The organism is Ruminococcus sp. J1101004sp1_RTP21198st1_B9_RTP21198_201120 (assembly GCF_040924245.1).
GTDB classification, from domain to species: Bacteria; Bacillota; Clostridia; order Lachnospirales; family Lachnospiraceae; genus Blautia_A; species Blautia_A faecis.
This window is the reverse complement of the sequence record NZ_JBCOMI010000010.1, coordinates 1-57671: the sequence shown is the minus strand read 5'-3', so window position 1 is coordinate 57671 and position 57671 is coordinate 1. Positions and strand designations below refer to the sequence as shown.

The window sequence follows — 57671 nt, the reverse complement described above, 5'->3', positions numbered from 1 at the left end:
TATTCTTCCAGAACCGTGTCAATTGGTATACTGTAGTCATTTACTGCTTCAAGCATCTGAATCAGTTTCCTATGATCGGTACTTCCCTTTATCTCTAGCAATTTTTCAAAAGCAGCACTGTCGTAGGATGGATCATCCTGGAGTTTTATCACATCTTCATATCTGTAAAATTCAAAAGAATTAATTTTATAAAGCTGTCCATTGGAATCCAGTCCATGATTCTTCAATCCAGTCTTATTCAGCTGCTCTACCTGGGTATACAAGCCATAGTCCTCAAATTCAGCGTCAGCAGAACCATCTGTGGTATCTTTTACATACAGATGGACGAACTGTGTTCTCAGACTGATCAGCTGGGGAATGCCCTTCAGCAGGTCATAGGCGAGCTTGTTCCGAAACCGCATTCCTTCTGTCATATGCTTGTTCAGATTAATGGTTCTCTGCCCGCGCCAGGTTCCTTTATTTTTCTTCAGCTCAATCTTATAGTTTTTCTGGGCATTCCGGCTTGAAGTCTGCCCACGGATCTGTACCGTGGCATTGGGAATATTCTCCCCATATCCTACCATTCCCTCTGTCGGACCATTCTCATTCCCTATCTGTAAAAGTGCAGCCGCCTGATATCTGTCTACTCCCATCTCTTCATAATCATAGACAGAATAACTATTGATTTCTTCCCATGTATGATCTGTATTTTCTGAAGAATTCCCCTTTGAAACAATGAGGTACATGGTAACCACGCTGGTATCGTCATCGTTTTCATAAAGACTGTCCTTATCTCTTAAATGAACCTGGTCAATATCCCGGGATTCTGCTTTTTTTATCTCCTGTGACGTTTCGGATGCTGTCGGTTCTTCTGTATCTGTGCTCTCATTTTTTTCTTCCGGCACTACATCTCCATTTCCTATACAGCCTGCGAATAAAGACATGGTCATACTTCCGGCAAGAATACATGCAAGTTTTCTATATTTTTTCACTGTTCTGACTCCTTTCCAGTTTTTTGCTGAGGAAAAAACCAAGTCTGGAAAACTTTCCTCTTTTTTCCCTGGCCACCACAGGCTGTACACTCAAAATATAATAGGGCAGCCTCTTTGTGTAATAGTCCAGACGAAAGGCTGCAATCAGAAAAAACACTGCGCTGCCTGTGAGAAACCCGAAACCATAATATACTCTTGGGAAAAACAGGGATATTACTGTAAACAGCACAGTTCCTCCTGCAAAACATCCGGAGGCCGCCAGCGCTCCTTTGTAATCTGTAAAATATAAAAGCAGCAGAAGTATGGTATTTGCCACTGCATAAATGCCATATCCCACGCAGAGGGTTCTGAAATACCCTTCCATAAGATCGTTAAACCCAAGCGGCACATACTCCAGGAGCAGTCCGCCAAGAGAAATAGCAAGTGCTGTAGCAAGGAGCTGCTTCAAGGCCGTGTATTTCAATTCCACATTCAATACCTTTAACATTTCCTCACCTGCCTGGGTAATATCTCCTACAGCACCTTTATCATTAAATAAACTGTAGTAATTTTTATATTTCGGATAAAAATTCACCTCCACAGAAACCACAAAGTTTACTGTTGTTACCAAAATCGTAAGAAATGCCACAAGAGCTGGCACATCATGGTAGGGTGCACCAACAAACAGTCCCTGCACCTGTACCTGAAGCGGTCCGACCCACATGATCACCAAATGGGCAAACAGTCCAATATTGATAAAAAAACCGGTAAATGCCAGAGGCAGAAACTGATCCACCCATCTTAGGAAAAGGAAGGCACCCTTTTCCCCTTGGGGAAAATACTGATACAAAAGGATCACATCCCACAAAAGCATCACTCCATATCCCACAGCCACTGCAATCAGAAGAGCTTCCACATGGGGAATTCCCAGCATCAGCAATACCCAGCCGGATATAAATGTGATCACAATAGCAGCTGTAAATGACAGCATGATTCCTCTGTAATCTTTGATTGCAGTGAGATAACTCATTGCATTCCAGGTAACGGTCAGCTCTCCAAAAAGCCACAGACACAGCAATCCGTCCAGAAGTCCTGCTCCGGAAAAGATAAGGAAAATTCCATACAGGATCCCGCCGGCCACCAGCATGATCCCTGTAGAGCCCCAGAAAGAAGGCAATACCATATCGTATTTTTCTTCGTACAGCATATCCGCAATAAACCTGGTAACTACCATAGACAAAAAACTGGTAACTGTCAGGGAAAACAAAAGGGTATACGTGATCATACACACCAGAAGTTCCCGGCTGTGTCTGCTGCCTCCTGTTTTATCACAAAGATACATAACACCAAGAAGCAATACAATTCCAAGAAGCATTGGACCGGTACATACGACTCCCGCATATCCGTAAGCTCTGAAGGAAGCAAACAGTCCCCGGCTGTTAAACAGTTTTTTTAGTTCAAATCCGATTCCGGCCATTCTTTTGTATCACCTCCTCATAAAGCTCCCTGTACAGACGGATCATGCGTTCCTGTCTGTAATAAGCCTTTACCCGCGCCTGTCCATTTTTCCCCATACGAAGCCGCCTGCTTCTGGATTCACACATCTTCTCCATGGCAAGAGCCAGTCCGTCACGGTACATAGGTGCCACATAATAGCCTGCCTTTCCATACACATCCTCTTCCTTTCCCTCCAGAAGTTCCCGACAGCAGCCTACATCTGTGGTAACACAGGGACGTCTTGCAGCAAAGGATTCCAGCACAGACAGGGGCTGTCCTTCTGAAATGCTGGTAAGGATGGTAAAATCCAGTTTCTCCATATATTTTACAATGTCCACACGCCCTGTAAATATAATGTTTTCCAGCTTCAGCTGTTTCACCAGCTCGTAACATTCCTGTGCATATTCTTCATCATCGACTCCTCCCATAATGTGAAGGCGTACATTTTTTACATGTGCAGACAGTTCAAAAAAAGCGTAGATCATGGTCTTGATATCTTTGATAGGAGCAAGCCTTACTACTGCTCCAATATCTACCCAGCCATCCTCTTCTTTCAAAGGGATTCCGGACAACCTGTCATAGTCGATCCCATTTTCAATAACCCGGCACTTCCCAGGTGCACAGCCCATCTGAATCTGAGTGCGCATTGCATTTGTAAAAAGACAGGTCACACGAAATGCCCTCTGATAGATCATATCTGACAGCATATAAAAGAAAGCGATCCACTGTTTCTTAAAGGATGGAACCACCCACTTGGCACGGATAATCTCCTCCTCTCTTTCCCTTGTATAAATTCCATGTTCTGTAAGAAGAACATCCTTTTTGTACACATAGCCGCCCAGACAGGCCAGAAGTCCGCCGTACCCGGTACATATGGCATGATACACATCCGCCTCTGGCACTTCACTTCCCATAAGATACAGAACAGGAAGAAGCATGGAACGCATGGTGTGAAAGGCATCTGCAAAAGCAATATACGGATACTGTTCTTTACAGATTTTTATAAGGAGATCAAGGAAAGTCTCACTTTTCAAAAAAGCCATAGGGTTTAAATGTTTATCATGATACAGGGAAAACAACGTCTCCCAGTCCGGTCTCCTCATCTGCATCAGCTCGCTCAGACTTTCTAGTTCTTTTTCGGAAAAAATATGGGACATTTTCCCCTTTTCTTTCACCTGGAGCGCATCATCCAGAAAAACCTCATGAACCTCCACAACATTCTCTGGAAGTTCATAGACAAATTTTCCTCTTTTTTCTGCATTTGCACCAATAACCCAGAGCACAAATTCATGCTCCTGCATCTGATTGATATACTGGTGCATCCATGTGGAAACACCGCCGAACACATAAGGATAACACCCTTCCAAAACCAGACAGATTCTCACTGTTTTCTCCTTTTATCTGCATTTTCAATACATATGTTTATGTTACCAATAGTAAAAGACCTTTTGACACTGCTGTCATTATATTTATTCGAACTCAATGTACACATCTTCCTGTTCTGCGCTCAGCAAATACAGATTCCCAGCAGCCTGAGTCAAGTCTCCACCAGTCACACGCACCGGAGTTCCTTTATTCATTCTCACCATCAGATACGCCTGATCGTAAAAATTTCCCAGATGAAGATGCACTTTCTTGTCTGTAATGTATTTCTCCACGGTCAGGGCACCATATCTTTCAATGGCACCGGATAGCTGGGAGCCTGTAAGATTTCGAAGTGCCGGTGCTGCTTCATTCAGCCAGGTCATGTATTCATCCAGACGTTTTTTCAGCTTTTCCCAGCCAAGGGCAGCGCCTCTGTCCTCATCCAGAAGGTCATCCGGATGCATAAAATGTGTATTTACAAAATGCATATTCAACTCAGACAAAGCAGCCATCTGCATATAATCGTCAATGATCGCACCGGAAATAATACGCGGCTGTTCTACGATTCCATCTTCAGCCACTTCAAACTCCTGCACATAAGCATAGTCGCCGGAAAAATAATTGCTGGCAATAGTACGGATCTTGGGATACAGGGAACCCAGCAGTTTCCTTCCCGCTTCTGACAAAACATTAGAAGGAGGAACATAAACAGACATGGTAGTCTCCGGAAACATTTCCTTTCCAAAATCCATCAGCTCTTTCATTGCTTTTTCCATGGCAGAAAAGCTTGTCCAGGTCTTATAGGGAAGTGCATCTCCATAATCCGTGTCTGACAAGCTGAGCGGCTGATGATTATAACCGTGATAACCCAGTTCCCCGCCCTGATGAAGGATCATATTTCCAAAATACTGGAACCGCTGTACATCATCCTGGCGTTCCGTCTCTCCGTCTGTTTCATCCTCATAATTTTCTATTATAACTCCTGTATATTGCACATTGTGAGCCGTAGCAAGGGCGATCATATCCGGCCACCAGATATTGGTATAGAAATCTGCAATACTGGTGCCATAATCCCTTTTTACATAAGTTCCATCTCCATTTGGAACAGGGGAGGGAAAATCATCCAGATAAAAGACGGATCCGTTGATCACCGGATATACCCCCACATCTGTAAGAAGACTGTAGGATGCAGCAAAAAAGCCTCTGAAAGCTTTTTCATAAAACCCAAAATTATCTACTACAAACTTTCCGTTTCCATAATCAGCTTCCCAAATCAAAGGAACGCCTGACGTATCATCTGCCCAGGCGTATACCCTTGCACGCTGACTCAGCTCCACTGCCCAGGCCGATTCGTAGCCGTCTGTGACTTTGTATGCTTTTCCGCCTCCGACGAGAAACTCACTGTCGAAATAAATGCTGTTTACCATGGCATCTGTGTAACCTGAGGATACAATTCCAAGCTTCTGCTCAATAAGGGATACATAAGTATCCTTTTGAAGAGTAAGGGCGAACATGGCACTTCCGCCTTCTTTTACCCAGTCGCTGATCTTCAGCACATTTTCTTTCAGCGGACTTAAATCGCTTAAAAGAACGACCACAGTCTCATAATCAGACAGATCATCCGGTATACTTTCATGATTTACATCAACCAGATCAGTACCCACCTTCATGTCCTTAAAGATCTGCTCGAACTGGATCCACGCCATGGTGCTGTTCGCCTGACTGCTGTCTGTAAGAACAAGGCAGGTTGGCTTTAGTGTCTTTATCGCAGTTTCTTCCGTAACCACTTTATCTGCATCCAGATAAGTCAGTTTCTTTGCCTTTTCCCGGTAGGACAGACCGGATCGTTCTGCAAACAGAATGGCTCCTATAAGCAGAAAACAGCCCAGGATCACCAGAATTCCCTTAAATTGAAAAGCTTTCACTTTTTTGATCCATCCAGCCAAAATCCCAGTGCCTCCTTTCCTCTGGAAGAAAGATAGATATGCTCTTCCTTCAATGCCTGTAAGCTCTGTTTCAGTTCTTTCCCCATTTTCCGTTCTGCCAGATACCGAATTTTCCAGATCCAGTATTCTTCACCTCTGTGCCAGTTCTGATCCATGATTTTCAATATTTTTTCTGCCAGAAAAAAATCCCTTTGCACCATAAGATTTTCCATCAGGCAGACACAGGTATGGAGATTCACCTTTTGTTCCAGCTGTTTTAACAAAAGCTGGGTATACTGGTTTCTGTAAATCTGTTCCATCTGCTTCTCCATAAAGCCCTGACTCAGATATTCTTTCAGGAAATCACAGTACTCCTCCAGAATAACAGGATCATCTGGATCATTCGTATATTTTTTCTCAATTTTTTGTAATCTGTAATCATATTCTTTGAACAGTTCCACCATGGCTGTAATCGCATAATGGACTACCTCCACATCCTCATTCATTCGTGCCTGCTTTAATAATTCCACATATTCCCCCGGGTTATCATTCAGAACGTTCATGATCAGTTCCCGGCGCCTGGAAGAATCATTCAGAAGAAGGGCCTCCTCCAGAGGAACCACATCCCTGTCATTTTCCTCCATGGCCGGAAACATGTTCTTATAAATTTCCTCGTTAACCCTGAGCTTTTCAACTCCCACTGTTTTCACCTGATCCGTACCGGAAAAAAGCTGAAAATGTATGAGCAGGACACACACCGGTCCCCAGACTGGTACAAATACGGCAAGAGACAGCATGTACATCTTTGCTTTCAGAAATCCTGTGCGTATTCCTGACCAGATCAGTATGCAGATGATCAGATGAATCGCCAGTGCCGTGATTCCAATTGCTGTTTTTGTCATGATTCCACTCCTGCTGTCTCTTTTCCTACCGGAACATCAAGCACCTTTCCCTCAAATCCATTTCTTTTCAGACGTTCAAGGATGACTGGCAATGCCTTGTCATCTGCCTGGGTCAGGATCAGATACAACTCCCCTTCTGGAGAAATACCACGGATATCGTTTTCTCTGATACAGCGGTCCAGTGCCTCATCCGCATCCTCAATGGTCATATTCCCATACTTCAGTTTCAGAAGGATATAGGATGCCATCTTCTGCTCACGCATAGAATGCTGAAGTTCCAGACTTTTTTCAAAGTATTCCGGCTTCAGGATCCTCGTATTCTCTACATATTTCTTGTATTCCGTGGCTTCCTGATATTCAAGAGCACGTAAAAGTGATGTTTCTACCAGACCACATAAAATCTGAAACAGATTCATATAGTATAAAGTCAGCTGTCCGTTTTTTACCTCCTGAATACAGATCAACATCACCAGACTGCCTTCTTTCCGGATACCAGCCATATACATGGGATAACCTTTTATAAAATCCCGATTTGCCCATACCTGCCCTTTTTCCAGGGTTTCCAGGGCAAGCGTATACTCACTTAATCTGACAGAAGCAGAGTACATTCCCTGAGACTTGGGAGATGCAGCTTCCAGCCTGCCATAGCCGTTTTTCTGACTGAGGGAATAAAACGCAAAGGTTTCATTCTCCAGAACCTCTTCCATAATGTGCATCGTTTCAATAAACAATTCCTCTGGCTGTACAATATCCAGCTTCCTGGTAATGTCAAAAATCTTTCCAAAGCTGTCTTTACTGCCCAGAATTTGTTTTTTGTATCTTTTTTTGTCCTGAAGGGTCGCCTGGTACAGATCACGCATAAAGAGAAATTTTTCCCGGATCAGCTGATTCTCCTCTGATATAAATTCCAGATTTTCCCTGTTTTTCATTCGCACATAACCACACACGGCACCTGCAGCAAAATAAAAGATAAATGGGATCCAGTTAGCTGGTTCGTAAAAAAGGGTATACCACTTTGTTCCCTGGCTTTCATATGCCAGAAGCAAGGATACTGTCTGGGCTGCTGCTCCGGCAATTCCATATCCCAGACCGTAAAGACTTCCAAACAAGACAATAAACACAAGACGCAGATCAATCATCTTAAACTGAGCCTGATTTCCCAGAAGACGCTGCAAAAATTCGAACGCCAGAAAGCAGACCACAAACTCACATACCCGCAGCCATCTTTGGTTCTGATTGAAAAGTCTGGTAAGCCAGCTTACTTTTCCCCCATTGTTTTTTGTGTATTCATTATATTCTTTATACATTTCCGAAATATGATCTAATACTGAAATCTTTGGAAACCAGTTATAGTTTGTTCGGATCTGTCTGTCGTCTTCTTTTATTTTTTCTACAACGGCACTGCTTTTATAGATAATGGAGACCGGGGATAAAACCTTTTTCAGTTCTTCGGTCACATCCTGAAAACAGATGTCAAATACATCTGGAACATTCAATACCTCTTCCTCATCATTCCAGTTATCAAAAAGCTTGTACATCAGTTCTGCCAGATCCATAGAATATAAAAAACAGGCTTTCTGCTCCGGAGCTTCCTGGAAAAACAGCTTCTGGCTCTCTTTCGAAGCTTGGAAAATTCTGTAAAAGAAATCTTTTTTATAGGTTCCGGAATATAAATAGGGTACTCGCAGTATTTTCACCGTCAGACCGTACAGTCCCGCATAGCGTCTGCACACATCCTCTGCATTTTGTACCAGCAGAGTCTTACCTGTTGGTACATCATACATTCCCTCTGGTCCTGTCACGTAAAGGAAGTGGCTTTGAACCCCTTTCCTGCAGTATTGCAGGATCTTGCGCAGATTCTCTGCTTCCCCTTCCAGTTCTCCATGTAAGGTCAGATAATTAGAAAAGTATACCACAGCTTCAAATTCGTATGTCCGAAAAATATCTCCAAATTCCAGTTCCGTCCTGGGAAATGGTCTGGAAATGAGTTCCCTTCTCCGGACTGTCTTTAGCATTTTATTTCCAAGTACCATCACCTGACATTCTGGAAATGCTTCTTCTACAAATTCTTCTGTCACATAACCGGTATTCCCGGCCAGCAAAACCTTCATATCCTTCTCTCCTGTTATCCTTTAAAATCTCTTCTGTCTGTTTAGGATACCTTATTTCGGTCAAATATCCTATTGACATTTTTACGAAATTTTTTCTAAATTTTACATAATTTTTCTTTCAGATTGCAGACGCACTTCTTCAAGCTTACCTGGGTGCTGATGTCCATTGTGGTTTTGTGTCTGATTGCCATGGGGCTATATGGAGTTCTCTCTTTTATTGAAAAACACTATCTGAAAAAGCTTTGATGTGAAATGCACCCAGAAAATCCGGCCTATTTTTACAGAAAAAGGAAGGGGGACGCGGCAGCTTTCACACGTCTCCCTTCATTATTTACGATAATTCTTCTGCCAGTTTCGTCAGCCATTTCACTGCATTCTCCACATTCTCTGAATTAGCGAGAACTCCGATCTTAACAGGCTCATAGGTCACCTCAAGTTCCTCTGCCAGTTCATCAGAATCAATGGTAATGCTGTATTTGTCATCCTGCTCCCCAAATACCTGGTAAACATCCTCTGGCAAAAGCTCTGTCAGATCCATAAAATACTCATCTTTGAACTCAAAACCGTCCATATAATCTTCGGAACCAATAAGCACATCCACTGCCCTGGCAGATACTTTGGTGGTAAAGGCCATCTGGCTGTAGGATTCCAATGCAACTCCGTCTTCACCGGTGCGCAGGCTTTCGTCTACTGTGACGATTTCATATGGATCATCCTGGATTCCCAGCGCTTTCTCTACCTTTTCTTCGGCTTCCTCCTGCTTCGTTCCGTAGGAGTCAATTACCATAACCGTAAGTGCTGTATGGATCCTGGAATTTTCGTAAAGATCTTTTACAAAAAAGGCTATGGCGATCACCGCCACAATGGCTGCCATCTGAGGCTTATAATAGGCCCAGATATACTGAAGCTTTCCCTTCCAGCCCATACTGGCAAGCTTCATTTTCTCAAGTTCACGCTTCTCTTTCTTCGTCAGATCGGTCTCGTGTTTGTAACGGATGTCGTTCTCATCAATTTTCTGCGGTTCTTCCTGATTTTCGTCTTTTAATTCGATTCTCATACATTCTCCTGTGTTCCATAAGAAAATCCAAGGTCTGATTCCTGCCTCTCTGATCGATCCAGGACTTGCTGTCTTATGTAGTCCTTACCTCTGATTTTCTCTCTGTGATAGTTTTATATTGTAACACGTTTTATATATTTTGAACAGTTTTTCCGAAAGAAAGTCACAGTTCTTTCACACTCTTTATCCCTGTTCACAATCTGCCCCATAACAGCAGGACATTGCCAGGAAACTGCAGCTTTCCGATTACTGTTCCAATATCCTCTTTGAAGGTATTTCATTTTCTCTAACTTCTTCACGCCCTCAGCCAGCTCCCGTCCAGCCTTGCAAGCAGTCTGGCATTGTGATAGGCCATCCGGAGAGTCAGACAGGTTCGTCCCAGATATTTGGTCCCATCCGGAGTTTTCATACAGGCCAGTGCCAGATCCGGAATTCCCGGATTCTGAAGGCAGATTGGGATTAAAAGCTGAATGGAATGGTTATAATACTGAGGAATGGCAGCCTTGTAGTCTGACTCCAGTATCCGTCTGGTCTGCTGTAAGGCTCCATCAAAAAGCTGTACCCGCATGCCGCTCTCCCTCACTGCGGAAGGAAGCCGCTGCACATTTTCCTCATCATCAAAAATATGCTCATACTGAGGCACCACCGGCAGCTTGGTATCAAACACCAGATCGGAAGGATTTTCCACATAGGAAGCCCTGGGCGGCAGATCCGTGATTTTTATTTTTAAAAGCGAGTAGTCTGTATAAAATCCTTCCAGATACCATTTCTGTCTGTCCGGTACTACATTTGGAACAAAATAAGCATAAATTGGCTGATAATACTGATTAAAGAGTCCTGTATGAAAAAGGGCATATTCTTTCTCTTCCCGTACTTTTCCTTCCTCATACAGTCTGCGGAATGTATTTTCCAGATAACCTTTCAGGATCCCGTTATCCCCGGACTGCCCAAAACTCCACTTCTCAGGGGATATCCTGGCCAGGTTCTGGATCTGCCGGTTATAATTACCGCAGTAGGTAAAATCGAATAGGTTCATGTTAACCTCCTGTCCTTTTTTCTTCTCTTCCTTACATTTTATTGTGGAAAAAGACTGACAGAACTGCCAGTTTTAAGATTCATCTTCGGCCCCGCTGACCTTGCTTAAAGGGTAGCACACAGATAAAAAAAGCACAAGGAAAAGCGTTCGCCTCTTTGCGACAGGATCTGCCAGTAATATTCCGCAAGCTGTTCTTTTGTAAGTGTAATAAACCATAACCTGCCTCAAACTTTCCATTGCACCCCAGATAAATTTTCCCTATAATATAATATAACATTTGGCAATCCAGGAGGTGTTTTTTTGAAAAAAGACGGCTACTACTCTTCCGGTCAGTTTGCCCGGATGGCTGGAGTAACACTGCGGACCATCCGCTATTACGACCAGCACGATATTCTGAAACCTTCTCTTGTATCCGAGTCCGGCGCAAGATTTTATACTGACACGGACTTTGCAAGGCTGCAGCAGATCCTGCTGCTAAAATATCTTGGATTTTCCCTGGAGGATATCCGGGAGATGACTATCGAAGACCCGGACAGCCATTTTATGCTCAATGCCCTGAATGTACAGCTGAAGCTTGTACAGGACCGGATTGAACAGATGCAGCTTGTGGAAAAAACACTGAAAGATACTGCCCAGGCCATTTCTGAGGAACATACCGTGGACTGGAGCCGTATGCTGGACCTGATCCATCTGACTGTCATGGAAAAAAGTCTGAAAAATCAGTACCAGAATGCTTCCAACATTTCTTCCAGGATCAACCTGCACAGTCTTTATTCTGTAAACCAGGAAGGCTGGTTTCCCTGGATCTGCCAGCAGTGCCAGATTCATGAGGGAATGAATATTCTGGAGCTTGGATGCGGTGACGGAGCTCTCTGGACCCAGAACTTATCAAAACTGCCAGGGAACATACACATTACCCTTTCTGATATTTCCGAGGGTATGCTCCGTGACGCCAGGCGTGCCATTGGCGGAGAAGATCCCCGTTTTTCTTTCAAAGCTTTTGACTGTCACAACATTCCTCCAAGGATTGGCACCTTTGATCTGGTCATTGCCAATCATGTACTTTTTTACTGTGACGACATTGGAAAGGTGTGCAAAAATGTAACAAAAATCCTGAAGCCAGGCGGACGTTTTCTTTGCAGTACCTACGGTTCCAGACATATGCGGGAGGTCAGCCTTCTAGTCCAGTCCTTCGATGAAAGGATTGCCCTCTCCGCAGATAAACTGTACGAACGCTTTGGCAGGGAAAATGGAACGGATATCCTTTCCCCTTATTTTCAGCAGATTACCTGGAAATCCTATGAGGACGAACTGATTGTCACCGATGCGGAACCTTTAATTTCCTATATTCTCTCCTGCCACGGCAATCAGAACCAGTATCTGCCAGACCGTTACAAGGATTTTCGCGCCCTTGTTAAGAAAAAGACAGAAAATGGGTTCCATATCACCAAGGATGCAGGGGTATTTCTTTGTGAAAAAGTAACAAACTTGAAATAATTGTAAAAAAGGTCTTGAAGGTAACGTAAGGTCACCTTTTATAATGTAGCTACAGACTCAGGTCAGGGCAAACAAATGCTGCCCAAAATCCGGCAGCATTCATGAACGACTACGAAATCATGCACCTGACAGCATAAATCAGATATTGTTCACAATAGGAACAATATAGCAAATCCAACAAAGGAGAACGAAATTATGAAGGGAATTATTTTAGCCGGTGGATCCGGTACCAGACTTTACCCATTGACTATGGTCACATCCAAGCAGCTGCTTCCAATTTATGATAAACCAATGATCTACTATCCAATGTCCGTTCTTATGAACGCAGGGATCCGTGATATCCTGATCATTTCCACTCCACAGGATACCCCACGTTTCAAGGAGCTTCTTGGTGACGGTCATCAGTTCGGCGTATCTCTTACTTACGCTGTACAGCCAAGCCCGGATGGACTTGCACAAGCATTTATCATCGGCGAAGAGTTCATTGGAAATGACACGGTTGCCATGGTTCTTGGAGACAACATTTTCGCAGGACACGGTCTTAAGAAGCGTCTAAAAGCCGCTGTTGAGAATGCAAGCTCAGGAAAAGGTGCTACTGTATTCGGCTACTATGTAGACGATCCGGAACGATTCGGTATCGTTGAATTCGATCAGGAAGGCAAAGCCATTTCCATCGAAGAAAAACCAGAGCATCCGAAGAGCAACTATTGTGTAACAGGTCTTTACTTCTATGACAACAAAGTTGTTGAGTATGCAAAGAACCTGAAACCAAGCGCCCGCGGTGAGCTGGAGATCACAGACCTGAACCGTATTTACCTGGAAAAAGGTCAGTTAAATGTAGAGCTTCTTGGTCAGGGCTTCACATGGCTTGACACAGGTACACATGAGAGTCTTGTAGACGCAACTAATTTTGTAAAAACAGTAGAAACCCATCAGCACCGTAAGATTGCATGCCTTGAGGAAATTGCTTACTTAAACGGCTGGATTTCCAGAGAAGAAGTTATGGAAGTTTACAACGTGCTGAAGAAGAATCAGTATGGTCAGTATCTGAAGGACGTACTGGATGGCAAATATATGGACGTACTTCACTAATTATAAAAATCAAAGGAGAATTATATCATGAATATTATCGTTACCGGCGGTGCCGGATTTATCGGAAGCAACTTCATTTTCCACATGTTAAAAAAATACCCGGACTACCGCATCATCTGTCTGGACTGCCTTACCTATGCAGGTAATCTTTCTACTCTGGCACCGGTTATGGACAACCCAAACTTCCGTTTTGTAAAAGAGAGCATCACAGACCGTGAAGCAGTTTACAAGCTTTTTGAGGAAGAACATCCGGATATGGTTGTAAACTTCGCGGCTGAGAGCCACGTTGACCGTTCCATCGAGAACCCTGAGGTTTTCCTGAACACAAACATCATCGGTACTGCTGTTCTTATGGATGCCTGCCGTAAATACGGAATCAAACGTTACCATCAGGTTTCCACTGATGAGGTTTACGGTGATCTGCCACTTGACAGACCGGACCTGTTCTTCACAGAGGAGACTCCGATTCACACAAGCAGCCCATACAGTTCTTCCAAGGCATCTGCTGACCTTCTGGTACTTGCTTACCACAGAACCTATGGACTTCCTGTATCCATCAGCCGCTGCTCTAACAACTACGGCCCATATCATTTCCCGGAAAAACTGATTCCGCTTATGATCGCCAACGCATTAAATGACAAGCCACTTCCTGTTTATGGAAAAGGTGAGAATGTTCGTGACTGGCTGTATGTTGAGGATCACTGCCGCGCTATCGACCTGATCATCCACAAAGGACGTGTTGGTGAGGTTTACAATGTAGGCGGACACAACGAAATGAAAAACATCGACATCGTTAAGATCATCTGCAAAGAACTTGGAAAACCAGAGAGCCTGATCACATACGTAACAGACCGCAAGGGTCATGACATGCGTTATGCTATTGATCCAACCAAGATCCACAACGAACTGGGCTGGCTGCCAGAAACCAAATTTGCAGACGGTATCAAGAAGACCATCCAGTGGTATCTTGACAACAAGGAATGGTGGGAGACCATTATTTCCGGAGAGTATCAGAATTACTACGAAAAAATGTACGGCAACCGCTAAGGAGGGCTGTTTTTATGAAACTGTTTGTAACAGGTGTGGCCGGTCAGCTTGGTCATGATGTAATGAACGAACTTAACAAACGCGGATACGAAGGGGTAGGCTCTGACCTTGCCCCGGAGTATAGCGGAATTCAGGATAGTACTGCTGTCACCACAATGCCTTATATTTCTGTAGACATTACAGATGCTTCCGCTGTGGAAAAAGCCATTACAGAAGCAGGCGTGGACGGCGTGGTACACTGTGCAGCCTGGACAGCTGTAGATGCAGCTGAAGATGAGGACAAACAGGAAATCGTCCGCAAAGTAAATGTTCTTGGTACTGAAAATATTGCAAAAGTCTGCAAAAAGCTGGGCATCAAAATGATGTATCTTTCCACAGACTATGTATTCGACGGTCAGGGCACCACTCCATGGGAGCCAGACTGTAAAGCCTACAAGCCTCTGAATGTTTACGGTCAGACGAAACTTGACGGAGAGCTTGCAGTTTATAACAATGTTGACAAATTTTTTATTATCCGTATTGCATGGGTATTTGGTAAAAATGGCAAGAACTTTATCAAGACCATGTTAAACGTTGCCAAAACGCATGATACTTTAAAGGTTGTCAACGACCAGATCGGTACTCCAACCTACACCTATGACCTTGCCCGCCTGATGATCGACATGATTCTCACTGACAAATACGGTTACTATCACGCAACCAATGAGGGTGGTTATATCAGCTGGTATGATTTCACTAAGGAAATCTTCCGTCAGGCTGTTGAGCTTGGACATACCGAGTATGCTGAGGATAAAGTAACAGTTCTTCCTGTTACCACCGCTGAATACGGAGTTTCCAAGGCAGCACGCCCATTTAACAGCCGTCTGAACAAAAAGAAGCTGGTAGAAAATGGATTCACCCCTCTTCCAACCTGGCAGGATGCTCTGGCAAGATATTTAAAGGAAATCGAATTCTAATTCACAAAGCAAAGCGCAGTCAATTTCAAAATCAATTGACTGCGTTTTCTTTATAAGTCAAAATCCTGAAGCATTATTGACTCCAGGATTTCATAGTTTTTATTTACTTTCTTCTGCCTTTCTCTCTAGAGCGTGTTTGAAAATGGATTTCATCTATCTGTTCTTCTGATAAGGGCTGGCGCTGTTTTTCCGCTTGTTCTTACTTTTCCGTCTTTTCTGCGGCTTTCTCTTGTTCTCGCCATAATAATCTTCCAGGTATTCCTCAATCACATCTTCCTCGTCCACGCCATACTCATCCAGAATCTCATCAATTTCCTTGTCATCTGCATCAGACAGATCATCATCTAAATCATCATCTTCATACTCTTCCTGATACTTTCTGTACTGCTCCCTGGAAGGATTCTTTTTATCATCACGCTCTTTTTTCCCTCTGCGCTTTGTCTCGTTTTCAACCTCCTCCCAGTCAGCTTCTTCCCGTTTCTGTCGTCTTTCTGGTACTTTACCCAGATCCTCATCTTCATCGTAATCATCGTCATATTTCGGCTTATTAATGGCAAACTGGATCAACATTCCCACAAGGGCGAACCCAATGGAAAAAATGATTCCAAAAGGAATTTCCTCCATTTTTGCCAGCTTGGCAGCAGAAAAGCCACTTAAGATACCACCCAGTATACTGGTTCCCACGATGATCACTTCTCTTTCATAGCGAAGCGCCAGCATTCCAAGACCTACTCCCGCCAGAAGACAGATGAAAAAGCTGAAAGAAGTGGTCGGATGGATAATATATACAGTAATCGTCAGCCCAATTCCTGCTCCCATAATAAAAATACCGGCCTTAAACACTGCAAAGGAAAGAATGGCAAGTACCAGTCCTACACCGATCATTCCCACTGCATAATATACTTTTTCTCCGAATCCGATCTGATGAATGGCAAATAATCCGATTCCTGCTCCAATGAGAAATCCAAAGATCATCATCCAAAATCTTAAAAGACGGTATCCGAGTACACAGTTCATAATTCCAAACACAAGCACTACTCCAAATAAAACCATGGACAAAGTACCTGCGATCTGCATATCCCGAACTCTGTATGCAATATTCATAATATTTTTTAAAATATCAACCATATCTGTTTATACCTCTTCCTTTTAAAACATATAATAGATCGTTTTCATATTTTCCAGAATTCCATAATGATACTCCACCTGACTCATTCCATATATAGTCATATAATATCTTGCAGCCTCCTGAATGGCATCTCCGTTGATCCAGTCTGCTCTGGCCTGTTCAAAAACTTCCTGCGATGAGAATTTAAACCTTACTACTGCAGCCCCATTATTCAGCCTCATCTGACAGTATGCCAGGATCTCCTGATAGTCATAACTGTCAAAGCATCCCTGGTTCAGCACATAAAAATTCATATCTGTTGCAGAACACGCCGGAACCGTAAATTCAGCAGAGGGTGTATATGTCATCTCATACTCCTCCGGGAACGGACACAGATAATCATACAGGATTGTCTTATGTTCTGCAAGCTGGACTGCATCGCCCTCCAGAAATTCCGGCTGGTCACCGTTGGTCGCATCAAAATAGTAATCATTTCCATTCAAAGTGATAATGTTCCAGGCATGTCCCTCTGTACTTCCGGCAGTACTGCCTTCCACGTAAATACAGGGCACTCCAAGATATTCCAGCAGATACTGGGCAGCCCCTGCATATCCGGCACACACTGCCTGCCTCCTCCAAAAGATTCCTGCCATGCTCTGGTCGTCCTCAGATTCCTGATATTCGGCAGTATCGATCAGATAAGTATAAACTGCTTTCGCCTTTTCATAATCATCCGCCCCCTCTGAGACCAATGCACTTACCTCCTGACAGGCATTGTCAGCAGCTGCCTGTATCTCCTGGATTTCCTCATCCGTATAACTGTAACCAGGAGAAAACATACAATAATTGGCATTTGAGAAGGTTGTTTTATATACCTGCTTCCGGTTATGCACCCAGAACAGCTCCGGATGATCCATAAGCACCGCATGGTAAACCTTATTTACAGTGTCATCCTCATAGATCGTAAGGTAAAATTCTTTCTCTTTTGCCCGGATTCCTTCTATTATTTCCCGATAGCCCCGCTGTTCTTCTTCATTCAGCTGACTAAAATAGTATTCCTGGCGCAGTCCCTGTGTGTCGGTATCTGCCACCTCCTGCTTCCGCAGTTCCTGGACTTCTTTCGGCTCTCCGGAAAAAATCTCCGGAGCGTTATCCAGAATTCCCTCTCCCACCTTCACAAACAAATCGTCCGGCTCATACTGCTGCTGATAAACATAGACTCCCAGGGAAATTGCCACTGCAAACAGAAGAATAAAAATAAATTTCCATGGTTTTCTTTTTCTCATTCAGCCTCCTTACCCAAGCTGCCGGATCCGTTCCAGAATATCTCTGGTGTTTTCCCGGAATAAAAGTTCCTTATTGTAGCGGTAATATCTTTCACAGGAATATTCCTGAAGAAAAGCCACTGCAGGACTGCTGGTATTCAGTTCTGTAATAAATACCACAAGTTCCTGTCCGCCCGCAAAAGCACTCTCCATAAAATCAAAAGCATATTCAAGCTGCTTCGCCGCCTTGTCAAAACCATTGTCATATTCTTCTTTTTCCGCATTAAACCAGCCTCTGAGAAGGGAAAAAGCAGACTCGCCATCCTGTACATTTTCTTTCTTCAGATCCATCACATATTTTTCCAGGGTATCCAGAACCTGCTGGTCATGATGGAGGTCCTCCCTGGACAAAAGCCCTGCTTTCTTCTTTGCCAATGAGTCTGACTGGAAGCGGTTCTTTACATCCTCCAGATAAACCAACGGCTGCTCCTTCTGCGCTCCCATAAGAGGCTCTTTCGCCTCTTTTAAAATATCAAAAATGCTGGCAAGCTTCTCTTCTTCTTCCTGCACATTTCCAAAGACTTTGTTCAGTCTGGAAAGAAGAAGTCCGGTGACACTCAGCTTTTCATCAAAGGAAGCATGTGCCGCCTTTTTTACCAGAATATCATCAATATGGCCGCTTAAAACCTCATCGATCTGATAATCCGTACGGTACTTGTAGAAAAGTTCCAGATAGCTGGCGAAATCTCTTGCAATCTGCGGATGCTGGATATACTGGACTACCACGTCCTTATCCACGGTTTTCTCCAGTTTTTCATATACCCGTATCAGTCTGGACAGATCCTCCCATCCTCTTGGAGTAGCAAAATTTTTGCCATCTACTGTGCTCTCCATCTTATAAAAATTAGCCGGTCTTGTATTCAGATAGGAAATCACTGCAGGGTGAACGCCTTTTGCGTAAGCATACTCTCTCCATGCGTCAAAATCCGGCTCCACCTGGATTTTCTTCACACGGTCCATGGTCACCACATCAAATTCACGGACCGATTTATTGTACTCCGGAGGATTCCCGGCAGCTACGATCAGCCAGCCTTCCGGAATCTTGTGGCTTCCAAAGGTTTTACACTGAAGAAACTGCAGCATGGCAGGTGCCAGTGTCTCGGAAACACAGTTGATCTCATCAATAAACAAAATCCCCTCTCGAAGGCCGGATTCCTGGATTTTCTCATAGATGGATGCCACGATCTCGCTCATGGTATATTCTGTAACTGCCATCTCTTTTCCGTCAAAATTCTTTCTGGAAATAAAAGGAAGTCCAATTGCACTCTGTCTGGTATGGTGGGTAATGGTGTAAGAAACCAGTCCCACCTTACATTCCCGGGAAATCTGCTCCATGATCTGTGTCTTGCCGATTCCAGGGGCGCCAATAAGAAAAACAGGGCGCTGGGCCATAACCGGGATTTCATACTCCCCGTATTCATTTTTCAAAAGGTAAGCTTCTATTGTATTGCGTATTTCTTCCTTCGCTCGCTTGATGTTCATAATATTATATTCTCCTCGTCTTTACAGATTGGCTGTATTATTCTAGTGCATGTTTGAAAAAGGCTTTCTGCAAGATGTGCGTCACAATTTGTGGGAGATTTTGTCCGGATGAGGGCGCCGTAGCGGGCTACGGCAACCGAATTCGGGCAAAATATACCGCAAAGTGGGGCGTGCAGATTGCGGGAATGATTTTTCAAACAGGCTCTAATCTACATATCCTGCTTTACATGAGATCTGACACAGAAAGACTTTTTAAACAGACTCCAGGTCCTCTTCATCAAGGATCAGCCTGATCGCCCATGGCGGCACATCAATGTCCTGGTAATCCTCCTTCATAAATACAAAAGCAGTCTCATAAGGAGGCATTTTTGCCGGATAAATTCCAAAACCATCTGTAAAATAAATCAGTCCCCGAAGTTTTGTAAACTTCTTCGCTCTCATAAGCTGTTCCACATAGGCAAAAGCAGGGCGAAAATCTGTGCCGCCCCCTCCTTTCACTGTGAAATGGGACATATATTCCTTCAACTGCATGGCATTTTCAATCACCACATCAGACTGGATTTTCTCATCACACTGAAGAATGTGTACGTGAATCCGCCTGAAAAAGCTCTCAGATTCACTGAGCACACTGTAGGTTTCCTCCAGAAACTTCCGGACAAGCTCTCCTTTACAGGACATGGAAGTGTCAATAACGATCACAAAATCTTCCACTTTCCGCTCTTCTTTCGTTTCTAAGGGCTCGATCAGCGGCATATTGCCATACAGATTCATTCCATAATTGTAAAATATATAATCGAAAGTGTCCATATCAACTTTCATTTCTTCTTTCAAAACAGAAAATTTCCGCAGAAATTCTTTATAATCATAGCGATTTTGATTCTGGGCACGCAGCTGGTCTACCAGAGTTTCTCCGCCTTCTCCCGCTTCTTTTGAAAAAGTTTCCATCTCTGTCTGCATGCGGTTGCGGATGTCGTCCCAGTTCTTTTTCCGCTGGGACATCTGAGGACTGTTTGGATGGTTTTCATACCACTTACCATGGTCATCCTGAGTAAACTCACGGCGCAGCTCCTGCATTTTATTTTCCGGCAAATGAAGAGTCTGAAGCCTTCGGTAAATTCTCTGAGCCGTCATTACCTTTCCCTCTTCCAGTATCAGCTTCAACGCCTGCCTCTTCACCATAGATGCCGGCTGATGCACACATTTCAGATAAAGCCCGTCAATGATATTTTCCACTGTAATGTCACATGCAAGATTCCAGTACTGGACATCCACAGCAGGATTTCCTTCTTCATCCTTCTCTGGAAAACAGTGGAGAAAAATGCAGTGTAAAAGGCTGTGAAGATAGATTCGATTCACCTTTTCCTGGCTTCTCCTGAACTGTTCCATCAGTTCTTCCGGCTGATAGTACAGGACAGTTCCATCCGTTCCAACAGGATGAACGCCCATATCTCCCTGAAAGAAAAGTGCTGACAATGCGCAGTCCATAAAGCGCATATTCAGGTACAACTGGTTTCTGGCACTGGACAAAATATCCTGGCAGATGCTTTCTGCCGCCAACGCACGATCCCAGGCGTCATGTACCGGATTTACCTTGTACAAAGTATTTTGCCCATATGTCGGACTTATCTGGTATGTAGCTTTTCCCCCCTGCGCTTTATATAACGAATCTTCCTCATGTAATGAATTCAATTTTTTCTCTTCTGAACCACTCATAGTTCAAAACTTCTCCTTTTCGATGGAAAATGCAGTCTCTGGTACTCCATAAGCATACTTAAAATCTCCGGAGATTTCACTTTGTCTGCCAGATTTACCAGACCTGTAAACAGTTCTTTCTGCCCAGGTTCCAGGGGATACGTGTGAAGAAGCCATTCCAGCTCTTCTCCTCTTTTCTGACGGATAAAATCAGAAGCAATCTGTTCTATATGCTCCTTCAGGTACTGCTCGTACTGTATTTTCGCCTGTTCTGTCAGCCCTGTCGGCCAGTTCAGTCTGCCATATACCATTTCTCTCAGGAAATCTGATGATTCCTGGGCTCTCGCCATCTCAAAACGCTTGTCATACTCCAGAAAATGAAATACTTTTCCCTGAAAGCAGTTTCTGTAATACAGACCGCTTCCATGCACCTCAGTCATCAATATCCTGGCAGGAGTATTTTCCACACCTTCCTCATAATATTCCGGAAACCAAAGCATGGCTTCCACTTTTCCATATAAATGTACCCGCAGCTCCTCCCCAACTTCTGAAAGGATCTCTTTCAGCCCGGATTGTTCATCATTCATCAAAACTTCCATTCTTCGGATCCTGTGGCACCCTGTAAAAGCTCCACTTCCAAGATCAGTAAAATCACTGGAAAACCATAGCTCTTCCAGATTCCAACAGTTATAAAAACCGTAACGGCCTATTTTCTGAACTCCCAAGGGAATCCGTATGACCTGACAGCTTTTCCCGGAAAAAAGATATTCAGCCAGTTCTGTGACCGGTACTCCGTCGATCTGTTCCGGAATTTCCACAATCTGGGGATCCCCATCAATTTCCATTACTGCAGCATGATCTTCCTTAATATCAAAGGTAAAACCGCTGTCTGTATGTTTTTTCATTTCATACACTCCTGTATATGTGCCTGTAAAAAAAGGCTTGCTATTTTTTCTCATTAATATTAAACTTAATCTATTGCAGTGTTAAAACAGTACTGATGTTCACACTCTATATAATATCGGAGGAATTTCCATGAGCATTAAAATACCGATTGAAACCTCAGCACGGCATATTCATGTTTCCCAGGAGGATTTCCAACTCCTGTTTGGAGAGGATGCCCAGCTTCATTACATAAAGGAATTAAGCCAACCTGGACAGTATCTCTGCCAGGAACGTCTTACCGTAAAGGGGCCTAAAGGTGAGTATAAGAATATGGCCATTCTAGGTCCTTTTCGTAAAGAAACCCAGATTGAGCTTTCCCTTACAGATACCCGCAAGATCGGTCTTCCCGGTCTTATCCGCCAGTCTGGTGATACTGTCGGCTCCCCTGGCTGCACTCTCATCGGACCCAAGGGCGAACTTATCCTTGATCACGGTGTCATTGTTGCCAAACGTCACATTCACATGACTCCGGCAGATGCTGTTACTTTGAAGGTCAAAGATAATGACGAAGTTTTTGTCCTGACCAAAAGCTTCGGCCGCGCTCTTATTTATGCAGATGTGGTAGTACGTGTAGACTGGAGTTACCGCCTTGCCATGCACGTAGATACCGATGAGGCCAATGCTTTTTCCAATGAAAAAGAGCCTTATGGGGTAATCGTAAAATTCTTTGATGATAACTATAATACGGATAAATGGATTGAAGACGTATTGTCCGGTATTAACCGCTAAATGTCAGGGCATACTCTGTGACTCCATTTTATTATTGTTCACTGGTGACATTCCGCAAGGTGTTTTTTGTGAACAGAGTGAACAGTAATTCCATTTTCTTGCAGCAGCATATTCCAGTCACAGCCTCCCGGAGCCTGTCTGAAAATCAATTCTGTAATCTGTTCACTCAGTCTATACAAATGAAAAGTGCTTCCTGCCCGAATCCGGGTGTGGAAGCACTTTTGCGTCACTGAATTCCAATTGTCGCCGCCAACAGCTCCTGAAGAGAATTGGTAACCATAATTCTGGAAAAATCTACTGTCTGGGCTTTATTAACTCCCGCAGTACCTGCTGCCTCATTACTGCCAGCTTCCATCTCTGCGGCATCTCCGTATGTCACCTGACTAAATACACTTACATGCTGTCCTGCATCAAACAGTTCCTGAAGGCTGTTTGCGACATAGAGGCTTCCCGGTGAAACAGTTCCGTCTCCGGAAGCATCTATGGTAACCGTATCCATATCTCCTGTTGTAACAAGGTTCGCCTTGATCAGATCCTGAAGGTTATTGGATACGTCAATTCCTGTGATATACTGGGTATTGGCTATAGTTTTACCACTCTGTCTCATTTCCTCTACCTGCTGTGCGTTCGGATAGAAGGATGGCTGACGGATGTAACGAAAGCTTGCACTATAAGCCTCTCCTACTGTAACACCATTCTTGCTGGAAGAACAATGTACGACGATCCAGTCTCCTGCGTCAGTTTTTCCACAGATAATACCAACATGGTTGGCACTTCCTGCTTCTGGTCCTCTCTGAAAAACCAGGTCACCTGGCTGGGCATCCGCCTCACTTACCACGTTCGCTCTGCCCCACTGGTCTGAGGTACCGCTTCCTACAGCTGCGATCATAGCCTGATTCTCATAGCCATTGATCACTGCCCAGGTAACAAAACCGCTGCAGTCAAGGCCATAAGCACGTAAAGTACCGGTACTCTGACTTCCCTCTGCGCTTACCTGCTGTACTGCGCCCCAGCTTGGGTCCATTCCGATCACAGTAGATTTGCCGCCCCAGAAATATCCCACCTTACCAACCAGTGAATAAGCAGCTGCAATTACGTTTACACGCTCTTCTGAAACGTCATCGCCAACACTCTGTCTTACAAAGCCCTTGGCTGCTGTAACGGTTGCACAAAGAAGCTTGCAGTCTGTTTCAAGATATTTCTTCAAAATCCCCCTCTCATCCTTGGGGATCTTATTCTCTTTAATGTAATGGTTAATATGGTAATTTCCATATGTAACTCTGTTAGAATTACTTTCGTCCTTCACAACAGGATTCATCCTGGCAAAAATAGCTGCCAAATCATCCTTACAGGAAGAATCCAGCGTAAAAGAAGTGGCACCATCAAGGCTCTTCTCATAGACATATATGGCAAGTATATCCTGCCAGTTGCGTACAAGAAGGGTATCTGCGGATGTGGTAACACCACCTTCGGAATCAGATACATCTGTCAGTTGATTGGCAGCTTTATACTCTGTCTCAATCTGCTCCATAACATCTGCAAAATCATCAGAAAATGACAGCTGATAGTTCTCCTGCAGGCTGTTCAGATAAAATTCCTTGCCTGCATGAAGATTAGATGCATAGTAGACTGGGGTTCCATTAAGTGCCTGCGTTGTGGTGCTGTCAATCTTATCTGCATCTTTATCGTCTGCTGCCCCGGACAGCTGGCTGATCGTCTTCTCCATATCGATAAGAAGCTTGTAATTAGTAACAGCAGCCTTCTCCTGGTCTGAAAAGCTGTTATAGGTCTTTCTCAGGGCTTTGACTTTTTTCTTCTTTTTCTTATCTAATTCCTGCTTGAAGGTTTTATCAATGTCTTTGATCAGGGCACTTACCTTCTGCTGGCTCTCTGCTGAAAGTCCAGGAGTCACAGTGGGGGTCACCTCAGGTGCAGCACTAGGCTCTGGTGTCACTGTGGGGGTATCGTCCGGCGTTGCACTAGGTTCTGGTGTCGCACTTGGTTCTGGTGTCACCTCAGGTGTATGATCTGGCGTCACACTTGGAGCCGGTGTCACTGTAGATGTATGATCTGGTGTTTCACTTGGAGCCGGTGTCTCTGTAGGTATATGATCTGGTGTAGTAGGCTCTGATGGGATCTGTGTAGGCTCAGCTGGTGTTTCTGTGGGCTCTGATGGCGTCTGTACAGACTCTGCTGGTACCTGTGCCGGCTCTGACGTTGTCTCCGGAGGTGCGGAAGGCGTCTCTGTCGATGCCTGCTCTGATGAAATCGGCTCTGCTGCCGCTTCCCGGGCAGCTGTTTCTGACAAGGCTGTCTCTTCTGAGGCAAAAACACTGGCCGTTCCTGTAAAGGATATCGCAGCTGCCATAGTAATACATAAACATTTTGTCAGATATTTATTTTTCATATTCAAAAGATGCTCCCTTCTATTCATGAACATCCCTTTACTCCCCTATATAAAGGTATGCATTCTTACCTTAAAGACAGTTCGCATTAAGTATTAACATGCATTATTGTAGCATACTAACCCTTCTAAATCAACTATCCTCAAAATATACAGACGTATTTTCGTGATTTTTTATTTTTTCTTCACAATTTCTGTACAGATTTAAGTGAAAGCGTTTCCCACTTGCTAAATACCGCTTTTTTTCGCAGCAGCGAAGAATTCATTTTTCCTGCTGTACAAAAAAATACCAGTCCCGGTACTCACAGACAAGCTGCTGTGATCTCCCGGCACTGGCTCTTCCCATTATCAGCATGCAGCCGGAATCAGAATATCCTCTCTGCCAAACTGCTTCGCAGCCAGCTGCAGGATTCCATGAATAACCTGTGAACAGATTCTGAGAATATACTGAACATCCTCTGCAATATTACGCTCCTTAAGAAGATATCTTTCATGGGCATTTCCAATATACTCCACCAGTTCCCTGAAGCTTCCGAAATTCACTGGAAGAATGACCATACGATCTGCTGCCCCACTCTCTATGTAGCGCTTCAGATGGTTCTTAAGATGCTTCTCGTATTTATTATGCTCGTACAGATTCCCGGTAAAGTTCGTATTATGGGGAAAAGTAAAATAATCTGCCATATAATGCATCACTTCGCCAAACCTGCGCCAGTAAACGCGCTCCTTGCTTTCTTTGGGATCATTGTCAATAAGAGCTTTCATCTTACCCTGGATTTCCTCGAAGGTGCCGAAATATTCATGCTTCTTTGTAAGAAAAGATGGCTTGATATCCGGAAGAATGCTTCCAAGGCAGAACGCCTTTCTGTGGGACTGCAGACTCTTAGTGGCAGGCATCTGGTCTGCCAGATATCTGGCTACCAGTATATGGGATTTTTTACGCAACCGCTTCCTCTTCTTTCCTGTTCTTATCCATTGTAACAGATAAAAAACAATAAACTGTAAAAAGCTTTTGTATCTGCTTTTCAAATCATCGTTATCACAACTTAATATAGCAGAATCTCTGTCAAATTTCAAATAAACATTTTCTGATTTTCTGTGAAATATTTTCCAATATATCGTTAAATTGCACAATTATATCCTGCGTGTAAGCCGGTCTTGTTTTTTTTCGTCATATATTGTATTATTAGGTTACTGTACAGCTGAAAATCATGCAGACCCATGATTTCTGTACATTACAAAGCGTGTTGCTGGTCACGAAATGAACCGTAACATGATCCCAAAAATGAAATGCTGCCAGTGAACAGTAATGAAACACACTGGCATCATGAAATCATTACATAAAGGAGGAATTATATGCCTGGCCATAAACCACGGACAAATAAGGGGCTGGCTATAGCTGCTGTTCTTATGTGTCTTGCATGCGGAGTTTCTTTTACCCAGTCTTCCGCTTCGCACTCACCCATTACAGATACCCAGATCCCGGACATGTTCGTAGCTGGAAATACAGATGATTCCCAGATTCAATCTGGTGGTGCGGCAGCTAAAAATACCGATGCAGAAGAGGAGAACACACCGGAGGATGTCATTCCCACCGAAACGCCTGCCGCAGATACCCCGGCACCTGATACCCTTTCAGGTTCAGACACTTCTTTCGAAGTCTCTCCGGAAGCTTCCCAGGGGGTGTGGACGCCAGTTGACAGTAACTGGTATTTCATGGTAAACGGAGAAGGTTATAAAGGCTGGCTCACAGATACAGACGGACACCGCTATTACTTCAATGACAAAGGCGTTATGCAGACCGGATGGCTTGAGCTTGATGGCAAGCGCTACTACCTCAATGCAGATGGAGTTCTTCAGACTGGTGACGTGACAATAGACGGCAAAATTTATCACTTTGGCGCTGACGGTGCACAACAGGGTGAACCGACGACGGCAGATGATAGTTCCAATCAGGATCTTGTATTCTACATGAATACTACATCAGATTCTTCGAATGCTGACAATCTCACAGCTTCTGCGACAGGTGCTTCCACACCGGCTGCAGAAGCTGATATTTCTTCTGATCGAAATGAAGATTCCAGAAAAGCTTCTTCCGAAGTCGATGATCCTTCTGAAGCCTCTTCTGCAGCATCAGAAGTCTCCCCTGTACCGGAAGCCTCCGTTACTTCGGAACCGACTGTTTCTCCGGAGCCAAAGGGGATGATTGCCCTCACCTTTGATGATGGACCCAGTGATTTTACAGACCGTCTTTTGGATTGTCTGGAAGCAAACAATGTAAAAGCTACTTTTTTCCTGGCAGGTCAGGAAGTGGAATATTTTCAGGAACCTGTAAAGCGTATGGAGGAGCTTGGATGCGAGATTGGAAACCACTCTTATGATCACCCGGATCTCACCACGCTTTCCGCCGATGATGCTGCAAGTCAGCTTTCCCGCACAGATCAGCTGATCCAGGATCTCACAGGGCACATTGCCACTGTTGTGCGCCCCCCTTATGGTTCTTACAATGACACCGTAGCAGAGACTGCAGCAAGGCCTCTGATTTTGTGGTCTGTGGATACTCTGGACTGGGAAACACAGAATGCAGATTCCACAGTACAGAATGTAATGGACAACGCCAGTGATGGACAGATTATTTTAATGCATGATATTTTCAAAGAATCTGTGGATGCTGCTGAAATTTTTATTCCGCAGCTGCTGCAGGAGGGCTATCAGCTGGTAACAGTAAGCGAGCTGGCTGCTGCAAAGGGAATTACATTGGAAAACGGAACCGCTTATGGATCGTTTTGATTTGGCGTGTCCCAAGTTCAAACGCCTTATCGTGCAAGCACGAACGGCTTTTTGACCTTTTGACACTGGTATCATAATATAGCACTACATAAAAACCAGAGTATCGTTTTCAGGAAATCAGCAACTATACTCTGGTTTATTCTATATATTTTTTCAAACACGCAAAAAAGGAACTGCCATCATGACAATTCCTCTTTTATACTTATTCAGTTTTCTCTTCCAGAAGGCTGCTGTGAACATACGCCTCAGAGCCTTCATAGTCAATCTGGATCCAGTCTCCGCTCTCACCTTTCTTGACTACTTCTGTCCCAGCGGACAATCCACCAATCACTTCTGCATCACTGCTGGCTGCTGCACGGACATTACAATCCTCTGTCACTACCAGCGTAGTTCCATCGGCTGTCTCTGCAGATCCTGTGACATCCTCACCAAGACCATCAAGGAAAGCAGCAAGTGCAGGATCTGCAGTCTGTGCATCCTCATACTGCTTCTGTACCTTGGCCTTCAGCTCCTTCACGTCGTCATCCTGACGCAAAGAAACTTCATATTTCGTTATCTCGTCGCTGTCATCGTGAGCAGCGCCGTCAATCTTCCAGTTCCCGTCTGTGTCCTTTACCACATAGAACTCAGCAAGCGCAGGTACCTTTGTATCAATCCCCTGACAGATGTAGTAAAAACAGGAATATACTACATAGGAATCGTCATCAAGCCCCTTTTTCGTGTAGATATCACCAGCTTCATACCCTTCAATGTACTTGGCATTGGTAATCTTAGACTCGTCTGCCGGTGCAAGATTATCTACCAAAGTACGCAATGTGGTAATATCTTTATCCCCCAGAACTGTGTAATAGCTCTTGATCAATGAAGTAATCTCTTCATTAGCTTTTTCCATGGGATTGGCGTCTTTCTTCCCGTCAGTCTCCCCATCATTTGCCGGAGAAGAAGGAACATTTCCCTGGTCGTTGTCTGCTGTTACCTGCTCATCGGCTGTATCCTTGCTGGAATCGCCCTTCCCGCTTCCCATAAATGCACGGATACCGAAAAACAGGACAACCACGATTAACAGAATCGCTCCGCCAAGCATAAAATAGCGAAGGTTATCTGATAACCATTCTCTGAAATTATCCAAGTTCTTGTCCTCCTTAATACAACGCACCGGAACGCCCGATCGTTCCAGGCAATACACCTGAAGGGAATCGAACCCCCGCACATGGTACCGGAAACCACTGCTCTATCCACTGAGCTACAGGTGCATAAATTCGAAAGCTGCATTATCATTAGTTACTGTCTAACATTTAAACAGCAACCTCATATACAACCACTTCGACTAAAAAATTATAGCACAATATCGACTGGATGTAAAGTTTTTTCTTTTGACGGAATAGTTATGTCAGTTTTGAAAAAGGGGCTGTCGGGAAATAGACAGCCCCGCCCTCATCCGGGCAAAATCTCCCACAAATTGTGACGCACATCTTGCAGAAAGCCTTTTTCAAACACGCTCTAGTACTCCATTTTTACTCCATTTTCGTAATAAATAGCTTGAAATTATAATAATTTACGTGGAATACACCACTCTCTCAACCCCTGGAAATACTGGAAAAATCAGGTGTTCCGTAGAGGTCGTATGGGGTGCTCTGATATACGTAATAATTCAGCCAATTGGTATACAGGTTGTTGGCATGGGCTCTCCACAGCAGAAGCGGACCGTTTTCGGGGTTGTTGTCGCGGTAGTAGTTTTCAGGCATTTCAATAGGGAGCCCTTTGCCAAGATCGCGTTTGTACTCGCCGTCCAGGGTGACACGGTCGTATTCCGGGTGACCCATTACAAAAATCTTGCGGCCGTCTTCTGCCATGGCAAGAAAAAGACCTGCTTCGTCGGATTCTGCAAGGACAGTAAGGTCTTTGCAGGCGTGTACATCTTCAATAGGAACTTCTGTATGGCGGGAATGAGGTGCCAGAAATACATCATCGAACCCTCTGACCAGCGGAATTTTGCGGTTCATTACCTTATGCCAGAAAAGGCCAAACATTTTCTTATCCAGCTTACGTTTCTTCAGTCCATAGAAATGGTAGAGCGCAGCCTGAGCAGCCCAGCACAGGAAAATAGTGGATGTCACATGGGTCTCGGACCAGTCCATGATCTGGGTAACTTCCTCCCAGTAATCAACCTCTTCAAACTCCATCTGCTCTACCGGTGCTCCTGTAATGATCATTCCATCAAACTTCTTATCTTTCAGTTCAGAAAAAGTCTGATAAAATTTGTTCAGATGACTCCTGGAAGTGTTTTTCGCCTGATGGGACTCCACTGCCATAAAGCTTACGTCAACCTGCAGAGGAGTATTGGAAAGAGAGCGAAGAAGCTGAAGCTCGGTTTCCTCTTTCAGTGGCATTAAATTTAAGATCAGAATATAAATCGGACGGATATCCTGGTGCATAGCACGGTTCTCGTCCATAACAAACAGGTTTTCTTTTTCCAGAATCTCCTTTACCGGGAGATCACTTTGTATTTTAATTGGCATTGCAATTTCCTCCTACTATTATACATACTTTTTGTCATTCCTTTCGCTTCGCTCAAGGCACAAACAAGTTATAAAAATGTTGTGTCCTTCCACTCTTCTCTTCTGTAAAAATATATTCAATACAGTTCACTGGTAACGTTCCGCGAGGTGTTTTTTGTGAACAAAGTTCACAGAAAACCCAAATTTTCTTTTAAACACCCGCCAGCTCCAGGAAATCCTCCTCCGACAAAATCGGGATTCCCAGTTCCTGTGCCTTCTTGTTCTTGGAAGAAGCCGATGTTTTATCATTATTGATCAGATAGTCTGTTTTCTTTGTCACAGAACCGGTCACCTTACCGCCGCGGGCTTCGATAAATTCCTTTGCCTCAGAACGGTTGGAAAAATGCTCTACACTGCCTGTAATAACAAAGGTTTTCCCTGCAAAAACCTGTTCCGCAGAAGTCTCCTCATGAACCAGATGAAGATGACTGAGCAGATGATCCAGCTTCTGATTATTCTCTGCGCTCTTAAAATAATCAGCCAGACTTCCGGCGATTACCGGACCGATTCCTTCAATCGAGCTGATCTCTTCTTCCTCCGCATGGCGGATTTTCTCTATATCATCGTCAAAATATTTACAGATCACCTTGGCATTTGCAAGACCGATACCTGTAATCCCAAGACTGTAGATCACCTTGGCAAGAGTGGTCTCTTTCGCCTTCTCCAGACTCACCATCAGATTATCAAAGGACTTCTGACCAAATCCTTCCATTTCTACGATCTGATCTTTATATCTTCCAATTTCAAAAATATCACCAAAATTATGAATAAATCCCATTGCAATAAACTTCTCCAGAGTTGCCTCTGAAAGTCCGTCAATATTCATGGCATCACGGCTGGTAAAAAGGCTGAAGGACTTAATCTTCTTGGCAACACAGTCCGGATTCATGCAGTATAATGTCTCCACATCGTTTTCCTTGCGGATACGCGCCTCCCGGCCGCACACCGGACATTTATCCGGAATTACCAGATTGCCGCTTCTTGTAAGATTCTCCGCAATCTGGGGAATGATCATATTGGCTTTATACACCTTAATGGTATCTCCAATTCCAAGCTGCAGTTCCTTCACAATACTGATATTGTGCACGCTGGCACGGCTTACGGTAGTACCTTCCAGCTCCACCGGTTCAAAAATTGCAACCGGATTAATCAGTCCGGTTCTTGACGGACTCCATTCCATATCCACCAGCCTGGTTTCCCGCATTTCATCCGCCCATTTAAAAGCAAAGGAGTTTCGCGGAAATTTCGCAGTACTTCCCAGAGACTCCCCATAGGCGATGTCATCGTAGGTCACAACCAGTCCGTCTGATGGAAAATCGTTGTTTACAATTGCCTTTGAAAAATAATCCATGGCTTCATCCAGATTTTCAGAGGTAACCACCTTATACTCCACCACCTCAAAGCCCTGTTTCTTCAGCCAGATAAACTGCTGCTCCCTGGAATTAGAAAAATCCACATCCTGGGCACTTACCAGGGCAAAGGCATAAAAACGCACATTTCGTTTCGCCGTAATCTCGTTATTCAGCTGACGCACGGAACCACTGCAAAGATTCCGCGGGTTCTTATATTTGGCATCTGCATCGCCTATAGTCTCGTTGATCCGCTCGAACTCAGAATAAGTGATAATCGCCTCACCCCGAAGCACCAGCTGACCTTTATAAGGGATGCGAAGAGGGATATTCTTAAACACCCTGGCATTGTTAGTAATAACCTCACCTACAATTCCATTCCCCCTTGTTACTGCTTTCACAAGCTCACCGTTCTCATAAGTAAGAACAATGGTCAGACCGTCCAGCTTCCAGGATAAAAGGCATTTGTGATTTCCTATAAATCCACGGAGCACTTCCCTGTCTTTTGTCTTATCAAGGGATAGCATGGGGCTTGGATGTTCTTCCTTCGGAAGTTCATTGACTGCCTCGTATCCTACACGGACAGTAGGACTATTTGTGAGTACAGTGCCGGTTTCCTTTTCCAGCTGCTCCAGCTGGTCGTACAGGCTGTCGTACTCCTGATTGCTCATGATTTCCCTGTCTTCCTGGTAATATGTCTTCGCGGCCTGATCCAGCTTTTCTACCAGTTCTTTCATTCGCTGTAGAGAATTTTCCATGATGTCCTCCTGTTTTACTGTTATAATTACTGCAAGCAGACTTCCTCTGTGAAACAGACTGCCTTTTTTCTGAAATAGTGCGGGAAGTAGCTGGCTTATTTTGCCTTTTTACTTCTGGAATTGAAGAAAAGGGAATGCTGTCTCTTCCCTGTTTTTGGGAAAATACAGGCGCACTGTCCTGCCTTCTGGCTGCGGGAAGCTGGGAGGAATCTGCTATTCCACGTTCCAGCTTCTTCCACTCCTCCTGGGTGGCTTCTCTGTACCCGCCCTCTTTCAGGCCATCTATTGTCAGTTCCATGATTCGTACGCGCTTCAGACTAAGCACCTGATATCCCAGATATTCACACATTCGGCGGATCTGCCGGTTCAATCCCTGGGTGAGAATAATCCGAAAAGAATTTCTCCCTGTTTTTTCCACAAAACACGGACGGGTAATGGTATCCATAATAGGAATTCCAGATGACATTTTTTTCACAAAATCACCATCAACTGGTTTATTCACAGTCACCAGATATTCTTTCTCATGGTAGTTTCCCGCACGCATGATCTTATTTACCAGGTCTCCCTGGTTTGTTAAAAGCAAAAGCCCTTCGGATTCCTTATCAAGACGTCCTATGGGATAAATTCGAACCGGATAATTCAGATACTCCGTAACTGTAGTCTCCTGGCGCTGTTTTTTTGTGCTGCACACCACACCTCGGGGCTTGTGAAATAAAAGTAGAACTTTTTCTTCTACTTTTTTCACAGGCTTACCATCCACAAATACAACTGTATCTGCTGTAATCCTTTCTCCCGGTTCTGCCTTATGACCTTCCACAGTCACCCGTCCGTTCCGGATCAGGCTGTCAGCCTCACGTCTTGAACAGAATCCCGCTTCGCTTAAGTATTTGTTGATTCTGATTTTTTCGTCCATTTTTCCATTATATAGTTTTTCCCGGGCATATGCAAGGCAAACCTTGCTCCAAGCTCTAGAGCCTGTTTGAAAAATCATTCCCGCAATCTGCACGCTCCACTTTGTGGGAGATTTTGCCCGAATTCAGTTGCCGTAGCCCGCTACGGCGCCTTCATCCGGACAAAATCTCCCACAAATTGTGACGCACATCTTGCAGAAAGCCTTTTTCAAACACGCTCTAGGATTCTGCATTGGTCAAGTTGAATGTGAGGGATGGATTACTCCTGTGTAATTCCGGTTACTTCATAGCCAGCGTCTTTGATTACCTGGCGGATTTTGTCCTCGTCCACTTTCTCTGGTGCTGAGAAAATAGTAGTTCCGGCATCATGGGAGGATACAACATCCTGTACCCCAAATGCTTCCTGGATTGCTTTGTTTACGTGTGCTTCGCAATGTCCGCACATCATTCCTGTTACATTAACTGTCACTTTTACCATGGTATTATTCTCCTTTTTGTTAGTATTGTTATTAATATCGCTGCATTCGTTCAAAAGCTTGCAGCTGTTATTAATCGTTTGTTCTGCATCTGAAGTTTTATCTGCATTGAATGATTTTGAGAAAACAGCAGATGATGCTTCAGAGAAATCAGCAATATTTCCAGAATTGGATTCTATGGAAACCGGATTCTTGACTTTTTTATCTTTAACTGCGTCATGAATTTTAAACAGGTTTAGCCTCAACGCGTTGGTAACTACACAGAAGCTGGAAAGGCTCATGGCAGCAGCGCCGAACATCGGGTTCAAGGTCCATCCGAAAATTGGAATCCATACGCCGGCAGCCAGCGGAATACCAATTACATTGTAGAAGAACGCCCAGAAGAGATTCTCGTGGATGTTGCGAAGAGTAGCGCGGCTCATACGGATAGCAGCTGGCACGTCGGAAAGCTGGCTTTTCATAAGGACAATATCTGCTGCGTCGATGGCTACATCCGTTCCGGCACCGATGGCAATACCAATATCTGCTCTGGTAAGGGCTGGTGCGTCGTTGATTCCGTCGCCAACCATGGCAACCTTGCCTTTTTCCTTCAGGGAGCGGATGACGCTCTCTTTTCCATCTGGAAGGACGCCTGCAATAACCTGGTCAACACCTGCCTGTGCGCCGATGGCTCTGGCCGTGCGCTTGTTGTCTCCGGTAAGCATAACTACGTGGATACCCATATTCTGAAGCTCTTTGACCGCCTGTGCACTGTCCGGTTTGATTACATCAGCAACTGCAATGATTCCAAGAAGTTTTCCATCTTTTGCGAAAAGAAGAGGAGTTTTTCCTGCTTCGGCAAGCTTCTCGGCCTGGTTCATAAGAGACGGAGAGACAGCTGCCAGAGTGCTGATGTATTTCATGCTTCCGCCGATAAGCGTGGAAGCACCAAGCTTCGCAGAGAGTCCATTGCCGGGAAGAGCCTGGAATTCTGTGACTTCCTGGGCTGTAAGACCAAGGCTTGCAGCTTTTTCCAGAATGGCTTTCGCAAGAGGGTGCTCGCTCTTTTTTTCAAGGGCGTAGGCAAGGGTGAGAAGATCGTTCTCAGATACGTCGTCTGCAGGGAGAATGTCAGTAACCTCCGGCTGACCGTTTGTGATGGTTCCGGTTTTGTCAAGGGCTACGATCTGAACCTTTCCGGCTTCCTCAAGGGAGACGGCTGTTTTGAAAAGGATACCGTTTTTGGCACCCATTCCGTTTCCAACCATAATGGCAACCGGAGTGGCAAGACCAAGGGCGCATGGGCAGCTGATGACCAGAACGGAAATTCCTCTTGCCAGGGCGTAGCCAGCCTCATGACCGGTAAGCAGCCAGACAATAGTTGTTATAATTGCAATGGTGATAACAGCAGGTACGAAAACACTGGAAACACGGTCTGCGATTTTTGCAATAGGAGCTTTGGTGGCTGCAGCATCACTGACCATTTTGATGATCTGGGAGAGGGTGGTGTCTTCGCCAACGCGGGTAGCTTCACATTTGATGAAACCAGACTGGTTGACTGTGGCTGCGGAGACAAGATCTCCGGCAGCTTTGTCAACAGGGATACTCTCACCTGTAAGGGCAGATTCGTTGACTGCACTGGAGCCTTCGATAATCACACCATCCACCGGGATGTTTTCACCAGGGCGAACAACAAAGGTGTCACCTTTTACAACCTGGTCAATGGGAACGGTGGCTTCCTGGCCGTTTCGGATGACAACGGCAGTCTTGGGAGCAAGCTTCATAAGACCTTTTAAGGCATCCGTGGTCTTGCCCTTGGAACGGGCTTCCAGCATTTTTCCAACGGTGATCAGGGTCAGGATCATAGCGGCAGATTCGAAATAGAATTCCATCATGTAGTGCATGACAAGTTCGGAATTGCCGTCAACCTGGGCTCTGGTCATGGCGAACAGGGCGTAGACACTCCATACAAAGGAGGCCATGGAGCCGAGAGCTACCAGGGTATCCATGTTCGGAGAGCGGTGCCACAGACTCCTGAAGCCACTGATGAAAAATTTCTGATTGATGACCATGACGATTCCTGCAAGAAGCAGCTGTACAAGTCCCATGGCGATATGGTTGCCATCAAACCAGGCTGGCAGCGGCCATCCCCACATCATGTGTCCCATGGAAAAGTACATCAGCACCAGAAGGAAACCTACTGATGCAATGAGTCGTTTCCTGAGAAGTGGCGTTTCATGATCTTCCAGGGCTTTTTCAGCATCGGAAACGGATTCCTTCTGACCGGAAGCCCCCTTCAGGCTGCAGCCGTATCCGGCTTCTTCTACAGCTGAGACAATGGCAGAGGCTGAGGCGGTTCCTTCTACCCCCATGGAATTGGTAAGCAGGCTCACGGAGCAGGAAGTAACTCCCGGAACCTTGTTTACCGCTTTTTCTACACGGGCGCTGCAGGCTGCACAACTCATGCCGGTGACGTTGTATTGTTCCATAATAAATTCCTCCTTCGATTACAGTGTTTCGATACCGACGGACTGCTCCGCACATTCGTACCTCCGCAGGCAGGTACACATTCGGAATACGCTGATATCTCACTTCATTAGCTTCTGCAAAGTTGCAACCAGCTCATCAATGGTTTCGTCTTTACCGTCACGGATATCTCTTGCCACACAGGTTCGGATATGATTGGCGAGAAGTTCCTTATTAAATGCATTCACAGCGGCATTTACAGCTGCTGACTGAATAAGAATATCGTTGCAGTAAGCGTCATTCTCCAGCATTCCTATAATCCCCCTTATCTGGCCTTCAATACGTTTTAGACGGTTTACCAGCTTCCTGCGCTCTGCTTCGGAACGATCGGTGTGCTTGGTACAACAGCAGGAACAGACCTTCTTGGTAGTTTCCTGGCTGGAAAGAGTTGCAGGATCGGCTGCGGTGTGGCTACGGCAGGATTCGGATTTATGATCAGCTGTCATAGGCGGACTCCTTTCCTTATATACCCCTTAGGGGTATGTACTTGATGAAATCAATATATACCCTGGCGGGGTATTTGTCAATAAGTAATTCACAGAAAACCCGAGAATTGCGGCGCGAAACCATGCGAAAGCATGATTTCTGTGCATCGCGAAGCGTGTTGCTATGAACGGAGTGAATAGTAATCTGTTTGAAAAATTATTCCCGCAATCTGCACGCCCCACTTTGCGGTATTTTTTGCCCGAATTCAGTTGCCGTAGCCCGCTACGGCGCCCTCGTCCGGACGAAATCTTCTACAAATTGTGACGCACATCTTGCAGAAAGCCTTTTTCAAACATACTCTAGTTCATAAAAAATACATAAAAAGTTCATAAAAAATATATAATAATATGGTACATATTAAATATCCGAGTCGAATATGTATAATGGTTATAGCGCGAAGGTTGCATCATGAACATGATGCGCAAAAGAGAATCCGGTGAGAGTCCGGAACGATGCCGTCACTGTGTAAGGGAATTGCTTCAGAGCCCACTGGGAAACCGGGAAGGGGGAGCAGTGTTGACTGAAGTCAGGAGAACTGCCTTGGCGTGGAATCTTAGGTCTGCGGTACACAGAACCTGTATTCTCATAACGATACATGAATATTTCCTGAATGTTTTTTGGAAGAAAAGTGTGTATATGAGAATGTGTGCAGTCGCAGAAAATGCGGCTGTTTTTATGCAATGGGAGATTGGTGATAAATTTCCCATGGGATTCTTTATACGTGATTCTATCCGGAAATACAAAAAAAAGAGGAAAAAGAAATGAAAAGAAAATCTTTATTAGCAATCCTTCTTGCAGCTTCTATGGCAGCAAGCATGACAGCAGCAACAGCAACTGTTGCATTTGCAGAGACAGAGGAAGCGGCAGAGGAGACAACAGACGATGCAGAAGCAGCTGATGATGCTGAGACAACAGACGATGCTGAGGCAGCTGACGGTGCAGAAGAAGCTGATGATGCAGAGACAACAGACGATGCAGAAGCAGCTGATGACACTGCAGATGCAGATAAGGAAGCGGCTGATAAAGTAGCAGCACTTATCGATGCTATTTATGTTCAGGAGAGAACAGATGATACAGATAAGCAGTGCAAGGAAGCTAAAGAAGCATGGGATGCCCTTACAGATGCTCAGAAAGAGCTTGTAGAGGGAGAAGAGGCAAGCCCAGAGTATTTCGGACGTGATACAGGTGATGCTTCCAAGGATGATCCTCGTAATCAGGACGAGATCGGTGAGAATGAGCTTCTTGTAGTAAGCTTTGGTACATCCTTTAACGACAGCCGTGCAGAGGATATTAAGGGAATCGAGGATGCTCTTGCAGAAGCATTCCCGGATTGGTCTGTAAGAAGAGCATTTACCGCTCAGATCATTATCAACCATGTACAGGCAAGAGATGATGAGCAGATTGACAACATGCAGCAGGCACTTGACCGTGCAGTAGCAAACGGTGTTAAGAATCTTGTAGTTCAGCCTACACACCTTATGCATGGTGCTGAGTACGATGAGATGGTAGAAGCTATTGATGCTTACAAAGATAAATTTGAATCTGTAGCAATCGCTGAGCCAATGCTTGGTGAGGTTGGCGATGACGCTACCGTTATCAACGATGACAAAGCTGCTGTTGCTCAGGCAATCACAGATGAAGCTGTAAAAGAAGCTGGATATGACAACATGGAAGCAGCTGCAGAGGATGGAACTGCATTTGTATTCATGGGACATGGTACTTCCCATACAGCAAACGTTACATATGACCAGATGCAGACACAGATGGATAACCTTGGATTTACAAACGCATTCATCGGTACTGTAGAGGGTGAGCCAGAGGATACAGCTTGTGATGAAGTTATCAATAAAGTAAAAGATGCCGGATTCAAGAAAGTAATCCTTCGTCCGCTTATGGTTGTTGCTGGTGACCATGCAAACAATGATATGGCTGGTGATGATGATGACTCCTGGAAGAGCATGTTCGAGGCTTCTGGAGATTTCGATGAGATTGACTGCCAGATCGAAGGTCTTGGAAGAATTGACGCTGTTGAGCAGCTTTATGTAGCTCATACTCAGGCAGCTATTGATTCCATCACGAAATAATTATCTTGGTATAAATTGTTATTGCAACAGAACAAAAGCAGCTGCTCCTACACTGTGGGGCAGCTGTTTGAGTAATAAAACAAATACGGCACACACAAGTGCACCGTAAATAAAGAAAAAGCAAGGAGAGTTATTATGAAACGTTCATTAGTTATTTTATTAACAGCTGTAAGTATTTCCGCTATGACAGCAGGAACTGCATTCCCGGCATTTGCAGAAGCCACAGAGGCTGAGGCAGAGGAAACCACAGATGGTTCAGAGAATGCCGTAGACAGCGAACTTGAAGACGGTGTTTATGGTGTAGAGTTTGACACAGACAGCAGTATGTTCCATGTAAATGAGGCTTGCAACGGAAGAGCTACCCTCACTGTAAAGGATGGTAAAATGACCGTTCATATTACTCTCGTTTCCAAGAATATTGAGAATGTTTTCCTTGGAACAGCAGAGGATGCACAGAAAGACGGTGCTGAACTGATTCAGCCTACTATTGATAAGGTAACTTACAGCGATGGCATGACAGAGGAGGTTTATGGATTCAATGTTCCAGTAGAGAAGCTGGATGAAGAATTTGACCTGGCAATCATTGGTAAAAAGGGCAAATGGTATGACCATAAGGTAAGCGTTACGGATGTGCAGGAGCAGACTGAGGAAGAAAAAAATGCAGTTGAGATCGGTGAGGAAGAGAAAAGCGAAGATGCTGATACAACTACAGATGCAGCTGCCGAGGAAGAGAATAAGGATTGATCAATAATCTGAAAGGGACATCACATGAGCGAAAACGGTTCATGCGATGTCCCTTTTTATATTTATTTTGTTTTGCCCTCACCGGCAAAATATTCTTTTGTCAGTTTCACAACTGTACCGGAAAGCAGGAACAAAGCAATCAGATTGGGAATTGCCATAAGACCGTTAAATGTCTCAGCAATGCTCCACATCAGTCCAAGGTTGGCAGTTGCGCCAAGGATGGCAACCAGGGAATAAATAACCATAAAAGGTTTGATCACTTTTTCAGAGAACAGGAACTCGATGCAGCGGGCACCGTAAAGTCCCCATCCGACTGCTGTGGAAAAAGCGAAGCAGCACATGGCAACTGCTGTAAAAATGGATACCCAGCTTCCATATGTAGAAGTAAATCCAAGGATAGTAAGCTCTGCGCCAGCTGCTTTTCCATAATCAACAGCAACGCCGCTGCAAAGGATAACCAGTGCAGTCAGTGTACAGATCACGATGGTATCTGTAAAGACTTCGAAAATACCGAACATACCCTGTTTTACAGGCTTTTTGGTATCTGCACACGCATGGGCAATGGATCCGGTACCAAGACCAGCCTCGTTAGAGAAGATACCACGGGAAACACCTTTTTTTAAACTTGTGAACATACTTAAAACAATGCCGCCTGTTACAGCTCTGGGCTGAAATGCCCCTCTGAAAATAGAAGCGAATACAGCTGGTACATTCTGAATGTTCAGAAGGATAACTCCCAGTCCGAGAAGAATGTAAAGCAGAGCCATAAATGGAACCAGCTTTTCGGTAACATGGCCAATTCGTTTGATTCCGCCAAGAAGGATCATTGCGATCAGAATGGCAATTATGATTCCGATGATCAGGTTGGAAGTAGAAACGGCGCTTTCGCTGATCACGTTATAATTCAGCAATGCAGAATTGATGGCAGTGGTGATAGTATTGACCTGTGTAGCGTTACCGGTACCAAATACAGTGAGCACGCCGAATGCTGCGAACAGATAAGCTAGCCAGTGCCATTTTTTGCTAAGACCGTTCTTGATGTAATACATAGGACCGCCTACCAGTTCGCCGTTGGCATTGATCTCGCGGTAGTGGACAGCCAGAGTAACCTCAGCATATTTGGTGCACATGCCAAACAGTGCAGAAACCCACATCCAGAATATGGCTCCGGGACCGCCGATCGCGATAGCACCTGCTACACCGGCGATATTGCCAGTACCGACCGTGGCTGCAAGTGCTGTACACACTGCCTGGAAAGGCGTGATAGCACCGTCAGATGCGTCGCGTTTGCGGAAAATACGTCCAAGGGTTGTTTTGATTGCGTAGGGGAATTTGCGAATCTGAAGAAAATTGGTGCGGATACTAAGATAAAGACCAACTCCGAAAATACAGACCATTGCAGGAACGCCCCAGATAAAATTATTTACAGCGGTGTTGATGGTTTCGATTATTTGCAGCATAAAATACCTCTCTGGAAGTTTTTTTTGATGTATGCGAACGGAACTTCTTCCATGTCACACACATTATTAAACTGGTGCAGCCAGAGCCTGTTTGAAAAATCATTCTTGCAATCTGCACGCCCGTTTTGTGGGAAATTTTGCTCGAATTCAGTTGCTGTAGCCTGCCACGGCGCCCTCATCCGAGCAAAAACTCCCACAAATTGTGACGCACATCTTGCAAAAAGCTTTTTTCAGATATGCTCTGGAGCTTCATTTATGTGAAGACATGACAACTACTGCACCATATTTAGCGGATAAAATTTGTCTTGATCTTATCTTCCGCCTGAGGAACTGCAATACCTGCCGCTTTCCCTGCTTCCAGGGATTTCAGAAGCCATGCCATATTGTTTCCAAGTGAGCGCATGATCTGAAGTCCTTCTTCATCCTGCGCAACTTCTGCAGGAGTATTTCCGTGAACCATGTTCCAGTAGTTAGCAGATACAACAGGCATTTCATGATAGCTGAAATATTTCTGAAGAACGTCTAAAGTAGCTGTGGTGCCGGCTCTTCTTGCAGAAGCAACTGCTGCAGCTGGTTTGTGGAGCATGTCTTTGCCTGCCATGGAGCAAAGCTTATCCATAAATTCAATGATCTGTCCGGATGGGGAAGCCCAGTATACCGGAGAACCAACGATAAGCGCATCTGCTTCTTTTAATTTCGCCGCGGCGGCTTTTACATTATCTGTATCCGGATTTCCAGCTTGGAAAATCTCAGTATCAATTCCATTATGATTCAGTGTTTTTGCCACTTCACTAAGTGCGGTGAACGTACAGCCTTCCTTGCGCGGGCTGCCATTTAAGAGTAAAACCTTCATGTTTTTCATCCTTTCTGAAGTAAGTTATATCAGACTGCGATAGCCGCAATCTGCATGCATCATCTCTCTAAAGCGGTAATGTATCTTCTTATTATACGATAGAAATAGTTGGATTTCAAGAGAATGGTTTTATTTTAAAAACACAATATGTTCACAATTTAAGATTATAATAAAAAATATTTGAACTATTCAGCAAATATTATTCCGCAAGGTATTTTATGTGAATCTGACTCACATAAAAATCGAAATCTTCGGCGCCCCACTTTGCGGTATATTTTGCCTGAATTGGTGAATGGTTATAAACATTTATTATGCGACAGAAAGGAAGTAGTAAGTGCTTCAGATCAAAGACATACACAAAGAATACAGAACAGGAAATTTGGTACAGCGTGCCCTGGACGGAGTGAGCCTTAGTCTTCGGGACAATGAATTTGTGGCAATTCTTGGTCCCAGCGGTTCGGGAAAAACCACTCTTCTGAATATTATTGGTGGTCTTGACCGGTACGATAGTGGCGATCTGATCATCAATGGGATTTCTACGAAAAAATATAAAGACAGGGACTGGGACTCTTATCGAAATCATACCATAGGATTTGTGTTTCAGAGTTATAATCTGATCCCACACCAGACAGTTCTTGCAAACGTGGAGCTTGCCCTTACCATTTCCGGTGTATCAAAAAGTGAGCGGAGACGCCGTGCAAAAGAAGCTCTGGAAAAAGTAGGCCTTGGTGCCCAGATCCACAAAAAGCCAAGTCAGATGTCAGGCGGTCAGATGCAGCGAGTGGCAATTGCCAGAGCACTTGTAAATGACCCGGAAATTCTTTTGGCGGATGAGCCAACAGGAGCCCTGGATTCAGATACCAGTGTACAGGTTATGGATCTTTTGCAAGAGGTCGCAAAGGAACGATTGGTAGTAATGGTCACCCATAATCCGGAGCTTGCTCAGCTTTATGCCACCAGAATCGTGACGGTAAAAGATGGGCGGATCCTTTCTGATACAGATCCGTTTGTGATAGACAGCGAGAGCATGGCACCTCCTGTTCACAAGAATATGGGAAAATCCTCCATGTCCTTTTTTACTGCACTTTCCCTTAGCTTTCAGAATCTGAAGACTAAGAAAGCCCGGACCTTACTTACTTCTTTTGCAGGCTCCATCGGTATTATCGGAATTGCGCTGATCCTTTCCATATCAAATGGTGTAGACAAATACATTACAAATATGGAAGAAGAAACACTTTCAGAATATCCGTTGCAGATACAAAGCACAGGAGTGGATCTTACCTCTATGATGATGGGAGCAGCCACAGCGCAGAGTGGGAAAAAAGATGGGGAAGTAGGAGTTGCCCAGATGGTGACTAATATGTTCTCCAAAATGAATTCCAATGATCTGGAGTCTCTGAAGGTTTACCTGGACAGTAATGAAAGCAGCATTTCCCAGTATGCAAATTCGGTGGAGTATACGTATTCTGTTTCTCCCCAGATTTTTCTGGAAAATGGAAAAAATATCCGACAGGTAAATCCGGACAAATCTTTTTCGGCTATGGGTTTGGGCTCTGGTTCCTCCAACAGCATTATGTCTTCTACCATGAGCACTGATGTTTTTCATGAAATGCCGGAAGATGCTGATCTATATAAGGATCAATATGACGTGAAAGCGGGAAGATGGCCTGAAAATTATAAAGAATGTGTACTGGTGCTTACTTCACAGGGCGATATCAGTGATTTTCTCCAATACACTCTTGGGCTTCGGGACGGTAAGGAACTGGATGATATGGTTCAGAAATTTATGGCAGAAGAGGCAGTGGAAACGCCAGAAAACGAGGGTCCATACACCTATGATGAAATCCTGGGGAAGAAATTTAAGCTGGTAAACAGTACCGATTATTATGAATATGATGAAGAATATAAGGTCTGGAAGGATAAATCAGACAACAGCTCTTATATGAAAAAACTGGTGAAAAACGGAGAAGATCTGACAATTGTGGGAATTGTCCAGCCTGTGGAAGGTGCCACTGCTTCCATGCTCACTGCAGGAATCTGTTATACCCCGGAGCTTACCAAACATGTGATCGAGAAGGCTGCTTCCAGTGAAATTGTGAAGCAGCAGCTGGCGGATGAAAAGATAAATGTTTTTACCGGAGAGGAATTTGGAAAAGAAGACAATGAGAACAGTAAGTTTGACATGGAATCCCTTTTTTCCATTAACGCGGATGCCCTGCAGGAGGCCTTTCAGGTAGATCTCAGTGGATTTAATATGGACCTGTCCAGTCTTTCGGGGCTGTCCTCCGGATTGAATGTGGAAATGCCGGATATGCCTGACATGTCAGCTCTGGCTGGAAATATAAATCTGGATGAGAGCAGTATGCCGGATCTTTCCAAGCTTATCAAGCTGGATGACCTTGATCTGGATCTTTCCCATATGATTGATCCGGAAGAAATTCTGAAAAATCTTCCGGCAGACCAGGTTCCGGATATGAGTCAGGCGCTGAAGTCAGTGAAGTTTGATTTTACAGAAGAGAAGGTAACTGCTTTGCTGAAAGAGGTTCTTACTGGTTATCAGGATAGCATTAAAGATAAACCGGAAGCAGATATGGATAAAATGCAGGCAGCATTGAAGCAGTATCTGACATCAAAAGAGATGAACGAACGTCTGTGCAAGGATCTGCAGGAGCTGGTGAAAAATAACGTGAACGTGGATATGTCTTCGGAAAAACTGATCGCAGTGGCTGTGGGGCTGATGAACCAGTATCAGGAGTATGCCAAGGCAAATGGTATCACTCAGACAGATGTGGCCAGCATTCTTGCCTTTTTAAGTCAGGGAGAAATCCAGCAGCAGATTAAAGAGGAAGCAGAGAATCTGGTTAAAAACAGCGTGACAGTGAATATTACCACAAAGCAGATACAGGATCTTCTTTTGCAGGACGTTGTAGCTGCTTATCCGGAGTATGCCAGAAATAATTCCCTTCCGGATCCGGCTAATCTGGGAACCTATTTTCTGGAATATATGCAGACAGAGGATGGGCAGAATCGTCTCATGAATGGACTTATGACTCTTGTGGATACCAGCGAGGTGCAGACGCAGTTTTCCCAGGCAATGGAAACTTACATGAAATCCATGATGACTTCTTTCACAGATGCGATCGCAAAGGGGATTGAGTCAAAATTTACAGAGATAATGGAACAGGTGGAAAAACAGCTTACAAAGGGAATTCAGACTGCTATGGAGCAGATGATGGGAAATATCAGTTCCGGTATGCAGGAGGCAATGCAGTCTGTGATGGCCAGCGTGTCATCCAGTATTACTTCTGCAATGAGCCAGGCTATGAGCGGACTTGGCGGATTGGGAAGCAGCATGGGAAATATGGAAGATGCGCTTTCCATTGATCCGGAGGCTTTTGCAAAAGCAATTCAGATGAACATGAATGAGGACGACCTCTCAGAGCTTATGATGTCCCTACTGTCATCTGAAAATTCTTCTTATGACGGAAATCTGAAAAAGCTTGGATATGCAGATCTAAATGTTCCTGGCGGAATTAATATCTATCCAAAGGATTTTGAAAGTAAATCAGAAATTGTAGGTATTCTGGATCAGTATAACGCGGATATGGAAGCGGCAGGAGAGGATGAGAAGGTGATCACTTATACGGATCTTGTGGGAACGCTGATGTCGTCAGTTACGAATATTGTAAATATTATCAGTTATGTTCTGGTGGCTTTTGTAGCGATTTCCCTTGTGGTTTCTTCCATTATGATCGGTGTTATCACGTATATCAGTGTTCTGGAGAGGAAAAAAGAAATTGGTATTCTAAGAGCGATTGGTGCTTCCAGGCACAACGTGTCACAGGTGTTCAATGCGGAGACGTTTATTATCGGATTTTGCGCAGGTGCTATGGGGATTGGAATTACATTGCTTCTTCTCATTCCTGCGAACAGCATTATCCGGTCACTGGCTGACGGAGTGAATGTGAAGGCGGCTCTTACTCCTGTAGCAGCAGTAGTTCTGATCGGACTGAGCGTGGTTCTGACTCTTCTTGGCGGACTGATCCCATCAAGAAAAGCTGCTAAAAGTGATCCGGTGACAGCGCTTCGAACTGATTAAAATAACAGAATTTGATGACTGATTTTGACCATCATTATAAAATACAGAAAAATGCAGGGTTCAGGTTGGGGCACAGCCTGATATCTGCATTTTTTTGTGATTTATGGATATTACTATTCGTACAGCCAATAGTAAATAACCGCTATATTGACCTGTCTGATCTGTCATATACTGCGCCAATGTGGCAGATACTTAATTTTCACTGTACTGGAGCGCGTCTGAAAAATCATTCCCGCAATCTGTACGCCCCACTTTGCGGTATGTTTCGCCCGAATTCGGTTGCCGTAGCCTGCTACGACGCCCTCATCCGGACAAAATCTCCCACAAATTGTGACGTACATCTTGCAGAAAGCTTTTTTGAACATGCTCTGGCACATCGTTGCATATAAAAAATCAAAAACAGTCAAAATAATTCATATTTGTGCAATTGTAATAAATCATAAGTGAAAATCTTGTGAAAAAGATTGATTGACTTTGACTGTATATGAAAGTATAATAAGCACAACAAATCAAAAACAAGCAAAAATAAGCAGGAGGCAGAAATGATTTACACTGTGACTTTTAATCCGTCACTGGATTACATCGTGTCGGTAGAGAACTTCCAGCTTGGTCTTACCAATCGAACCAGTTCGGAGATGCTTTTGCCGGGAGGCAAGGGAATTAATGTTTCTACAGTTCTTATGAATCTGGGAATTGAGAGTACAGCCCTTGGATTTACAGCCGGATTTACCGGAGATGAGATTATCAGACGTCTTGAGGAGATGGGTGTGAGGAATGGTTTCATCCAGGTAGGGGAAGGCTTTTCCAGAATCAATCTGAAGCTGAAGAGTATAGACGGTACAGAAATCAATGGACAGGGACCGAAGATCGGAACTGATAAGGTGGATCTGCTGATGAAGCAGTTAGGAGAGCTTGGACAAGGCGATGTACTTTTCCTTTCCGGAAGCATTCCATCATCCATGCCGGATGATGCCTACCAGAAGATCATGGCTATGCTGGACGGCAGAGGCGTAAGAATCGCAGTGGACGCGACGAGAGATCTTCTGATGAAGGTTCTCCCCTATCATCCATTTCTTATTAAGCCAAATAACCATGAACTTGGTGAGATCTTCGGCGTAGAACTGAAAGACCGCCAGTCCGTGATCCCATATGGTAAGAAACTCCAGGAGATGGGAGCTGTGAATGTACTGATTTCCATGGCAGGAGAGGGCGCGGTCCTTATTGCTGAGAATGGAGACGTTTATGAGGAGCCTGCACCGAAAGGCAAGCTGATCAATGGTGTTGGAGCCGGAGACTCCATGGTTGCCGGATTTATGGCAGGATATATGGAGAAGCAGGATTATGAATATGCGTTCCACATGGGAATCGCAGCTGGAAGTGCCAGTGCGTTTTCTGAGAATCTTGCTACCAGAGAAGAGATTGAAGCTGTATATCAGCAGATCACAGGAAAGGATCAGGAGGAAAGGAAGAAATGAGGATCACAGATTTACTGGACGTAAGAAGTATTTCGTTAAATGCTGCCCCAGCAGATAAGTCTCAGACTCTGGATGCAGCGGTTTCCCTTATGACCAGAAGTGGCAAGATTAATGATGAGGAAGCGTACCGTAAGCAGGTCTATGCCAGAGAGGAAGAAAGTACTACAGGAATCGGGGAGGGAATCGCCATTCCTCATGGTAAATGTGATGCAGTAGAGAAACCAGGACTTGCCGCTATGGTGATCCCGGGAGGGGTTGACTTTGACTCTCTTGACGGAGAGCCGGTTACCTTGCTGTTTCTTATTGCTGCGCCAAATACAGAGGATAATGTTCATCTGGATGTGCTCAGCAAGCTTTCCATGATGCTGATGGATGAGAAATTTACCAAGAGTCTTCGTGCAGCGAAGACACCAGAGGAATTTCTTGCGATCATTGATCAGGCAGATGAGGAGAAGAAGAGCGTAGATGAGCGTCTGGCCGATATGGGAGAGGCTGAAGCGGATCAGTTTAAGATTCTGGCTGTTACTTCCTGTCCTACAGGAATTGCCCACACCTACATGGCAGCAGAAGGAATTGAGAAGGCTGCCAAGGCGAAGAACTGTTTTGTGAAAATTGAGACAAGAGGCTCTGGCGGAGCCAAGAATGTGCTTACAGAGCAGGAGATTCAGGATGCAGACTGCATTATCGTTGCGGCCGATGCCCAGGTTCCCATGGATCGTTTCGATGGAAAGAAAGTGATTCAGCGTCAGGTTTCTGATGGAATCAATAAGGCTGATGAGCTTGTAGAGCTTGCCATGTCTGGAAACGTACCGGTTTATCACAGCGGAAATGCATCAGCCTCATCACAGAGTCAGAATAAGGCCGGCGGCAGTGTGGGACACAAGATTTACACCCAGCTGATGAATGGTGTTTCCCATATGCTTCCGTTTGTAGTTGGCGGTGGTATTCTGATCGCCATTGCCTTTTTGATCGATGGTCTTATGGTAGATATGAATGCCCTGGATGTAGCCGAGCGCTCTAATTTTGGGTCTATTACTCCGGCGGCAGCTATGTTCAAACAAATCGGTGATGTGGCATTTGGTTTTATGCTTCCGGTTCTGGCGGGATTTATTGCCATGGCAATCGGTGACAGACCGGCACTTGCACTTGGCTTTGTGGGTGGAATGATGGCACACAGCGGAACTTCAGGTTTTCTTGGTGCTCTGGTAGCTGGTTTTGCAGCAGGATATATTATTCTGGGACTTCGTAAGGTATGTGAGAAGCTTCCGGAAGCCCTTGAGAAGATTGCGCCGGTTCTGATTTATCCGGTTGTTGGTATTCTGATCATGGGACTTCTGATGCTGTTTGTTGTAGAGCCCATCATGGGGGGTATCAATACAGCACTGAATAACGGACTTACCTCCATGGGAAGCTCCAGTAAGATCATTCTTGGACTGATCCTTGGCGGAATGATGGCAATCGATATGGGTGGCCCGTTTAACAAGGCAGCATATGTATTTGGTACTGCAGCGATTGCAGCTGGTAACTATGATATTATGGCAGCCGTTATGGTTGGTGGTATGGTTCCGCCATGCGCCATCGCACTTGCTACACTTCTTTTTAAAGACAGATTTACGAAAGAAGAAAGGGAGTCTGGTCCTACCAACTTTATTATGGGACTTGCCTTTATCACAGAGGGAGCCATTCCTTTTGCAGCAGCCGACCCGCTTCATGTGCTTCCGGCATGTATTGTGGGATCTGGTCTTGCAGGTGCAATGTCCATGGCATTTGGCTGTACCCTGATGGCACCTCACGGTGGAATCTTCGTAGTTCCGGTTATGGGAAATGCAGTGCAGTATGTGAGTGCACTGGTAGTGGGAACTGTTGTTTCCGCAGTGCTCCTGGGAGTTCTGAAAAAGAAAAATGCCTGACAATGGATGTTCAAACAGGCTCTAATATTGGCTGCGGAATGAATGGTAACCCATGTCTGGAAAAGATATGCAGGTATAATCGTGTTATTGTGAAGGTCATGAACAGTAACATAATCGTGAATAGTGATTGACACAGAATGTGAAATCCGATATAAAGAAATTAAATAATAAGAAAATCAATAGAGACCAAAGATAAAAAGAAAAATGGAGGAATGAATCATGAGAGAATTTAAGTATGTTGTAACAGACCCGGAAGGAATCCACGCACGTCCAGCAGGAGAACTTGTAAAAGCAGTAAAGGCTTTTTCTTCTGATATCAAGATCGCAAAGGGCGGCAAGGCTATGAACTGTAAGGCAATCTTCGGAATTATGGGACTTGCAGTAAAGAAAGGCGATGAGGTTACTCTTACATTTGAAGGCGCAGATGAAGACGCTGCATATGAGGCAGTGAGCAAATTCATGCAGGAAACTCTGTAAGACAGGAAGGGGACATACCTGCGAGTATGTCCCTGTTTGTTTGTAAACAGCCTGTCAAAGTGATATTTGCGTGAGTCTTTGGTAAGTATCACGAGAACGGGAAATGCTGTAAGGAGCGTTTGGTCTCCTGTCAGCAGATCAAATAAGTGGGAGAGAAAAAATGCAGATATATAATGGAAAAAGTGTTTTCGGTGGTATTGCCATCGGTAAGATCAGCGTATATCAGAAAAAAGAGCAGCAGGTTAAGCGTGTGAAGATTGATGATCCAGAACAGGAGATGGCGCGCTATGAGAAAGCTAAGGCAGAAGGGATTAAACAGCTTCAGGGACTTTACGATAAGGCCTTGAGAGAAGTCGGGGAAGCCAATGCAGCAATCTTCGAAGTTCATCAGATGATGATGGAGGACGATGGATATAATGAATCTGTAGAGAATATCATTCGCAGCCAGGGCGTAAATGCAGAGTATGCAGTGGCAACTACAGGTGACAATTACGCGCAGATGTTTTCTGCAATGGATGACGATTATATGAGAGAGCGTGCGGCAGATGTTCGTGATATTTCTGAGCGGCTTCTCACCGTTTTAAATGGAGAAGAGACAGGGGCTGTAGATGCAGACGAGCCGAAGATCATCGTGGCAGAGGATCTGGCGCCATCAGAGACTGTACAGCTGGATAAGGATAAAGTTCTCTCTTTTGTTACAGTGAAAGGCTCCTTGAATTCCCATACAGCGATTCTTGCAAGGACCATGGCGATTCCTGCACTTGTAAATACTTCCGTGTCTCTTGAGAGTGAGATGGATGGCAGACTTGGAATTGTAGACGGGGCAAACGGTACATTTTATGTAGATCCGGATGAGGCGACTCTGGCAGAGATGAAGAAGCGCCAGGAAGAAGATCTTTCCAGAAAGCAGCTTCTTTTGACCCTTAAAGGAAAAGAGAACGTTACTCTTGACGGACAGAAAGTAATGCTGTACGCTAATATTGGCAACATCAAGGATCTGGCAACAGTCATTCAGAATGATGCTGGTGGAATCGGTCTTTTCAGAAGTGAGTTTATTTATCTGGAGAAAGAAGATTTCCCAACAGAGGAAGAACAGTTCCAGATTTACAGACAGGTTGCACAGACCATGGCAGGTAAGAGAGTGATTATCCGTACTCTGGATATTGGTGCAGACAAGCAATGCGATTATTTCCACATGGAGCATGAAGAGAATCCGGCACTGGGATGCAGGGCAATCCGTATCTGTCTGACAAGACCGGAGATTTTCAAGACACAGCTTCGTGCTTTATTCCGTGCCAGTGCATTTGGCAAGATCGCAATTATGTATCCTATGATCACCAGCGTACAGGAAGTGCGTAAGATCAAGGGAATCGTAGAGGAAGTGAAAGCGGAGCTTACCGCTCAGGGCGTAGAGTTTGGCAATCCGGAACAGGGAATTATGATTGAGACTCCGGCAGCAGCAATCATCAGTGATGATCTTGCGAAAGAGGTCGATTTCTTCAGCATCGGAACCAACGATCTCAGCCAGTATACTATGGCAATTGATCGTCAGAATCCTCAGCTCGACCTGTTTTTTGATCCTCATCACCCGGCAGTGCTGCGCATGATCTCCCTGGTTGTGGAGAATGCTCATAAGGCTGGTATCTGGGCTGGAATCTGTGGAGAACTTGGTGCTGACCAGTCACTTACAAAAGAGTTTCTGGCAATGGGAGTGGACGAACTTTCTGTTTCACCGGGAAGTATTCTGCCACTGCGCAAGATCATTCTGGAAACCAATGTTACAGATTATAAGGCGGGAAAAGAATGTTAACACAGCAGCGACATGAGATCATTTTGGAGCTTCTGAGAGAGAAAGGAAGTATTACTGTCACAGAAGTGAAGGATCTTTTAGATACATCAGAGTCAACAGTGCGAAGAGATATTACCGCACTGGATAAGGAAGGCAAGCTGGAGAAAGTTTTCGGTGGTGCCGTGGAACTGAAGGAGCGGGTAACTGCATATGAATATTCAGTTGCCCAGAAAATGGGACTGAAGCTGGAGGAGAAGGACCGGATCGCAAAATATGCAGCAGGTCTTATCCAGGATGAGGATTTTGTCTATATTGATGCAGGTACTACTACTGGGGATATCTTGAAGTTTCTTAAGGTTACAAGGGCAGTATTTGTTACCAATGCAGTGGTACATGCCCAGACACTGGCAGGAAGAGGCTTTAAGGTTCTTCTTGTAGGTGGAGAGCTGAAGAGCACTACAGAAGCAGTAATTGGTAATCAGGCTATGAATACGATTCGTGGTTATCATTTTACCAAAGGCTTTTTTGGAACCAATGGACTTACCAGAAAGAGTGGCTGTACTACCCCGGATGCCAATGAAGCGGCAGTTAAAGCAGCTGCCATGGAGCAGTGCAGGGAGTGCTATGTGCTCTGCGATAGTTCCAAGTTTGACAATATCAGTTCTGTGACCTTTGCAGATTTTTACAGATCTACGATAATTACAGACAGGATTCCGTCTGGCTATGAAGATTGTGCTAATATTATAGAAGTACAGAAGGAGCAGAAATAGAACATTTGAGAAGAGAAGTTTAGTTCCGTTTTTTGATAACTTTCCGGAAGGTCTGTGTGGACTGTTGAAAGCGTGAGAACAAACCATATTATGCAGTTTGCAGGAATGATTTTTTAACATACTCTGGATAAAGTGTTCCTTTCATAGTATAATAGTCCACAGGATTTCTGACAGATAAAGGTTGGGAGTTCTGTGGACTTTTTTATGGAATAGAAAATATGTTGAAATCCTCTGTGAGGCAGTAGGTGGATTTTTATTAGAATACGTGAGGTAATGCTATGATAAAACTGATTGCATCAGATCTGGATGGTACACTTCTGAAAGAAGGCACCATGGATATTAACCCGGAGATTTATGACATTATCCGAAAGCTGAAGGCTAAGGGAATTGTATTTGCAGCTGTCAGCGGCAGAGAATATGACAGTATAGAAAGAGTGTTTGCACCTGTGAAAGATGATATTTATTTTATTGCAGGAAACGGTGGAATCATTTCCTATCAGGGAGAGATTATTGAAAAAATGGCAATTCCTGCCGATATACTCAAAGAGGTTGTGGAGTATGTGAGAGCCCAGGAGGGAGCTTCTTTCATGACAGCAGGTAGTGCCCAGGCATATGTGGAGCGGGCAGACCAGGCTTTCGTGAAGAAACTTCGGGAAGGGTATAAACTTCATGTAAATGAAGTGGACGATGTATTGAATGTCCCGGAGACTATGACAAAAGTTGCCATGTACAACGAAGAAGTGGATGCAGCTCTGGGAGCAGAGGAAGCGAAGCGGCGTTTTGGAGATAAGATTCAGATCATGGCTTCCGGTGATTACTGGGTGGATTTCGTGGATGTGCATTCCGGAAAAGGAAATGCTCTTCAGAAACTTTGTAACCGTCTTGGAATTACGAAGAGAGAAGAGGTTGTTGCTTTCGGAGATAACTGCAATGATGTGAGCATGCTGCTGGAAGCTGGAAAGAGCTATGCAGTTACTACTGCCCGCGAGGAAGCCAAGCAGGCCGCCAGATACGTACTGGAGAAACCAGGTCCGGACAGCGTACTGAATGTGTTAAAGATGATTTTGGAGTTATAAGAGAAAAGAAGAATAAAGAAATGGGAGTACATTCAATTTTGTAATTCCATTGGAGAAATCTTTGATATTGTAGTGGAAGATATGATTCATCAATCAAAGGGATTACAGGGATAAAAAATCCGGGCTGTGTGGAGCAGTCCGGATTTTTGTGGGGCAAAATCAGGCAAGAATCCTTCCATCTGTGGAGATGGTGTACACCTGCCATGGAAGAAATTTTCCGCTGGCTTTCATGGCATTTATGGCTGCATTCTGGATTCCGCCGCAGCATGGAACTTCCATACGCACGATGGTAACACTCTTGATATTGTTCTGACGGATGATTTCGGTGAGCTTTTCGCTGTAATCTACAGAGTCCAGTTTCGGACAGCCGATAAGAGTAATCTTACCTTTGATAAAATCCTGATGGAAGTTAGCGTAAGCATAGGCTGTGCAGTCTGCAGCAATAAGAAGGTCAGCATCGTCAAAATATGGAGCATTGATAGGAACTAACTTAATCTGTACCGGCCACTGTTGAAGCTGGGAGTGTGCTTCCAGCTTTTTCTTATTTTCCAGAACTGCGGCTTCGTCGTAAGCAGCTGCCTCCTTTTCTACAAAAGAAATGGCATTTGTTGGACAGGCAGGGAGGCAGTCGCCCAGACCGTCGCAGTAATCTTCACGAAGCAGTTTTGCTTTACCATCTATAATTCCAATTGCACTTTCGTGGCAAGCGCGGGCACAGAGCCCGCAGCCGTTACATTTTTCTTCATCTATATGAATGATTTTTCTGATCATGAGAGTATCCTCCTTATCCCAACAACGTTTTCAAGTCTTCCTCTGGCGTAGTAATCGCAGCGATCCCAAAGTTTTCTACCAGATAATTCAGCACATTCTGTGATAAAAATGCCGGAAGGGTCGGGCCAAGACGGATGTTTTTGATTCCAAGGTGAAGCAAGGTAAGCAGAATGGAAACTGCTTTCTGCTCATACCAGGAGAGCACCATGGAAAGAGGAAGCTCATTTACCCCACATCCAAATGCTTCTGCAAGAGCGCCCGCAACCTTGATCGCGCCGTAAGCATCGTTGCACTGTCCCATATCCATCAGTCTTGGAAGCCCACCGATGGTTCCAAGGTCCAGATCGTTAAATCTGTATTTTCCACATGCAAGTGTAAGAATTACGGAATCAGAAGGAGACTGCTTTACAAAATCGGTATAGTAATTGCGTCCGCTTCTTGCGCCGTCGCAGCCTGCTACCAGGAAAAAGTGACGGATAGCACCTGCTTTTACAGCATCAATTACCTGATCTGCAACGCCAAGAATGGTTCCATGGGAGAAGCCGGTTGTAACGGAAGTTCCGCCGTTGATTCCGGTAAAATGCTGGTCTTCCTGATATCCGCCAAGCTCCAGGGCACGCTGGATAACTGGTGTGAAATCTTTTTCTTCATTAATGTGAACAGTTCCAGGGAAAGTGACAGTTCCTGTAGTAAATACCCGGTCCATGTAGCTTGGTTTCGGCGGCATCAGGCAGTTTGTGGTAAAAAGAACAGGAGCTGGGAGCTCTGCAAATTCTTTTTGCTGGTTCTGCCATGCAGTACCGAAGTTTCCTTTCAGGTGACTGTACTTTTTCAGTTCCGGATAAGCATGACAGGGAAGCATTTCACCGTGGGTGTAAATATTAATGCCTTTTCCTTCTGTTTGTTCCAGAAGAAGTTTCAGGTCATGGAGGTCGTGACCGGTAATGACGATGAATGGGCCTTTTTCCACAGTAAGAGGTACTGTAACAGGAGCTGGTGTGCCGTAAGTGGCAGTGTTAGCGCGGTCAAGAAGCTCCATGCAGGAAAGATTGTATTTACCTGTTTCCATTACAATAGGAAGAAGCAGGTCCATATCCCAGTCCTCGCCCAGTGCAAAAAGTGCTTTTGCGAAAAATTCGTTTACTTCTGTGTCAGTATATCCAAGTGTCATTGCATGGTAGGCATAAGCCGCCATTCCGCGGATTCCAAAGAGAATCAGAGATTTCAGGGAGCGGATGTCTTCCTGGGCGTTCCAGAGAAGCTTCATATCGTAGTCGTCGTTATGTCCGCAAGGGGAAGCGCAGCCGCCACAGTCTGGGCGAAGCCGGGCTTTTTCCTGGTGGATGCGGTCTGTAATTTCTGCGATGGCTTTGTCATCGAAGCTTACGTTTGTAAGGGTAGCAAATAGACCTTCCACCATCAGTTTCCATGTGGTTTCTGCAAGTGGTGTATTCTCATCTGCTGCATGGGCGAGTCCGATGAGAGCTCCGGTAAGTTCATCTTGAAGTCTGGCTGTATCCGCGGTCTTTCCACAGACTCCTTTGGCACCTGTACAGCCGGTACATCCGGCAGTTTGTTCACACTGAAAGCAAAACATGTTCTGTTCCATAAATAGTTTCCTCCTGAATTTGATCATATTGTTCTATAAGGTATAAGTATTTCGTAAAAATAAGTTGACTGGGTTCTGAATGTTTTGTAATTGCAAAAGGAAAAGTAACAGGAAATTCTTTTCGTTTCGCATGAGAAAGTCAGAGATGGATAATTAATTTCTGTCTCCGCCCTTGACTTTGTACGCATACTATAATATAATCCAACAAACAAGTATGTTGTTATAACAACAAAAGGAGAAAAATGAATTATGAATTTCTTTCCAGGACTTTTCTCTTTCAGGGAACAAGTCCAGAAGAAACAAAGCATATGCTTTCCTGTCTGAAAGCCACTCCGCAAAGCTATGCCAAGGGCAGCACGATCTGGCAGGTGGGAGACCAGGTGAAGGCGATGGGACTTGTGCTTAACGGCAGTGTTCATATTGAGAACATTGACATGACGGGAAACAAGAGTATTCTGAACCGGATCGTGCCAGGCCAGGTTTTCGGAGAGACATATGCCTGCATTCCAGGGGAAAAGCTGCTCATAGGGGTGACGGCTGCAGAGGATTGCCAGATCCTTTTTCTGGAGGTGGGAAAGATTTTTCACACCTGTCCGGATACCTGTCCCTGCCATGAGAAACTGATCCGTAACATGCTGATGGTCATGGCGAAGAAGAACCTGGAACTTTCCAGAAGAAGCCTTCATACGGCACCGAAATCCATCCGGGGGAGGCTGCTTTCCTATTTTTCCCAGGAGATGGTGCAGCAGGGCAGCAGCCAGTTTATGATCCCCTTTAACCGGCAGGAACTGGCTGATTATCTTGGAGTAGACAGAAGTGCGCTTTCCAATGAGCTTGGCAAAATGCGAAAAGAAGGGATTATTGAAGTAAACAGAAACCAGATCCATTATCTGGAGCGTGTTTGAAAAAGGCTTCATAGCAGGAGGGAAAATTTAAAATGAATCTGACACCATATTTTAAAAGTATTATCGATCAGGATGTTGCATCCGTTGTCATCTGCAACCTGAAGCATGAAATTATCTACATGAATCCGAAAGCTGTGGAGAGTTATCATAAATGGGGTGGTGAGGCATTGCTTGGAAAAAGTCTTATGAATTGTCATAATCCGAAGTCAAAGGAAATAATTGAAAAAGTGGTTGCCTGGTTTGAAGAAGATAAGGAGCACAACCGGATCCATACTTTTTATAATGAGAAACAGGCGAAGGACGTATATATGGTAGCCCTGCGTGATGAGGATGGAGCTTTGATTGGCTATTATGAGAAGCATGAGTATCGGGCACGGGATGAGGAACCGTATTACAATTTCTGAAGCTAAAAACATGTTGCTGTTTATGACCTGACCGGCAGCACGCTTCGTGATGCACAGAAATCATGCATTCGCATGATTTTGCGCCGCAATTTTCGGGTTTTCTGTGAACAGGAACAAAAACATTAATTAAAAAATGAGTGGGAAAAGAAACTAGAGCGTGTTTGAAAAAGGCTTTCTGCAAGATGTGCGTCACAATTTGTGGGAGATTTTGCCCTGATGAGGGCGTCGTAGCGGGCTACGACAACCGAATTCGGGTGAAATATACCGCAAAGTGGGGCGTGCAGATTGCAGG

At 44.6% G+C, this 57671-nt stretch carries 45 protein-coding genes, 1 tRNA gene, 9 pseudogenes and 1 riboswitch (1 of these 56 running past the window's edge); of the genes and pseudogenes, 24 read left to right on the top strand and 31 right to left on the bottom strand.

Annotated elements, in window-relative coordinates:
• The 8 genes from AB5618_RS08495 to AB5618_RS08460 all read right to left on the bottom strand — a co-directional run.
• A protein-coding gene (locus AB5618_RS08495) for a CotH kinase family protein (RefSeq protein WP_295260623.1) crosses the window boundary here: on the bottom strand, positions 1 to 971 show its 5' portion. It extends 835 nt beyond the left edge of the window; the window shows 971 of its 1806 coding nt (coding positions 1–971); the start codon lies at positions 969 to 971; its stop codon lies beyond the left edge, outside the window.
• A complete protein-coding gene (gene pelG, locus AB5618_RS08490; protein ID WP_368366660.1) occupies positions 958 to 2427 on the bottom strand; it encodes an exopolysaccharide Pel transporter PelG in 1470 nt (489 codons plus the stop codon). Before pelG ends, AB5618_RS08495 begins: the two co-directional genes overlap by 14 nt.
• The gene (gene pelF / locus AB5618_RS08485; protein ID WP_368366659.1) at positions 2408 to 3832 is read right to left on the bottom strand and encodes a GT4 family glycosyltransferase PelF; all 1425 of its coding nucleotides are present in this window, start codon (positions 3830 to 3832) and stop codon (positions 2408 to 2410) included. Before pelF ends, pelG begins: the two co-directional genes overlap by 20 nt.
• A gap of 84 nt (positions 3833 to 3916) precedes the next feature.
• Entirely contained in the window at positions 3917 to 5758 is a 1842-nt protein-coding gene (locus AB5618_RS08480; protein ID WP_202030769.1) for a DUF2194 domain-containing protein, read from the bottom strand.
• Complete coding sequence (locus AB5618_RS08475; RefSeq protein ID WP_173735151.1) at positions 5734 to 6639, bottom strand: hypothetical protein; 906 nt, start codon at positions 6637 to 6639, stop codon at positions 5734 to 5736. The genes AB5618_RS08480 and AB5618_RS08475 overlap by 25 nt, the downstream gene beginning before the upstream one ends.
• Complete coding sequence (locus tag AB5618_RS08470; protein ID WP_173735152.1) at positions 6636 to 8750, bottom strand: NAD(P)-dependent oxidoreductase; 2115 nt, start codon at positions 8748 to 8750, stop codon at positions 6636 to 6638. The genes AB5618_RS08475 and AB5618_RS08470 overlap by 4 nt, the downstream gene beginning before the upstream one ends.
• Before the next feature lie 331 nt (positions 8751 to 9081).
• Positions 9082 to 9807, bottom strand: a complete 726-nt coding sequence (locus AB5618_RS08465; RefSeq protein WP_173735153.1) for a hypothetical protein — start codon at positions 9805 to 9807, stop codon at positions 9082 to 9084.
• 295 nt (positions 9808 to 10102) lie between these two features.
• Positions 10103 to 10843, bottom strand: coding sequence for a DUF3825 domain-containing protein (locus AB5618_RS08460; RefSeq protein ID WP_173735154.1), 741 nt, complete (start codon positions 10841 to 10843; stop codon positions 10103 to 10105).
• Between the two features lie 300 nt (positions 10844 to 11143).
• Between AB5618_RS08460 and AB5618_RS08455 the strand changes: the two genes are divergently transcribed.
• The 4 genes from AB5618_RS08455 (at position 11144) to rfbD (ending at position 15435) form a co-directional block, all read left to right on the top strand.
• Positions 11144 to 12340, top strand: coding sequence for a methyltransferase domain-containing protein (locus tag AB5618_RS08455; RefSeq protein ID WP_118581366.1), 1197 nt, complete (start codon positions 11144 to 11146; stop codon positions 12338 to 12340).
• Between the two features lie 195 nt (positions 12341 to 12535).
• A complete protein-coding gene (gene rfbA, locus AB5618_RS08450; protein WP_118581363.1) occupies positions 12536 to 13432 on the top strand; it encodes a glucose-1-phosphate thymidylyltransferase RfbA in 897 nt (298 codons plus the stop codon).
• A gap of 27 nt (positions 13433 to 13459) precedes the next feature.
• Positions 13460 to 14479, top strand: coding sequence for a dTDP-glucose 4,6-dehydratase (gene rfbB, locus AB5618_RS08445; protein ID WP_021926781.1), 1020 nt, complete (start codon positions 13460 to 13462; stop codon positions 14477 to 14479).
• A 14-nt stretch (positions 14480 to 14493) separates the two neighbouring features.
• On the top strand, positions 14494 to 15435 hold the full coding sequence (gene rfbD / locus AB5618_RS08440) for a dTDP-4-dehydrorhamnose reductase (RefSeq protein ID WP_173718598.1): 942 nt from the start codon (positions 14494 to 14496) through the stop codon (positions 15433 to 15435).
• A 153-nt stretch (positions 15436 to 15588) separates the two neighbouring features.
• Here rfbD and AB5618_RS08435 read toward each other — a convergent pair whose 3' ends face one another.
• Genes AB5618_RS08435 through AB5618_RS08420 form a run of 4 tightly spaced genes read right to left on the bottom strand, consistent with a single transcriptional unit; the run spans position 15589 to position 19505 of the window.
• Positions 15589 to 16563 (bottom strand): DUF4203 domain-containing protein, encoded by a 975-nt coding sequence (locus tag AB5618_RS08435; protein ID WP_173771061.1) that lies wholly within the window; start codon positions 16561 to 16563, stop codon positions 15589 to 15591.
• 21 nt (positions 16564 to 16584) lie between these two features.
• Positions 16585 to 17829: a transglutaminase domain-containing protein gene (locus AB5618_RS08430; protein ID WP_173771062.1), complete on the bottom strand. Its 1245-nt coding sequence runs from the start codon at positions 17827 to 17829 to the stop codon at positions 16585 to 16587.
• 9 nt (positions 17830 to 17838) lie between these two features.
• On the bottom strand, positions 17839 to 19350 hold the full coding sequence (locus AB5618_RS08425) for an AAA family ATPase (RefSeq protein WP_173771063.1): 1512 nt from the start codon (positions 19348 to 19350) through the stop codon (positions 17839 to 17841).
• Positions 19347 to 19505 (bottom strand): DUF6783 domain-containing protein, encoded by a 159-nt coding sequence (locus AB5618_RS08420; RefSeq protein ID WP_319017278.1) that lies wholly within the window; start codon positions 19503 to 19505, stop codon positions 19347 to 19349. Before AB5618_RS08420 ends, AB5618_RS08425 begins: the two co-directional genes overlap by 4 nt.
• On the opposite strand from AB5618_RS08420, the gene AB5618_RS08415 reads away from it, so the two are divergent.
• Entirely contained in the window at positions 19437 to 19643 is a 207-nt protein-coding gene (locus tag AB5618_RS08415; RefSeq protein ID WP_319017277.1) for a DUF6783 domain-containing protein, read from the top strand. The genes AB5618_RS08420 and AB5618_RS08415 overlap by 69 nt on opposite strands.
• On the opposite strand, the gene AB5618_RS08410 is transcribed toward AB5618_RS08415, so the two are convergent.
• Both AB5618_RS08410 and AB5618_RS08405 read right to left on the bottom strand, forming a co-directional pair.
• Positions 19603 to 21063, bottom strand: a complete 1461-nt coding sequence (locus AB5618_RS08410; protein WP_173771064.1) for a VWA-like domain-containing protein — start codon at positions 21061 to 21063, stop codon at positions 19603 to 19605. The two genes, AB5618_RS08415 and AB5618_RS08410, sit on opposite strands and share 41 nt — an antisense overlap.
• On the bottom strand, positions 21060 to 21947 hold the full coding sequence (locus AB5618_RS08405) for a leucine-rich repeat protein (RefSeq protein WP_173771065.1): 888 nt from the start codon (positions 21945 to 21947) through the stop codon (positions 21060 to 21062). Before AB5618_RS08405 ends, AB5618_RS08410 begins: the two co-directional genes overlap by 4 nt.
• A 130-nt stretch (positions 21948 to 22077) precedes the next feature.
• Here AB5618_RS08405 and pduL point away from each other — a divergent pair, with 130 nt between their 5' ends.
• Entirely contained in the window at positions 22078 to 22716 is a 639-nt protein-coding gene (gene pduL / locus AB5618_RS08400; protein ID WP_173718604.1) for a phosphate propanoyltransferase, read from the top strand.
• A 226-nt stretch (positions 22717 to 22942) separates the two neighbouring features.
• Here the strand turns inward: pduL and AB5618_RS08395 are convergent, their stop codons facing one another.
• Both AB5618_RS08395 and AB5618_RS08390 read right to left on the bottom strand, forming a co-directional pair.
• Entirely contained in the window at positions 22943 to 25123 is a 2181-nt protein-coding gene (locus tag AB5618_RS08395; protein ID WP_173771066.1) for a C40 family peptidase, read from the bottom strand.
• Positions 25124 to 25468: 345 nt separating this feature from the next.
• On the bottom strand, positions 25469 to 26065 hold the full coding sequence (locus AB5618_RS08390; RefSeq protein ID WP_173769528.1) for a zinc dependent phospholipase C family protein: 597 nt from the start codon (positions 26063 to 26065) through the stop codon (positions 25469 to 25471).
• Positions 26066 to 26476: 411 nt separating this feature from the next.
• On the opposite strand from AB5618_RS08390, the gene AB5618_RS08385 reads away from it, so the two are divergent.
• Positions 26477 to 27910, top strand: coding sequence for a polysaccharide deacetylase family protein (locus AB5618_RS08385; protein ID WP_173718606.1), 1434 nt, complete (start codon positions 26477 to 26479; stop codon positions 27908 to 27910).
• A gap of 202 nt (positions 27911 to 28112) precedes the next feature.
• Here AB5618_RS08385 and AB5618_RS08380 read toward each other — a convergent pair whose 3' ends face one another.
• The 3 genes and pseudogenes from AB5618_RS08380 to AB5618_RS08370 form a co-directional block, all read right to left on the bottom strand.
• Complete coding sequence (locus AB5618_RS08380; protein WP_226814927.1) at positions 28113 to 29039, bottom strand: SH3 domain-containing protein; 927 nt, start codon at positions 29037 to 29039, stop codon at positions 28113 to 28115.
• Positions 29040 to 29091: 52 nt separating this feature from the next.
• A tRNA-Arg gene (locus AB5618_RS08375) sits at positions 29092 to 29163 on the bottom strand.
• Positions 29164 to 29295: 132 nt separating this feature from the next.
• Positions 29296 to 29397 (bottom strand): annotated as a pseudogene (locus AB5618_RS08370) (DUF6783 domain-containing protein); the annotation flags it as partial.
• Here AB5618_RS08370 and AB5618_RS08365 point away from each other — a divergent pair.
• Positions 29353 to 29448, top strand: a pseudogene (locus AB5618_RS08365) (DUF6783 domain-containing protein); the annotation flags it as partial. The pseudogenes AB5618_RS08370 and AB5618_RS08365 sit on opposite strands and share 45 nt — an antisense overlap.
• A 39-nt stretch (positions 29449 to 29487) precedes the next feature.
• On the opposite strand, the gene metA reads toward AB5618_RS08365, so the two are convergent.
• The 3 genes and pseudogenes from metA to AB5618_RS08350 all read right to left on the bottom strand — a co-directional run.
• Positions 29488 to 30429: a homoserine O-succinyltransferase gene (gene metA, locus AB5618_RS08360; RefSeq protein ID WP_173716862.1), complete on the bottom strand. Its 942-nt coding sequence runs from the start codon at positions 30427 to 30429 to the stop codon at positions 29488 to 29490.
• 190 nt (positions 30430 to 30619) lie between these two features.
• A complete protein-coding gene (gene ligA, locus AB5618_RS08355) occupies positions 30620 to 32575 on the bottom strand; it encodes an NAD-dependent DNA ligase LigA (RefSeq protein WP_173771067.1) in 1956 nt (651 codons plus the stop codon).
• Positions 32576 to 32834: 259 nt separating this feature from the next.
• Positions 32835 to 33665: pseudogene (locus tag AB5618_RS08350) on the bottom strand (pseudouridine synthase); the annotation flags it as partial.
• Here AB5618_RS08350 and AB5618_RS08345 point away from each other — a divergent pair.
• A pseudogene (locus AB5618_RS08345) lies at positions 33615 to 33731 on the top strand (DUF6783 domain-containing protein); the annotation flags it as partial. The pseudogenes AB5618_RS08350 and AB5618_RS08345 sit on opposite strands and share 51 nt — an antisense overlap.
• A gap of 14 nt (positions 33732 to 33745) precedes the next feature.
• On the opposite strand, the gene AB5618_RS08340 reads toward AB5618_RS08345, so the two are convergent.
• From AB5618_RS08340 to AB5618_RS08330, 3 genes and pseudogenes are all read right to left on the bottom strand, one after another.
• Positions 33746 to 36430, bottom strand: a complete 2685-nt coding sequence (locus tag AB5618_RS08340; protein WP_148461888.1) for a heavy metal translocating P-type ATPase — start codon at positions 36428 to 36430, stop codon at positions 33746 to 33748.
• Positions 36431 to 36529: 99 nt separating this feature from the next.
• Positions 36530 to 36913 (bottom strand): metal-sensing transcriptional repressor, encoded by a 384-nt coding sequence (locus AB5618_RS08335; RefSeq protein ID WP_148461887.1) that lies wholly within the window; start codon positions 36911 to 36913, stop codon positions 36530 to 36532.
• Positions 36914 to 37074: 161 nt separating this feature from the next.
• Positions 37075 to 37185: pseudogene (locus tag AB5618_RS08330) on the bottom strand (DUF6783 domain-containing protein); the annotation flags it as partial.
• Here AB5618_RS08330 and AB5618_RS08325 point away from each other — a divergent pair.
• From AB5618_RS08325 to AB5618_RS08315, 3 genes and pseudogenes are all read left to right on the top strand, one after another.
• Positions 37162 to 37263: pseudogene (locus tag AB5618_RS08325) on the top strand (DUF6783 domain-containing protein); the annotation flags it as partial. The pseudogenes AB5618_RS08330 and AB5618_RS08325 overlap by 24 nt on opposite strands.
• Before the next feature lie 71 nt (positions 37264 to 37334).
• Positions 37335 to 37511, top strand: a riboswitch (cobalamin riboswitch).
• A gap of 203 nt (positions 37512 to 37714) precedes the next feature.
• Positions 37715 to 39037, top strand: a complete 1323-nt coding sequence (locus AB5618_RS08320; RefSeq protein ID WP_178090603.1) for a sirohydrochlorin cobaltochelatase — start codon at positions 37715 to 37717, stop codon at positions 39035 to 39037.
• A gap of 135 nt (positions 39038 to 39172) precedes the next feature.
• Positions 39173 to 39781 (top strand): hypothetical protein, encoded by a 609-nt coding sequence (locus AB5618_RS08315; RefSeq protein WP_294429182.1) that lies wholly within the window; start codon positions 39173 to 39175, stop codon positions 39779 to 39781.
• A gap of 62 nt (positions 39782 to 39843) precedes the next feature.
• Here AB5618_RS08315 and AB5618_RS08310 read toward each other — a convergent pair whose 3' ends face one another.
• Positions 39844 to 41241: a sodium:alanine symporter family protein gene (locus tag AB5618_RS08310; RefSeq protein WP_148461886.1), complete on the bottom strand. Its 1398-nt coding sequence runs from the start codon at positions 41239 to 41241 to the stop codon at positions 39844 to 39846.
• Positions 41242 to 41268: 27 nt separating this feature from the next.
• Here AB5618_RS08310 and AB5618_RS08305 point away from each other — a divergent pair.
• A pseudogene (locus AB5618_RS08305) lies at positions 41269 to 41424 on the top strand (DUF6783 domain-containing protein); the annotation flags it as partial.
• A gap of 103 nt (positions 41425 to 41527) precedes the next feature.
• Here the strand turns inward: AB5618_RS08305 and AB5618_RS08300 are convergent.
• Positions 41528 to 42094, bottom strand: a complete 567-nt coding sequence (locus AB5618_RS08300) for a flavodoxin family protein (protein ID WP_118579516.1) — start codon at positions 42092 to 42094, stop codon at positions 41528 to 41530.
• Positions 42095 to 42428: 334 nt separating this feature from the next.
• Between AB5618_RS08300 and AB5618_RS08295 the strand changes: the two genes are divergently transcribed.
• Positions 42429 to 46193 carry an ABC transporter ATP-binding protein/permease gene (locus AB5618_RS08295; RefSeq protein ID WP_148461885.1) on the top strand — a complete coding sequence of 1255 codons (3765 nt, stop codon included), beginning with the start codon at positions 42429 to 42431 and terminating at the stop codon, positions 46191 to 46193.
• A 164-nt stretch (positions 46194 to 46357) separates the two neighbouring features.
• Here the strand turns inward: AB5618_RS08295 and AB5618_RS08290 are convergent.
• A pseudogene (locus tag AB5618_RS08290) lies at positions 46358 to 46495 on the bottom strand (DUF6783 domain-containing protein); the annotation flags it as partial.
• On the opposite strand from AB5618_RS08290, the gene AB5618_RS08285 reads away from it, so the two are divergent.
• From AB5618_RS08285 to AB5618_RS08255, 7 genes are all read left to right on the top strand, one after another.
• Positions 46454 to 46582, top strand: coding sequence for a DUF6783 domain-containing protein (locus AB5618_RS08285; protein ID WP_313721186.1), 129 nt, complete (start codon positions 46454 to 46456; stop codon positions 46580 to 46582). The pseudogene AB5618_RS08290 and the gene AB5618_RS08285 overlap by 42 nt on opposite strands.
• Positions 46583 to 46735: 153 nt before the next feature.
• Positions 46736 to 47668, top strand: coding sequence for a 1-phosphofructokinase (gene pfkB, locus AB5618_RS08280; RefSeq protein ID WP_148461884.1), 933 nt, complete (start codon positions 46736 to 46738; stop codon positions 47666 to 47668).
• Complete coding sequence (locus AB5618_RS08275; protein WP_148461883.1) at positions 47665 to 49578, top strand: fructose-specific PTS transporter subunit EIIC; 1914 nt, start codon at positions 47665 to 47667, stop codon at positions 49576 to 49578. The genes pfkB and AB5618_RS08275 overlap by 4 nt, the downstream gene beginning before the upstream one ends.
• Positions 49579 to 49797: 219 nt before the next feature.
• Entirely contained in the window at positions 49798 to 50055 is a 258-nt protein-coding gene (locus AB5618_RS08270; protein WP_118579528.1) for an HPr family phosphocarrier protein, read from the top strand.
• Between the two features lie 160 nt (positions 50056 to 50215).
• Positions 50216 to 51865 carry a phosphoenolpyruvate--protein phosphotransferase gene (ptsP, locus tag AB5618_RS08265; RefSeq protein WP_148461882.1) on the top strand — a complete coding sequence of 550 codons (1650 nt, stop codon included), beginning with the start codon at positions 50216 to 50218 and terminating at the stop codon, positions 51863 to 51865.
• Positions 51859 to 52614, top strand: coding sequence for a DeoR/GlpR family DNA-binding transcription regulator (locus AB5618_RS08260; protein ID WP_148461881.1), 756 nt, complete (start codon positions 51859 to 51861; stop codon positions 52612 to 52614). Before ptsP ends, AB5618_RS08260 begins: the two co-directional genes overlap by 7 nt.
• Positions 52615 to 52892: 278 nt before the next feature.
• The gene (locus AB5618_RS08255) at positions 52893 to 53690 is read left to right on the top strand and encodes an HAD family hydrolase (RefSeq protein WP_148461880.1); all 798 of its coding nucleotides are present in this window, start codon (positions 52893 to 52895) and stop codon (positions 53688 to 53690) included.
• Between the two features lie 159 nt (positions 53691 to 53849).
• Here AB5618_RS08255 and AB5618_RS08250 read toward each other — a convergent pair whose 3' ends face one another.
• Both AB5618_RS08250 and hcp read right to left on the bottom strand, forming a co-directional pair.
• Positions 53850 to 54461, bottom strand: coding sequence for an ATP-binding protein (locus AB5618_RS08250; protein ID WP_118579540.1), 612 nt, complete (start codon positions 54459 to 54461; stop codon positions 53850 to 53852).
• Positions 54462 to 54474: 13 nt separating this feature from the next.
• Positions 54475 to 56070 (bottom strand): hydroxylamine reductase, encoded by a 1596-nt coding sequence (gene hcp, locus AB5618_RS08245; RefSeq protein ID WP_243284048.1) that lies wholly within the window; start codon positions 56068 to 56070, stop codon positions 54475 to 54477.
• Positions 56071 to 56312: 242 nt separating this feature from the next.
• Here hcp and AB5618_RS08240 point away from each other — a divergent pair, with 242 nt between their 5' ends.
• Together AB5618_RS08240 and AB5618_RS08235 are read left to right on the top strand one after the other, a co-directional pair.
• On the top strand, positions 56313 to 56975 hold the full coding sequence (locus AB5618_RS08240; RefSeq protein WP_148461879.1) for a Crp/Fnr family transcriptional regulator: 663 nt from the start codon (positions 56313 to 56315) through the stop codon (positions 56973 to 56975).
• Between the two features lie 32 nt (positions 56976 to 57007).
• Complete coding sequence (locus AB5618_RS08235; RefSeq protein ID WP_148461878.1) at positions 57008 to 57379, top strand: PAS domain-containing protein; 372 nt, start codon at positions 57008 to 57010, stop codon at positions 57377 to 57379.
• A gap of 122 nt (positions 57380 to 57501) precedes the next feature.
• Here AB5618_RS08235 and AB5618_RS08230 read toward each other — a convergent pair.
• Positions 57502 to 57609: pseudogene (locus AB5618_RS08230) on the bottom strand (DUF6783 domain-containing protein); the annotation flags it as partial.
• On the opposite strand from AB5618_RS08230, the gene AB5618_RS08225 reads away from it, so the two are divergent.
• The coding region (locus AB5618_RS08225; RefSeq protein ID WP_368366673.1) for a DUF6783 domain-containing protein at positions 57562 to 57671 on the top strand (110 nt) is incomplete at its 3' end. The pseudogene AB5618_RS08230 and the gene AB5618_RS08225 sit on opposite strands and share 48 nt — an antisense overlap.

What these genes read in the sequence shown, in the direction of transcription:
- rfbA (WP_118581363.1), top strand. Translation starts at nt 12,536, where the DNA reads ATGAAGGGAATTATTTTAGCCGGTGGATCCGGTACCAGACTTTACCCA.
- AB5618_RS08285 (WP_313721186.1), top strand. Translation starts at nt 46,454, where the DNA reads ATGTTTCGCCCGAATTCGGTTGCCGTAGCCTGCTACGACGCCCTCATC.
- hcp (WP_243284048.1), bottom strand. Translation starts at nt 56,070, where the DNA reads ATGGAACAGAACATGTTTTGCTTTCAGTGTGAACAAACTGCCGGATGT.
- AB5618_RS08435 (WP_173771061.1), bottom strand. Translation starts at nt 16,563, where the DNA reads ATGGTTGATATTTTAAAAAATATTATGAATATTGCATACAGAGTTCGG.
- AB5618_RS08430 (WP_173771062.1), bottom strand. Translation starts at nt 17,829, where the DNA reads ATGAGAAAAAGAAAACCATGGAAATTTATTTTTATTCTTCTGTTTGCA.
- AB5618_RS08300 (WP_118579516.1), bottom strand. Translation starts at nt 42,094, where the DNA reads ATGAAGGTTTTACTCTTAAATGGCAGCCCGCGCAAGGAAGGCTGTACG.
- AB5618_RS08340 (WP_148461888.1), bottom strand. Translation starts at nt 36,430, where the DNA reads ATGGAACAATACAACGTCACCGGCATGAGTTGTGCAGCCTGCAGCGCC.
- AB5618_RS08315 (WP_294429182.1), top strand. Translation starts at nt 39,173, where the DNA reads ATGAAACGTTCATTAGTTATTTTATTAACAGCTGTAAGTATTTCCGCT.
- ptsP (WP_148461882.1), top strand. Translation starts at nt 50,216, where the DNA reads ATGCAGATATATAATGGAAAAAGTGTTTTCGGTGGTATTGCCATCGGT.
- AB5618_RS08250 (WP_118579540.1), bottom strand. Translation starts at nt 54,461, where the DNA reads ATGATCAGAAAAATCATTCATATAGATGAAGAAAAATGTAACGGCTGC.
- AB5618_RS08235 (WP_148461878.1), top strand. Translation starts at nt 57,008, where the DNA reads ATGAATCTGACACCATATTTTAAAAGTATTATCGATCAGGATGTTGCA.
- AB5618_RS08260 (WP_148461881.1), top strand. Translation starts at nt 51,859, where the DNA reads ATGTTAACACAGCAGCGACATGAGATCATTTTGGAGCTTCTGAGAGAG.
- AB5618_RS08320 (WP_178090603.1), top strand. Translation starts at nt 37,715, where the DNA reads ATGAAAAGAAAATCTTTATTAGCAATCCTTCTTGCAGCTTCTATGGCA.
- AB5618_RS08335 (WP_148461887.1), bottom strand. Translation starts at nt 36,913, where the DNA reads ATGACAGCTGATCATAAATCCGAATCCTGCCGTAGCCACACCGCAGCC.
- AB5618_RS08275 (WP_148461883.1), top strand. Translation starts at nt 47,665, where the DNA reads ATGAGGATCACAGATTTACTGGACGTAAGAAGTATTTCGTTAAATGCT.
- AB5618_RS08255 (WP_148461880.1), top strand. Translation starts at nt 52,893, where the DNA reads ATGATAAAACTGATTGCATCAGATCTGGATGGTACACTTCTGAAAGAA.
- metA (WP_173716862.1), bottom strand. Translation starts at nt 30,429, where the DNA reads ATGCCAATTAAAATACAAAGTGATCTCCCGGTAAAGGAGATTCTGGAA.
- AB5618_RS08475 (WP_173735151.1), bottom strand. Translation starts at nt 6,639, where the DNA reads ATGACAAAAACAGCAATTGGAATCACGGCACTGGCGATTCATCTGATC.
- AB5618_RS08465 (WP_173735153.1), bottom strand. Translation starts at nt 9,807, where the DNA reads ATGAGAATCGAATTAAAAGACGAAAATCAGGAAGAACCGCAGAAAATT.
- rfbB (WP_021926781.1), top strand. Translation starts at nt 13,460, where the DNA reads ATGAATATTATCGTTACCGGCGGTGCCGGATTTATCGGAAGCAACTTC.
- AB5618_RS08470 (WP_173735152.1), bottom strand. Translation starts at nt 8,750, where the DNA reads ATGAAGGTTTTGCTGGCCGGGAATACCGGTTATGTGACAGAAGAATTT.
- AB5618_RS08410 (WP_173771064.1), bottom strand. Translation starts at nt 21,063, where the DNA reads ATGAGTGGTTCAGAAGAGAAAAAATTGAATTCATTACATGAGGAAGAT.
- ligA (WP_173771067.1), bottom strand. Translation starts at nt 32,575, where the DNA reads ATGGAAAATTCTCTACAGCGAATGAAAGAACTGGTAGAAAAGCTGGAT.
- pduL (WP_173718604.1), top strand. Translation starts at nt 22,078, where the DNA reads ATGAGCATTAAAATACCGATTGAAACCTCAGCACGGCATATTCATGTT.
- AB5618_RS08270 (WP_118579528.1), top strand. Translation starts at nt 49,798, where the DNA reads ATGAGAGAATTTAAGTATGTTGTAACAGACCCGGAAGGAATCCACGCA.
- AB5618_RS08425 (WP_173771063.1), bottom strand. Translation starts at nt 19,350, where the DNA reads ATGAACATCAAGCGAGCGAAGGAAGAAATACGCAATACAATAGAAGCT.
- pfkB (WP_148461884.1), top strand. Translation starts at nt 46,736, where the DNA reads ATGATTTACACTGTGACTTTTAATCCGTCACTGGATTACATCGTGTCG.
- AB5618_RS08240 (WP_148461879.1), top strand. Translation starts at nt 56,313, where the DNA reads ATGAATTATGAATTTCTTTCCAGGACTTTTCTCTTTCAGGGAACAAGT.
- AB5618_RS08395 (WP_173771066.1), bottom strand. Translation starts at nt 25,123, where the DNA reads ATGAAAAATAAATATCTGACAAAATGTTTATGTATTACTATGGCAGCT.
- AB5618_RS08405 (WP_173771065.1), bottom strand. Translation starts at nt 21,947, where the DNA reads ATGAAAAAACATACAGACAGCGGTTTTACCTTTGATATTAAGGAAGAT.
- pelG (WP_368366660.1), bottom strand. Translation starts at nt 2,427, where the DNA reads ATGGCCGGAATCGGATTTGAACTAAAAAAACTGTTTAACAGCCGGGGA.
- AB5618_RS08460 (WP_173735154.1), bottom strand. Translation starts at nt 10,843, where the DNA reads ATGAACCTATTCGATTTTACCTACTGCGGTAATTATAACCGGCAGATC.
- AB5618_RS08310 (WP_148461886.1), bottom strand. Translation starts at nt 41,241, where the DNA reads ATGCTGCAAATAATCGAAACCATCAACACCGCTGTAAATAATTTTATC.
- rfbD (WP_173718598.1), top strand. Translation starts at nt 14,494, where the DNA reads ATGAAACTGTTTGTAACAGGTGTGGCCGGTCAGCTTGGTCATGATGTA.
- AB5618_RS08385 (WP_173718606.1), top strand. Translation starts at nt 26,477, where the DNA reads ATGCCTGGCCATAAACCACGGACAAATAAGGGGCTGGCTATAGCTGCT.